Below are 57,212 nucleotides of genomic sequence, written 5' to 3'. Positions count from 1 at the left end.
TCAGTGCCGTCGGCCAAGAGGCTGCCGAGCTGACTCGCCCACAAGGCTTGCTTGGCCAGTTGCCGGAGAACCTCGGTCAGGCCCGTCAGCAGATGCTGGAGAACAGCCCGATTCTGAGTTCGGCGGAGTCGGACATCGTTGCCGCCGAGAAGCAGTACGAGGCGGCGAAGTCGACCTTCTACCCGCGCTTCGACGCCGAGTTGGCGCGTTCGGCGGATAACAACCTGGATGGCCAGGCTGGGCACGTCAACGATTGGCAGGCCATGCTGCGCATGCGCTACAACCTGTTTGCCGGCGGTAGCAACAAGGCGGACCTGCAATCGAAGTCCTACCAGGCCAATCAGGCCCTGGATATTCGCAACAATGCCTTGCGCGTACTCAATGAAGAGTTGGGCCTGGCCTGGAATGCGTTGAACAATGCCCGCGCGCAGCTACCCATCGCCCAGCAGTACGTGGATTACAGCGGCAATGTGCGTACGGCCTATCAGAAGCAGTTCAGCCTCGGTGAGCGCACTCTGCTCGATCTGCTGGACAGTGAAAATGAGTTGTTCACTGCGCAGCGTCGTCTGGCCGAGGTCAAATTTACTGAACTGTTTACTCAGTACCGGATCAAGGCGACCATGGGCGAGTTGCTCAAGAGTCAGGGAGTGGTCGCGCCACTGGCCTCCGTCGTGCAAGACGACGTGAAGCCACAGGTGAGTCTGCCTGGTTTGAATTGAGTGGTTTGCCGCCTAAGAAAAAGAGTGCCCCAGCGTGGAATCAGAAGTTAGTCGAGTTCAGCTCAGCCATGATCCACGCGGGCAGCATGACGATCCTTTATTGGACGGTCTGCTTTCGCTCTGCGCCTTGCATCAGAAGTCTGCCAGTCGGGCGATGCTGACTACTGGACTGCCCTTGCCGGCACAGCGCCTGAGTGCCGAGCTGTTGCCGCGTGCGGCAGCCCGGGCTGGCTTGCAGGGGCGTCTGTTGCAGCGCCGCCTGGAGCAAATTCCAGCGATGGCGATGCCGGCATTGCTGCTGCTCAAAGACGGCCGCAGCGCTGTGCTGATTGGCTGGGAGGCTGACGGCAAGGCGCGTTTGCTGCTTAGCGAGAGCGATGGTGGCGAGGTGCGGGTCGAGCCGCAGCTACTGGCCGAGGATTACAGCGGCCAGGTGTTCTTCGCTCAGCCGCAGCACAAGTTCGATGTCAATCACGGCACCCTGATCCCACGCACCCGCTCCTGGTTCCGCGATACCTTGAAGCGCTCGCGCTGGCTGTATGCCGACGCCATCGCCGCCAGTGTACTGATCAACGTGATCGCCTTGGCGGCGCCGCTGTTCGTCATGAACGTCTATGACCGCGTGGTGCCCAACCAGGCCGCGGCGACACTCTGGGTGTTGGCCATCGGTATCTCCGGCGCCTACCTGTTCGATCTGTTGCTCAAGTCGATGCGCGGCCTGTGCCTGGACTTGGCCGGCAAGAAGACCGACCTGATCATCTCCGCCACGCTGTTCGAACGCATCGTCGGCATGACCATGCGGTTTCGCCCGGCGCGGGTCGGCAGTTTCGCGCAGAACATCCATGAATTTCAGACGCTGCGCGACTTTCTCGCCTCGCTGACCCTGACCAGCCTGATCGACCTGCCGTTCACCTTGCTGGTGTTGTTGGTAATCGCGCTGCTGGGCGGGCATCTGGTGTGGATTCCGGTGCTGGCGTTCCCGATCGCCGTGCTGATCGGCTGGGCGCTGCAAAAGCCGTTGGCCGAGACCATGGAACGGACCATGGCGCTGTCGGCGGAGCGGCAGTCGAGCCTGATCGAGACGCTGGCCGGGCTGGATGCGGTCAAGGTCAACAACGCCGAAAGCGAGCGCCAGTATCAGTGGGAGCAGACCATCGGCACCCTCAGCCGGTTGGAGTTGCGTGCGCGCATGCTGTCCAGTCTGGCGCTGAACATCACCCAGTTGATTCAGCAATTGGCCGGGGTGGTGATGATAGTGTTTGGCGTCTACCTGATCATCGATGGCAACCTGAGCATGGGTGGTTTGATTGCCTGCTACATGCTCAACGGCCGCGCCCTCGGCCCGCTGACGCAGCTGTCCGGGCTGCTCACGCGCTATCAACAGGCGCGAGTGACCATGGATTCGGTCGACCAGATGATGGAGCTGCCCCAGGAGCGCCATGAAGATGAGCGGCCGCTGACCCGCCAGACCCTGCAAGGCGCCATCGAGTGCCGGCAGTTGGATTTCAGCTACCCGAACCAACAGAACCCGGCGCTGAAAGGCCTCAACCTGGTCATTCGCCCGGGCGAGAAGGTCGGCATCATCGGCCGCAGCGGCTCGGGTAAGAGCTCCCTGGCCAAGCTGCTGGTCGGGCTCTATCAGGCCGATGCCGGCAGCCTGCTGGTGGATGGCGTGGACATTCGCCAACTGGATGTCAGCGAGTTGCGCCACAACATCGGCTACGTGCCGCAGGACATCCAGTTGCTCAGCGGTACGCTGCGCGACAATGTGGTCTCCGGCGCGCGTTACGTCGAGGACGAGTTGGTGCTGCAGGCGGCTGAGTTGGCCGGCGTGCATGAGTTCGCCCGGCTGCATCCGCAGGGCTATGAGTTGCAGGTGGGCGAGCGGGGGCAGCAATTGTCCGGCGGCCAGCGGCAAAACGTCGCCCTGGCCCGCGCGCTGTTGCTCAATCCGCCGATCCTGTTACTCGATGAGCCGACCAGCTCCATGGATAACACCGGCGAGGAGCGCCTGAAACAGCGCCTGGCCGCGCTGCTGGCGAATAAGACCTTGGTGCTGGTCACGCACCGGGCCTCGATGCTGTCGCTGGTCGACCGCCTGATCATCATCGACAAAGGCCTGATCATCGCCGACGGCCCGAAAGCCTCGGTCATGGACGCGCTGAAGAAGGGGCAAATCAGTGTCGCGTAAGTTGTGGATGGGACAATTCCGGCAAAGCTTGCGTGGCTATTTCAACGGCTCGGACTCGCTGAGCGGGCAACCGCTGCCGGAGGTCAGCAAGGCGCTGGTGGAGGATGCGCCGCGGGTGGTGCGGCTGACCATCTGGACGCTGATCGGCTTCTTCGTGTTTCTGCTGCTGTGGGCCAACTTTGCGGTGATCGATGAGGTTACCCGGGGCGATGGCAAGGCGATTCCGTCCTCCAAGCTGCAAAAAATTCAGAACCTCGAAGGCGGCATAGTCGCCGAGCTGTTCGTTCGCGAGGGCCAGATCGTCAAGATCGGTGACCCGCTGCTGCGCCTGGATGACACCCGCTTCGCCTCGAATGTCGGCGAGACCGAGGCCGATCGGCTGGCCTTGCTGCTGCGGGTCGAGCGCTTGAATGCCGAGGTCGAGGGTCGTCCGCTGAATGTGCCGCAGAGCGTGCTGAGTTTGGCTCCCGGCCTGGCGGCGAGCGAGCAGTCGCTGTATGAGAGCCGTCGCCAACAGTTGCAGGACGAGGTGGCCGGACTGCAAGAGCAACTGATCCAGCGTCAGCAGGAGTTGCGCGAGTTTGCTTCCAAGCAGGCGCAGTACCGCAACAGCCTGAATCTGCTGCGACAGGAAATTCAGATGTCCGAGCCATTAGTCGCCGAAGGCGCGATCTCCCAGGTCGAAGTGCTGCGGCTCAAGCGCGCCGAGGTGGAGAACCGTGGCCAATTGGAGGCCACCGGCCTGGCGATTCCACGGGCCGAGTCGGCGATCAAGGAAGTCGAGCGCAAGATCGACGAGACTCGCGGGCGTTTTCGCAGTGAGGCGCTGACCCAGTTGAACGAAACCCGCACCGATCTGAGCAAGATCGAGGCGACCGGTAAGGCGCTCGAGGATCGCGTCAGCCGTACCCTGGTCACCTCGCCGGTGCGTGGTATCGTTAAGCAGTTGCTGGTCAACACCATCGGCGGCGTGATCCAGCCCGGTAGCGATTTGGTGGAAATCGTGCCCTTGGACGACACCTTGTTGGTCGAGGCGCGCATTCGCCCGCAGGACATCGCCTTCCTCCATCCGGGGCAGGAGGCGGTGGTCAAGTTCAGCGCCTATGACTACACCATCTACGGTGGGCTGAAGGCCAAGCTGGAGCAGATCGGTGCCGACACCATCACCGATGAGGAGGGCAACAGTTTCTACCTGATCAAGCTGCGCACCGATAAGAGCCACCTGGGTTCGGAGGAGCAGCCGCTGCTGATCATTCCGGGGATGGTCGCCTCGGTGGACATCATCACCGGCAAGAAGAGCATTCTCAGCTACCTGCTCAAGCCGATCATTCGTGCCCGTGCCGAGGCGTTGCGAGAACGTTGAGACCGACGTTTTTGTAGGAACGGCCCATGTCCGCGAAGAAGCCAATCGCGGGCATGGGCCGTTCCTACAGTGCCGTGCTATTCGGCAACGAACAGCTTCTGCACCACCGAAAAATCTTCTTGGCCGTGGCCCTGCTTGAGCAGCAAGCGATACAGGCTCAGCGCCAGCGCGCCCATCGGGGTGCTGCTGCCGGTGGCTTGTGCGGCTTCCTGGGCCAGGCCCAGGTCCTTGGTCATCAACTCCGCCATAAAGCCGCCGCTGTAGCCCTTCGACGCCGGGGCGTTTTCCATCACGCCGGGCCAGGGGTTGTAGCGCTCCAGCACCCAGTTGCCACCGGAGCTCTGGCGCATGATCTCGGCCAGGGTCTTCGGGTCGAGACCATTGGCCACGCCGAGGGCCATGCTCTCGGCGGTGCCGAGCATCTGCACCGCCAATAACTGGTTGTTGCAGACCTTGGCCACTTGCCCGGCGCCATCCGGGCCGGCGTGGAAGATATTCTTGCCCATGGCGTTCAGCAGCGGCCGGGCTTTCTCCAGCGCACCGGCTTGGCCTCCGATCATAAAGGTCAGGGTGCCGGCCGCCGCGCCGGCGGTGCCGCCGGAGACCGGTGCATCCAGCATCTCCAGACCCAGCTCGGCGGCGGCCTGGTGCACCTTCTTGGCCGACTCGGGGGCGATGGTCGAGCACTCCAGCACCAAGCTGCCGGGGGCGATATAGCCGAGCAGGCCCTGTTCGCCGAGGTACAGGTCTTCGACATGGCGGCTGGCCGGGAGCATGGTAATCACCACTTCGGCTTCTTGCACGGCGTCGCGGGCGTCATTCGCGGGGTGGGCGCCTTCGGCCGCCAGCTCGTCGATGGCGCTTTGCTGCAAGTCGAAGACCTTGAGTTCGAAACCGGCTTTGAGCAGGTTGCGAGCCATGGGTAGGCCCATATGGCCGAGGCCGATAAAGGCGACTTTTTTCATGGTTGTGCTCCTTGGCCGAGGTGAGGTGAATAGGTTCTTACAAGTCCGCCAGCGGGTGCGGGCCTTCCCAGGTCGGCTGGAAGTGCGCCTCGATGACGGCTGCGGGAATGTTGGCGACGTCCGGCCAGTGCCAGCGCGGCGCGTTGTCCTTGTCGATCAGACGGGCACGTACGCCTTCGGGGAATTCCGGGTGGCGACAGCTGTTCAAGCTCATGGTGTATTCCATCTGGAACACTTGCGCGAGGGACAGGTGTTTGCCCCGTTCGATCTGCTGCCATACCAGGTGCGCGGTGAGCGGGCAGCCGGCCGCCAGGGTCTTGGCCGCGCGGCTGAGCAGCGGGTCGCGATCGTCTTGCAGGGCGCTGATGGCGCGCCAGGCGCTGGGGAGGTCGGCGACATCCAGCAGGTGGTCGATAGCGTTGCGCCGCGCGAGCAGCGGGGCTTGCGGCAGTTGCTCATGGGCCTCGTGTGCCATGGCTTTGAGCAGGCTGTTCAGCTGCATGGCCGGCTGTTCTTGCCAGTTCAGTTGCAGCAGCCCCTGGATCAACTCGTCCTGCTGCTCGTCACGCAGGAAGCGGTCGGCCAGGCCGAGCTGGAGTGCATCCTGGGCATTGACTTGCGTGGCGGTCAGGCCGAGGAACAGGCCGAGCCTGCCTGGCAGGCGGCTGAGGAACCAACTGCCGCCGACATCCGGATACAGGCCGATATTGATTTCCGGCATCGCCAGGCGGCTGCTCGGGGTGACGATGCGGATGCCCGCGCCTTGCATCAAACCCAGGCCGCCGCCCAGCACATAGCCATGGGCCCAACAGATCAGCGGCTTCGGATAGGTGTGGATGCGGTGGTCGAGGCGGTATTCGTCGGCGAAGAAGCGCCCGGCCAACGGCGGTACTTGGCCGGGATGTTCGCGGCAGGCCTCAATTAGCCTGCGCACATCGCCGCCGGCGCAGAAGGCTTTCGGCCCGTTGCCCCGCAGGATCACGCAGGCGATGGCCGGGTCTTCGGCCCAGGCGTGCAGTTTGGCGTCCAATGCCTCGATCATCGACAGCGAGAGGGCATTCAGGCTCTGTTCGGCATCCAGGCTGGCGATGCCGATGCGGGCGCCGTGCCGACTCACGAGCTCTTCGAAAGTTACGTTCATGTTGCCGGTTCCTGGTGCGCGCGGCGCACCCTACGGGTGTGTGTAGAGTGCGCTGTGCGCACCATCTAGGCTTATCGGTTACGCCATTGCGGGTCGCGTTTTTCCAGGAAGGCGTTGACGCCTTCGCGGGTGTCATCGGCATCGAACAGGTCGACGAAGCGTTCGCGCTCCTCGGGCAGCCAGCTGTTCGGCCCGCGCTCACGGGCGCCCTGCAGCAGGGGCTTGATGGTGCGCACCGCGACTGGGCTCTGCCGCGCGACTTTGGCCGCGAGCAGCAGGGCATGGCCGCGGGCTTCCCCGCTGTCCACCACTTGTTCGACCAGGCCGATGCGCAGGGCGGTTTCCGCATCGACGCGCTCGCCGCAGAGGATCATGCGTTTCGCCCAGCCTTCGCCGATCAGCCAGGGCAGCGCCTGGGTGCCACCGGCGCACGGCAACAGGCCAACCGTGGCCTCCGGCAGGGCCATTTGCGCCTGGCGCTCGGCGATGCGGATGTCGCAGGCCAGGGCGCATTCCAGGCCGCCGCCCATGGCGTAGCCGTTGATCGCGGCAATCGACACGCCGCGGAAATCGCGCAGGGCCTCGAAGGCTTCGCCGAAACGCCGGGCCAGCTCGCGGGCGCGGGCTTTATCGCCATCGGCGAAGAGCTTCAGGTCGGCCCCGGCGCTGAAGAATTTGCTGCCTTGGCCGGTGATCACCAGGGCGTAGATAGCGTCATCGCGATTGAGGTGCTCGATCAGCTGCTTGAGGCCGATCAGCGATTCGTGATCCCAGGTATTGGCCGGCGGGTGGTTGATGGTGAGCAGGGCGGTGTGCCCGTGCTTCTCCACCGTCAGTTTATGGGTCAGGTCGAAGAGACCGGGGTTGTAGGCTTCTACGGCGTTGCTCATAAGCGATTTGTCCCTGTCGTAGGCTGGGTAGAGCGCAGCGAAACCCAGCACTTGCAAAAAAACGGACCTGGGTTTCGCGCTGCTCTACCCAGCCTACCTCGTAGCTACAGCAGTTGATCGAGCATACCGCCTTGCTCCAGCAGGCGCCGCGCCACGATCACGCGCATGATTTCGTTAGTGCCCTCGAGGATCTGGTGCACGCGGCTGTCACGGACCCAGCGTTCCAGCGGGTAATCGTTCAGGTAGCCATAGCCGCCGTGCAGTTGCAGCGCCGCATTGCACAGGTCGAAGCAATGGTCGGTGGCGAAGCGTTTACTCATGGCGCAGTAGAGGCTGGCTTCCGGGTGTTGCTGATCGAGCTTATGCGCGGCCAGGCGCACCATTTGCCGGCTGGCAGTGAGGTCGGTGAGCATGTCGGCAAGCTTGAATTGCAGGGCCTGGAACTCTGCCAGCGGCTTGCCGAATTGCTTGCGCTCCTCAACATAGCGCAGCGATTGCTCGAGCGCGGCCTGGGCCGCGCCGAGCGAGCAACTGGCGATATTCAAGCGGCCGCCATCCAAACCCTTCATCGCGTAGACGAAGCCCTGGCCTTCCGGGCCGATGCGGTTGCCCGCCGGAATGCGCACGCCCTCGAAACTGATCGAGCGGGTCGGCTGTGCACGCCAGCCCATCTTCAATTCATTGCGCCCATAACGCACGCCGGGGGCATCGGCCGGCACCAGAAAGCAGGAAATCCCCTTGGCGCCGTCTCCACCGGTACGCGCCATGACAATCAGTACGGAGGTCGAGCCGGCGCCGGAGATAAAACATTTGCTGCCGTCGATGACGTACTCGTCGCCCTCGCGTTTGGCGCGGGTGCGCAGGTGCGCGGCGTCGGAGCCGGCGTCCGGTTCGGTCAGGCAGTAAGAGGCGAGCAATTCGCCGCTGATCAGGCGTGGCAGCCATGCGGCTTTCAACGCCGGGTCGGCGAAACTGGCGAGCATCCAACTGGCCATGTTGTGAATGGTTAGGTAGGCGGTGGTGGCGACACAGCCGGCCGACAGTTGCTCGAAGATCAGCGAGGTCGACAGCCGCGAGAGCCCCAGGCCACCATCCTCCTCACCGATATACAGGGCCAGATAGCCCTGCTCGGCGGCGCGACGGATCACGTCTACGGGGAAGTGATGGTCGCGATCCCAGTCGGCGGCGTGCGGTGCCAGTTCATGGCTGGCGAAGGCCCGCGCACTCTCGACCAGCAGGCGTTGCTCTTCGCTTAGGTCAAAATCCATGTCTTCTCCATTGGTGCAGGAGCCTAGATCGTAGGCTGGGTAGAGGCGCTAGCGCCGAAACCCAGCGTGATGCGGCGCTGGGTTTGGCTGTGCTCTAGCTAGCCTACTTCAACTGAATGGTCATATTCGGCCCACTCACCGGACTCTCATCGAACCAGCGGCTGGTGACGGTCTTGGTCTCGGTGTAGAAACGCACGCCCTGTTTGCCATAGGCGTGCAAGTCGCCGTAGAACGAGCCTTTCCAGCCGGTGAAGGAGAAGAACGGCAGCGGCACCGGCACCGGCACGTTGATGCCGACCTGGCCGACTGCGATGTCGTGCTGGAAGTGCCGCGCGGCGCCACCCGAGCTGGTGAAGATCGAGGTGCCGTTGCCGTAGGGGCTGTCGTTGATCAGTTTGATCGCGTCCGCCAGGCTCTCGACCTCCATGCACACCAGCACCGGGCCGAAGATTTCCTCGCGGTACAGGCCCATCTTGGTGCTCACCCCACGGAACAGGCTGGGGCCGAGCCAGTTGCCGTCGGGGTAGCCAGGCACTGTGCAGTGGCTGCCGTCGAGCAGACACTCGGCGCCTTCGGCTTTGCCTTCGACGATCAGGCGTTGCACGCGTTGCTTGGCCTGCTGGCTGATCAGCGGGCCGTAGGCGGCGCGCGGGTCATTCCAGTAGCCGGGACGCAGTTCGGCCATTTGTCCGGCCAGTTCGGGGATCCAGTCTTTCGCGGCGCCGACGAAGACCACCACGCTGATCGCCATGCAGCGTTGCCCGGCGGCGCCACAACTGGCGCCGACCAGGTTGCTCAGGGCCTGATCCTTGTTCGCGTCGGGCATGATCACCATGTGGTTCTTCGCCCCGGCGAAGGCTTGCACGCGCTTCAGGTGGGCGGTGCCGGTGCGGTAGATATGCTGGCCCACCGGCACCGAACCGACGAAGGAGATGGCACGGATATCCGGGTGGGTGAGCAGGGCGTCGACTTGTTCGCGGCCACCGTGCAGCACCTGCAGTACGCCTTTCGGGGCGCCGGCCTCGATAAACAGCTCGGCCAATCGGTTGGGGGTCATGGGGTCCTGTTCGGACGGCTTGAGGATGAAGGTGTTGCCGGCGGCGATGGCCAGCGGGAACATCCACAGGGGAATCATCGCCGGGAAGTTGAACGGGGTAATGCCGACGCAGACGCCGAGCGGCTGGATCCAGCTGGCGGTATCGATACCGCGGGCGATGTTTTCGCCGGTTTCGCCCATCATCAGGCTGGCGATGTTGGCGGCCTGCTCGACGACTTCGATCCCGCGCCAGACATCGCCCTTGGCATCGGCGAAGGTCTTGCCGGTTTCCTTGGCGAGGATCTGTGCCAGCTCGTCGTGGTGTTCCTTGAGCAGGTGCTGGTAGCGCAGCATCAAGCGCGCACGTTCGGATACCGGCACTTCACGCCAGCTGAGGAAGGTTTCCTTGGCGCTGGCGATGGCCGCTTCAATTTCCTCGTGGGTGGCTTTGGGGGCCAGGGCCAGGACTTCCTGGGTCGCCGGGTCGGTCACCTCGATCAACTCGCGGGAGCGGCTTTCGCGCCACTCACCGGCAATCAACTGGGGAATTACCTTGCTCATCGCACTCTCCACGGTAGCGGGTTGCCAGCGTTTATATATAGCGACTGTTGGGCGTGCTGAGGATTGACGATCTTGGTCGGTGGATGGACGATCTTGGGATTGATTATCGCTCGGCCCGCTAGGCCGAAGGATGCAGCCGCATGGTCCGTAGCGTCGAAACCTCTAACTGGCCCCTGCCGGCCAATGGCCTGCGCTTTATCACGCCGCCGCGCTTACGCCGGGCGCTTTCCCGTCATCCGCTGGCGATGGGCTGCTATCCGCTGGCGCTCGGGTTTTATCCCGAGGCATACGGGCATCGCATGAGCCGCCCGCAGCCGGAGGATCATCTACTGCTCTATTGCCGCGCCGGCCAGGGTTGGTTGGAAACCGAGGATGGACGATTCGAGGTCGGCGGTGGTGATCTGCTGTTGCTGCCAAAAGGTCGCGCGCATGCCTACGGCGCGGACGCCAGTCGACCCTGGACGCTGTATTGGGTGCATTTCGAGGGCGAGTTGGCGGCGGAGTTTTTGCGCCCGCTGGGCAAGGGGCCGATCTGGCGGATTGGCGTGCAACCGCGTCTGCTGGCGGAGTTCGATGCGCTGCTGGGGTTACGCCGGCAAGGCCTGAGCCTGCCGCATTTCATTCTGGCGGCGCACCAGCTGCAGGTGCTGCTGACTTCGCTGGCGGTACTGCCGGCACGGGCCACGCTGAAGTCCGGGCGGGTATTGGATGTGGATGCGGTGCAGGCGGTGATGCGCGCCCATCTGCATGGCGCGCTGAACCTCGACCAGTTGGCGGCGCAGTTCAAACTGTCGCGCTTTCACTTCGCCAAGACCTACCGCGCGCTGACCGGCTATGCGCCGATCCAGGACTTTATCCGGCTGAAAATGGCCCACGCCTGCCGTCTGCTGGATGAGGGCGAGCAGGGCATCGGCCAGGTTGCCGAGCAATTGGGCTACGAGGACGTGTATTACTTCTCGCGGTTATTTCGCAAAGTCGTCGGCATGGCGCCCAGTCACTACCGGGCGCTGCATCAGGGGTAAGCGCTTGGGGGCGCCGCAAGCGGCTCCTTGTTGGGCATTGCTTTGCTCAGCGCCAACCTACACGCGTGCGATGGTCGCCAAGCCGGTGGCGATGATCTTTTCTTGACCGTCGCGCAGGGCAAAGACGTCGGCGCGGGTCACCACCTGACGTTGGCCGGCCTTGATCACGGCGCTGCGGCAGATCAGCTTTTCGCCGATGGCCGGTGCCAGCAGGTTGACCTTGTACTCCGCGGTCACCACATCGCCGACCACCGAGGCCGCGGCCCAGGCGCAGGCGCTGTCGATCATAAAACCCACCACCGCGCCGTGGACGAAGCCGTGGTGCTGGGTCAGTTCGTGCCGCGGCAGCACCTCAAGGGTGATCTGGCCGGGGGCGAACTCGGTCAGCTCGAAGCCGATCATCTGGGCAAACGGCGAGTGTTGCAGGGCTTCTTCCAAATGTTCGCGGGTAATCGCGGTAGGGCTTTCCATGGCATCTCTCCGGCTGAGGTTCATCCACAGTCTTGGCCTCTGGGTACGCTACGGCAATCAGCATCCAACGGCGTGATGGCGCTGTATCAGCACTTGCCTTGACTTGCCCGGAGCGCTTCTCTAGGTTGCCGTTTTTGTTGGCTATGTCTGAGTTAGCTGTTGCAGGGCGGGCATTGGAAATGCGCAAAACCTGACGAAGGGTTGCAGCCCAGCTAACGGGTACATAACCTTTTTTTGTTTGTGTTCAGGCCGCGCTGCGCGCAGGCCTGTTGGGGGATGGATGAACGCCGCGGATGACCGTATCAAACTCGAAGCGGGTTGGAAGAACGCCCTGCGCGAGGAATTCGACAAGCCCTATATGCGCGAGCTGAGCGAGTTCTTGCGCGATGAGGCGGCGGCCGGCAAGGAGATCTATCCGCCGCGGCCGCTGATCTTCAACGCGCTCAACCTGACGCCGTTGGATCAGGTCAAGGTGGTGATCATCGGCCAGGATCCCTATCATGGCCCCGGTCAGGCCCATGGCTTGTGTTTCTCGGTGCAGCCGGGGGTAGCTCCGCCGCCGTCCTTGCTGAACATCTACAAGGAATTGAAGCGCGACCAGAATATCGAGATCGCCCAGCACGGCTGCCTGCAGAGTTGGGCGGAGCAGGGCGTGTTGCTGCTCAATACCTCGTTGACCGTCGAGCGTGCGCTCGCCGGCTCCCACGCGAGCAAGGGCTGGCAGCTCTTTACCGATAAGGTCATTGAGGTGGTCGGTGCCCATCAGTCGCGCCTGGTGTTCCTGCTCTGGGGCGCGCATGCGCAGAAAAAGGAAAGTCTGATCGACCCGACCAAGCACCTGATCCTGCGCTCGCCGCACCCCTCGCCGTTGTCCGCCCATCGCGGTTTTATCGGCAACGGCCACTTTGGCCGCACCAATAAGTTCCTCGTTCAATACGGCCTCAAGCCGATTGATTGGCGGTTGCCGGAGATCGTCTGAGGTTGGGCATGCGCTCTGCTAAGCGAGCACGTCAAGTAGGTAATAGGCGGAGCGAAGAGCCAAAAAAAGCCCGCACAAGGCGGGCTAAAACGTGGTCTTGCCGATTCGTTGCCAGAGCCTGAACACCGGCTCTGCGAGAAACAGCACCAGCAATAACCTCAACACCTGCAACGCCGTCACCAGCGGCACCGAGAGGTGGAGTGCCTCGGCCGTCAAGCTGAGTTCGGCGATGCCGCCGGGCATCATGCCGAGCATCAGCGACTGGTGATCCAGCGCGCCGAGCCAACCCAAAACCTCCGCGGCGAGCGCGGCGAACAGCATCATCAAGGCGGTAGCCAGCAGAGTGCGAGCGATAAACGCGGGGGCACTGCGAAAGAACAGCCTGTCGAAGTGGCAACCCAGCGCACTGCCGATCAACCATTGGCCCAGCGCGCTAGCGAAGCCGGGCAGGCCGATCTGCAGGTCGAAGCCGAGGCTGATCGCCGCGCTGACCACCAGCGGGCCGAGCAGCCAGGGATTCGGTTGGCGCAGGCGTTGCCAGAACACCGCCACCAGCGCACCTGTGGGAAACAGCAGGGCCAGCCAGCGCCAGTCCACCGCTGCGGCTTGATGTACGGGCGCTCCAGCACCCAGCAGCCACTGGAACAACGCGGGCACGCTAAGTATCACCAGCAGCAGACGCAGACTTTGCCCGGCCGCGACCCGGCTGGCGATGGCGCCATTGCGGGCGCCGAGGTTGAGCATTTCGCTGGCGCCGCCCGGCATGCTGGCGAAGAACGCGGTGGCGCGATCCTCGCCGCTGCGGCGCAGTAGCGAGACGCCTATCAGGCAGGACAGTGTGGTCAGCAGCGCGCCGACCAGGATGATGCCGTTATGCGACAGCACCTGTTCGAGCACCGCCGGGGTGAAGTGCAGGCCGATGCCAATGCCGATGATCCATTGCCCGCATTTGCGGGCGCCGGGTACTTCAGCCAACTGCCAGCCCGCCAGGCAGCGCAGCAGAATCACCGTCAGCAACGAGCCGATCATCCACGGCAGTGGCCAGTCAACCAGGCTGGCCAGGTAGCCGCCGGCCAGGCCGACCAGCGGCGTTCCCCACCAGTCCGGCCAGGTTCTTTCAGGCATTCGCCAGCTCGCGCCGCAGGGCAGCACGCTTACGCAGGATACGGACGATCGGCAGCACCAGCATGGCCGCTACCAGCACCCAGCAGCCGATGCTGATCGGGCTGGCCCAGAGAATGTCCAGGTTGCCGTTGGAGATCGACAGTGCGCGGCGCAGGTTATCTTCCATCAAGCCGCCCAGCACAAAGCCGAGCAGCAGCGCCGAGAGCGGGAAATCCAACTTGCGCAAGACGTAACCGAAGACCCCGATGCCGACCATCAGCAGCAGGTCGAAGGTCGTCGCATGCACGGCGTAGACGCCGATCGAGGTGATGATCGCGATCAGCGGCACCAGCGCCCAGTTCGGCACGCTGAGGATGCTGGTGAATACGCGGATCATCGGCACGTTGAGGATCAACAGCATGATGTTGGCGATGAACAGCGAGGCGATCAGGCCCCAGACGATGTCCGGTTGGTTCTGGAACAGCAGCGGGCCTGGGGTGATGTTGTATAGCGATAGCGCGCCCAGCATCACCGCGGTAGTGCCGGAGCCCGGTACGCCGAGGGTCAGCATGGGGATCAGGTTGCCGCAGGCGCAGGCGCCGATGGAGGATTCCGGTGCGGCCAGGCCGCGCATGTCGCCCTGGCCGAACTTGCCTTTCGGGCCGATCAGGTTCTTCTCGCTCATATAGGCCACCGCACTGCCGACAGTCGCGCCGGCGCCGGGCAGCACGCCGAAGACGAAGCCGATCAGGCCGCCACGCAGGGTGGTCATGAAGGTGAAGGTGACTTCCTTGAAATTGAACATCATGCGGCCGCTGGCTTTGATCGCCTGCTGGCCGTGATGGGTTTTCTCCAGCATCAGGAGAATCTCGCTGACCGAGAACAGGCCCAGGACCAGGACCACGAACTGAATGCCGTCGGCCAGGTGGACGTTGTCGCCGGTGAAGCGGTACACGCCGCTGTTGGCGTCGATGCCGATAGTCGCGAGGAATAGCCCGAGCAGCGCCGCAACCAGGGTTTTCACCGGTTTGTCGCCGGCCATGCCGCCCAGGCAGACAATGGCGAAGACCATCAGCACGAAGTACTCCGCCGGGCCGAAGGCAATCGCCCATTTCGCCAGCAGCGGGGCGAACAGGACCATGCCGATGATGGCGATGAACGCGCCGACGAAGGAGCTCCAGGCCGAGAGCGACAGCGCGACCCCGGCCAGGCCCTGGCGGGCCATCGGGTAGCCGTCGAGGGTGGTCATCAGGGTCGAGGCCTCGCCGGGAATGTTCAGCAGAATCGAGGAGATGCGTCCGCCGTACTCGCAGCCGAGGTAGACAGCGGCGAGCAGGATCAGCGCCGATTCCGGTGGCAGGCCGAGGGCGAAAGCCACGGGAATCAACAGCGCTACGCCGTTGATCGGGCCGAGGCCGGGTAGCAGGCCGACTATGGTGCCGATAAAGGTGCCGATGAGGGCCGCCGTCAGGTTATAGGGGGTCATGGCAACGCCGAACCCCTGACCGAGCAAGCTTAAGGTATCCATGTCATCACTCCAGCACGCTGAGCAAACCCAGCGGCAGCGGTACGTCGAGCACTTTGTCGAACAGCAGATAAAGACCAATCGCCAGGCCGAGGCTGACCAGCACCGCGGGTTTCCAGGGCGCGCCATAGAGCATGGCCAGGCCGATACCGACCAGGCTGCTGCTGACGATCAGGCCGAGCGGCTCGAACAGTGCGGCATAGGCCAGCAGCATGACGATGCACAGGCCGATCTTGCGCAGCGTGGCGTTGTCCAGCGGGTGGTCGTCGTGCCCTTTGCTCAGGCGTGTCGGGCGAATGGTCAGGTAGATCAGGCCGATTGCGGTCAGGCCGAGAATCAACAACGGGTAGGCGCGCGGGCCGACCGGTTCGTAGGAGAAGGCCGTCTGGTATTGCCAGGCGAACACGGCGAGCACCGCGCAGGCGATGAGCCCGCTCAGGGTGAACAGTCGTTGGAACAGCATGGGGAAGTCCTCGCGGGAACAGGCAGAGGAGCGCGCTGGCCAGGACCTTCTCGAAAATTGAGAGGCATGGCTGGCCAGCGCGCGGCCGTTTATTGAATCAGGCCGAATTCCTTAGCCAGCAGCTTGTAGTCGGCGACTTGCTTCTTCACGTAGGTATCCAGTTCCGGACCGGTCATCGCAAAGGGGAACAGCTCACGCTGGTCGCGCAGCTTGGCGAAATCATCGGAGGCCAGCAGTTTGTTGAAGGCGTCCTTCCACCAGTTGTACTCGGCGTCGCTGACTTTTGGCCCGAGATAGAAACCGCGCACCACGGGCCAGACGATGTCGTAGCCCTGTTCCTTGGCGGTCGGGATATTGGCCATCGCCGCTTCTGGCAGGCGTTCTTCGGCGAACACCGCGAGCAGGCGCATGCCACCGCTCTGGACGTGCGGCATGGAGTCGGAGATGTCGGTACTGCCGACCTGAATATGCCCACCGAGCAGGGCGGTCGCGATTTCGCCGCCGCCTTCCAGGGCGACATAGCGCAGCTTGCGCGGGTCGATGCCGGCCGCGCGTGCGATCAGTGCGGTCTGCATCCAGTCCTGGCTGCCGACGGTGCCGCCGGAGCCGATCACCACCTTGTCCGGGTTTTCCTGGAGTGCTTTGACCAGATCGTTGAGGGTCTTGTACGGCGAGTCGCTGCGCACCGCGATAGCGCCATAGCTGGTGCCGACCGCCGCCAGCCATCTCACGGCGTTCTCGTCGAAACGGCCGAATTTGCCCTGCGCCAGGTTGAGCAGCGACCCGGAAGAGAAGGCGACTATGGCGTTGCCATCGGTCGGACGTTGCGCGACTACGGCGTTATAGGCCACCGCACCGACGCCGCCTGGCATATAGGTGACTCGCATGGGTTTGCTCAGCAGCTTGGCGTCCAGCAGGCCGCTTTGCGCCAGCTTGCAGGTCAGGTCGAAACCGCCGCCGGGTGCGGCCGGGGCGATGCACTCGGGGCGCTTGGGTTCAGCGGAGTCGGCCAGCAACGGGCCGGCAAATGCCAGGCAGGTTGCCGCTAAGGCGATGCGGGTCAGGACAGTTTTCATGGGCTGGATCTCCTGTGGAGTTTTATTGTGGGTCAAGCGTTACCAGATCGGCAGGCTGTAGCCGACGATCACACGGTTCTCGTCCGCATCGCGGGCGAAGTCGGAGCGGAAGCTGGCATTGCGCAGGCGTACATAGAGGTTTTTCAGCGTGCCGCTCTGCACCACGTATTTGAGCTCGATGTCGCGTTCCCACTCGCCGCCGGTGTCGTCGCTGCCGGCAATCCGGGCGTCGTCACCGCTGACGTAGCGGGTGGTGAAGCTCAGGCCGGGCAGACCGAGGCTGGCGAAGTCGTAGTCGTAACGGGCTTGCCAGGAGCGCTCGTCGGCATTGGCGAAGTCGTTGATCTGCGAGAAGTTGACCAGGTAGGGGTCGCTACCGTCGATATAGGCATAGCCGGTGTCGCCGCGCATGTCCTGGTAGGCGAGGCCGAGCTTGTGGCCGCTGATGGCGTAGCTAAGCATGCCGTTCAGCGCGCGGTTGTCGATCTTGCCGGCATTCGATGCGCCGGTATCGTCACTGAGCATCAGGCGCAGATCGGCGGACAGGGTGCCGGCGCCCAACGGGTGGCTGGTCAGCAGGCCGAAGAAGTGCTGGCGGTAGATGTCGTCCAGCTCGGCGAAGTAGTAGCGCCCGGTCAGGCCCTTGGCGAACTGGTAGTCGAGGCCGGCCAGGTCCAGGTGATCGCTGCTCACGCCGCGGGCGAAGCGCTTGTTCTTGCTGTTGAGCAGCAGGTCCTCGGAGTTGCTCGAGGCGCGGTCGATGACCTTGTCCAGGCGCCCGCCGGTGAAAGTCAGGCCGTCCAGCTCGGAGGAGCTGAGCAGGCCGCCTTCGAAGACCTGCGGCAACAGGCGGCTGTCGCTGGCCTTGACCACCGGCAACTCGGGAACGTGCGAACCGTAGCGTAGCTCGGTGCTGGAGACCTTGACCTTGGCGGTCAGGCCCAGGCGGCTGAACTCGTCCGGGGTGCCGCCGTCGTCCTGTACCGGAAACAGGTCGGTGCCGGTGCGACCGCCGCCGGAGTCCAGCTTCAGGCCGAGCATGCCCAGGGCGTCGAGGCCGAAGCCGAGCGTGCCGTCGGTATAGCCGGACTGGATGTCGAGAATGAAGCCCTGGCCCCATTCCTCACGCTTGTTCTGGCCGTCGCCCTCGCGGAAGTCGCGGTTCAGGTAGATGTTGCTGGTGGACAGGCTGGCCTTGCTGTCTTCGATAAAGTCGGCGTGGGCGACGGGGGCGAGCAGGGTCGCGGTGACGGCTAGGCTAAGCAAATGTGCAGGCGGCAGTGCCTGGCGTGAGGCTGTCAGCATCGTGTGGTATCCATTGTTGTTTTTGTTACGGCGGCACACCACTGTGCGAACCGTTTTGGTGGGTGGTTCGAGCCACCCTAAGCCGATGCTAGGGGGGCAAGCTTTCGCCAAGCTTTCAGCGCTAAAAGTTTTTCAACGGCCAGCGTTGGCTGGCATTTTGGTCATTCACAGGGCGCGCTGCGCCTGTAAACTCCGGCCCTTGAATAGTGCGGGTAGCGCTGCCGGCAGCGGTTTTTGACTCAGGCTTTAGTGGAGGTGGCGGTGCGAATTCTGCTGGTCGAAGACCATCCGCAACTGGCGGCAAGCGTGACCCAGGCATTGAAGAGTGCCGGTTGGACGGTGGATGTGCTGCACGACGGGGTGGCCGCTGACCTGGCGCTGAGCAGCGAAGAGTACGCCCTGGCGATTCTCGACATCGGCCTGCCGCGGATGGATGGCTTCGAGGTGTTGGCCCGCTTGCGCGGACGTGGCAAGACCCTGCCGGTGCTGATGCTGACTGCCCGCAGCGAAGTGAAAGACCGCGTGCATGGGCTGAATCTGGGGGCTGACGATTACCTGGCCAAGCCCTTCGAGCTGAGCGAGCTTGAGGCACGGGTCAAGGCGCTGCTGCGTCGCAGCGTGCTCGGTGGCGAGCAACAGCAGCGCTGTGGCGATCTGGTCTATGACCTGGGCACCCGGCGTTTCAGCTTGCTGGACGACATCCTCAGTTTGACCTCCCGGGAACAAGCGGTGCTGGAGGCCATGATCGCCAGGCCGGGGCGGGTGATGAGCAAGGAGCAGCTGGCGGCTCAGGTGTTTGGTCTGGATGAAGAAGCCAGCGCCGACTCCATCGAGATCTACGTCCATCGCCTGCGTAAGAAGCTTGAGGGCAGCAGCGTGCACATCGTCACGTTCCGCGGTTTGGGCTACCTGCTGGAGCCCATCGGTGGCTGAACCGGGCAGCCTGCGCGGGCGACTGTTACGCCGCCTGGCACTGCTGCTGGCGCTGATTCTGTTGCTCAGCAGCTTGAGCGCCTATTGGAGTGCCCGGCGCGCCGCGGACACGGCCTATGACCGCACCTTGCTGGCCTCGGCGCGGGCGATTGCCGATGGCTTGTACGCCGACGACGGCAAGCTCAAGGCCAATGTGCCCTACGTCGCCCTGGACACCTTTGCCTACGACAGCGCCGGGCGCATCTACTACCAGGTGCTGGATTTGAACGGTGCGCTGGTTTCCGGTTACGAGGATCTGCCGGCTGCCCCGCCGGGCACGTCACGGACCGATGATTATCCGGCGCTGGCGCGCTTCTATGATGCGCAGTACCGCGGCCAGGGCGTGCGGGTGGTCAGCCTGTTGCAGCCGGTGAGCGAGCCGCAGCTCAATGGCGTCGCCGAAATTCGTGTGGCCGAGACCCAGGGCGCACGCGAGCGCATGGCTCGCGACTTGTTGTTCGGCACCTTGTGGCGCATGGGCTTGCTGTCGTTCAGCGCGCTGGTACTGGTGTGGCTGGCGGTCAGCATCGCGCTGCGCCCGCTGGAGAGTTTGCGCCGGGCGGTGGCCGAGCGCGCCAGCGACGATCTGCGTCCGCTGCCGGAGGCGCCGTTACCGCGCGAGTTGCAGCCGTTGGTCAGCGCTCTCAATCAGTTCAATGCCCGGCTGCGCGGTTTATTCGAGCGGCAGGCGCACTTCATCGCCGAGGCTTCCCACGAATTGCGCACGCCGTTGGCGGCGCTCAAGGCGCGGCTGGAGTTAGGCCTGCGCGCGCAGGAGCCGCAGGTCTGGCGCAGCACCCTGGAAGAGTCGGCACAGAACACCGAACGCCTGACCCAACTGGCCAATCAGCTGCTGTCGCTGGCGCGGATCGAAAGCGGGGCGCGGGCTATCGCCGAGGGTGGAGCGCAGCGTATCGACCTCAGTCAGCTGGCTCGCGAATTGGGTCTGGCGCTGGCCCCGCTGGCCCATGCCCGTGGCTTGTCGTTGGCGCTGGAAGCCGAGCAGCCGGTCTGGCTGCGTGGCGAGCCGACCCTGCTCAACGAGCTGCTGTGCAACCTGGTGGACAACGCCCTGGCGCATACGCCCGCAGGCGGCAATGTGATTCTGCGGGTGCTCGAGCCGGGCGTGCTGGAGGTGGAGGACGACGGCCCGGGGATTCCCCCGCAGGAGCGGGACAAGGTCTTCGCCCGTTTCTATAGGCGCAGCCCGCAAGGCAGTGGCGCCGGCTTGGGGCTGGCGATAGTCGGGGAAATCTGCCGCGCCCATCTGGCGACCATCAGCCTGCATACCGGGGCGGCCGGCGGCTTGCGGGTACGGGTGGAATTCCCGCCCGAAGCGCGCTGATCAGGGCGCGGGGCTCAGCGGCTGCTGGATCTCCTGCAGGTACTGAGCGATCTTGCCGCTCGCCCGCAGCCGGGCCAGGCCACGGTTGAAACGGACCATCAGCTCGGCATTGCCCAGTACCTCGCGCGACAGCAGCAGGTGCAGGCTGTCGCTGTGCAGCGGCTTGGGGTGGATGCTCAGCTGGTCCCGTTCGGTTGCGCCGAAGTGCTCTTGCAGCATGGCCAGACCGACCACCTTGTCCATCGGGAACACATCGATGCGCCCGGCCAAAAGCTGGTGGAGGCACTGCTCGTCACTGGTCAACCGGTTTACCCGCAGGCGTCCTTCGGCCTCGGCCTGCTGGAAGGCTGCGCCGTAGTAGTAGCTACGGGTAGCGCAGATGCGCAGGCCGCGCAGGTCATCCACCTGCTGCCAGTCGAAGGCGCGGTCTTTGCGATGGAAGAAGTGATAGGCGCTTTCCACCACCGGCTCGCTGATATAGAAGGCCCGCTCGCGCTCCAGGCTGCTCCGCCAGACGGCGGTGCCGGCGCGTTGTCCGCGCTCGGCCAGCTTCAAGGCGCGGACCCAGGGGTAGAACTCCCAGTGTACCTCGACCCCCTCCAGGGCAAAGGCTTCGGCGACTATGCGCGAGGCCACGCCTTGGTGCGGTAGCTGTTGGCCGAGGTAGGGCGGCCATTCACCATTGGTCAGGCGCACTTCAGCTGCAGCCAGGAGGCCGCTGAACACCAATGACAGCAGCAGGAGCAAGTGGCGCATCGGATACATTCACCCGAACAGGACCACTTCCAAGTCTAGTGGCCGAGGCCGCTCTGCGCCCGGCTGGTCTTATTGCAACATGCCCATCGCCGCTTCCATGGCGGCGGCGAGGTCTTCATTCGCCTGCAAATCGGCACGCGGGGCGAGGCCGAGCTTGGCGAAGGCGGGCGCCTGGCTCATGGCTATGTCTCTGGGAAAGGCGGCGCTTGGAAAGCTGGCCGCCTGACTGGGTAGGGTTAGCGTTGGATCTCGCGATTGGAGTCCAGCGTATAGGGCAATTCCAACAAGCTGAGCGCCAGACCATCTTCGCTGCCGAGCCGGATACGGCCGTCGCTCACTGCATCTTCCTGCAGCACGGCGAGCAGCTCGATGCCGTTTTCCGCGTGAGCCGCCAGCACCACCTCGCCGACGCTTGAGCGGTGAACCGGGGAGAACAGTTCGGTGGCCGCTGCCGGTAGTTCGCCGGCGTCCAGGCTCAAGCGATACAGGCGCCGCTTGAGTTTGCCCAGGTACTGCATGCGCGCGACGATTTCCTGGCCGGTGTAGCAGCCTTTCTTGAAACTGACGCCGCCTAGGGCCTGCAAATTCAGCATCTGCGGGATAAACAGTTCGCGCGTAGCCCCCACGACCTGGCCGATGCCGGCGCGCACCTGGGCGAGCAGCCAGCTATTGAGCGGTGCTTGCGGCACGTGCGCGGCGAGGCGGGCTTGCAGGGATTCGTGGGCACTGGCGGGAGCCCAGAGCTCGGCGCGGCCGTCGGCCAGGCGGATGGCGATCGAGTCGGTGCCACGCGCCACGTGGTCGGCTTGCGGTGCCAACTCCAGGCCCAGCTCGGCCAGCACGGCATCGGACCCGCACAGGCCGAAGCGCACCCAGCGGGCGCTTTCATCGCCGAGTTTGGCTTTGGAAAAAACGGCGTATTTCTGCAGTTCGGCCAACTGCGACTCGAGCAGTTCGCTGGCCATCGCCAGGAGATAGCCGTCGCCGTCCGTCAGGATGCGAAAGCTCGACAGCATGCGCCCTTTGGGCGTGCAGCGGGCACCGAGGCTGGCCGTGGTGGCGTTAAGGTAGTTGAGGTTGCAGGTCAGCTGGCCCTGGAGGAACTTGCTGGCGTCAGGGCCGCGGACGGCGAGAACGCCCTCGTGGGGCAGCGTGCAGAAAAAAGCGGAGTCGGCCATTGAGAGTCGCTGAGTAAAAAGTCTGGGGGCCCATCATAGGGCTCAGCCAAGAGCTTGTCAGCGGGTGCCGGTGAGCGCTCTGCACCGTTATACTGCCGGTCTATTTTGCAGGAGCCGCTCGCATGGTCGACGCTATTGAACTCAACCGACTCTTTTGGCATAGCCGCCGCGGCATGCTGGAGCTGGATGTGCTGTTGGTGCCCTTCGTCAGAGAGGTTTACCCCAACCTCGACGCGGCAGATCGGGAACGCTACCGCAAGTTGCTGGAGTGCGAGGATCAGGACATGTTTGGCTGGTTTATGCAGCGCGGCGAGCCGGAAGACGCCGATCTGCGCCGCATGGTTCGGATGATTTTGGATCGTGTCCAGCCCAAGTAAGGTCTTCGAATGTCGCTGGCGCGCCTCGCGGCTGCTGCTGGCGGTTTATCTGGCGGCGCAGGTCGCTGCGCTGGGCGCGCTGGTTTTCGCGGAAATTCCACTCTGGGCGCGTGTGCTCGGGCTGTTGTTGTGCCTGGCGCATGCGGCCTGGGTGCTGCCGCGGCAGATTTTGCTGAGTGATGCGACGGCGTTTCGTGGCCTGCGGCATGACGCCGACGGCTGGCAGCTGTGGAATGCGCAGAACGGCTGGCAAGCCGTCCAGCTGCGCCCGGATAGTCTGGCGTTGCCGCTGGCGGTGGTGTTGCGCTTTCGTCTGGCGGGCGAGTGGCGGGTGCGCGGCCTGTGTATCCCGCGCGATGCGCTGGCGCCGGAGATTCACCGGCGTTTGCGGGTTCGGCTGAAATTCACTCGCCGTAGATGGGCGGCACCAGGATAGTGTCGTGTGCTTCGGGCAGTTGCTTCGGGTAGTCCAGGGTGTAGTGCAGGCCACGGCTCTCGTGGCGTTGCATGGCCGAGCTGATAATCAGTTCGGCGACTTGCGCCAGGTTGCGCAGCTCGATCAGGTCGCGGCTGACTTTGTAGTTGCTATAGAACTCGTCGATTTCATCCAGCAGCAGGCGTACCCGGTGTTGGGCGCGCTGCAGGCGCTTGTTGGTGCGCACTATGCCCACGTAGTCCCACATAAAGCGCCGCAACTCGTCCCAGTTGTGCGCGATGATGATGTCCTCGTCGGAATCGGTCACCTGGCTCGCATCCCAGCTCGGCAGCGCTTGCGGTGTCGGGGTGTGCGGCAAGTGCTGGAGAATGTCGGCGGCCGCCGAGCGGGCATAGACGAAGCATTCCAGCAGCGAGTTGCTGGCCATCCGGTTGGCGCCGTGGAGGCCGGTGAAGCTGGTCTCACCAATCGCGTATAGGCCCGGCACATCGGTGTGGCCGTGTTGGTCGACGACCACGCCACCGCAGGTGTAGTGCGCGGCCGGCACCACCGGAATGGCTTCGCGGGTGATGTCGATGCCAAAGTCCAGGCAGCGTTCATACACAGTCGGGAAGTGCGCCTTCACGAAGTCCGCCGGCTTGTGGCTGATATCCAGGTACACGCAGTCGACGCCGAGACGTTTCATCTCATGGTCGATGGCCCGCGCCACGATGTCGCGCGGGGCCAGCTCGGCGCGTGGGTCGAAACGCTGCATGAAGCGCTCGCCATTGGGCAGCTTGAGCAAGCCACCTTCGCCACGTATGGCCTCGGTCACCAGAAAACTCTTGGCCTTCGGGTGGTACAGGCAGGTCGGGTGGAATTGATTGAACTCCAGATTGCCGACCCGGCAACCGGCGCGCCAGGCCATGGCGATGCCATCGCCGCAGGCACCGTCCGGGTTGCTGGTATACAGATAAACCTTGGAGGCGCCCCCGCTGGCCAGCACGGTAAAGCGCGCGCCATAGGTGTCGACCTCACCGCTGGCGCGATTGAGGATGTAGGCGCCGAGGCAGTTATGCCCGGGTAAGCCGAGTTTGCGCTCGGTGATCAGATCGACCGCGACGCGCTGCTCCAGCAGTTCGATGTTCGGGCGTTGCTTGGCTTGAGCCAGCAAGGTGTTGAAGATGGCGGCGCCGGTGGCGTCGGCGGCGTGAATGATACGCCTATGGCTATGGCCACCCTCGCGGGTCAGATGAAACTCGAAGCCACCGTCCTCGCGCGCGGTCTCATCATCGCGGGTGAAAGGCACACCTTGCTCGATCAGCCATTCGATCGCCTCGCGGCTGTGCTCTACGGTGAAGCGCACGGCATCTTCACGGCAGAGGCCGGCGCCGGAGTTAAGCGTGTCCCCGACATGCGACTCGACGGTGTCGGCATTATCCAGTACAGCCGCTACGCCGCCCTGCGCCCAGTAGGTCGAGCCGTTAGTCAGGTCGCCCTTGCTGAGCACCGCGATGCGCAGGTGGGCAGGCAGGGTAAGGGCCAAAGTCAGGCCGGCTGCACCGCTGCCGATGACCAGGACGTCGTGCTGATAATGTTGGCTCATGTTCGGATTCCGCAAAAAGCGGCCCCTAGTATATAGGTGGGGTGGGCGGCACAATAGCGGGCTTATGACGGTGTATGGCGTTTGGGAACTTTCTTAGTCTCCCGGGTTCCATAGGCGGTTACCCAGAAAGGGACAACGCCGGTTTCGCTGTAGTGTCTGTGGCTCATATCGCACGTTATCACTGCGGCGAAAACCGGTGACAAGATTATCCGCGCAGCCGGCGCCATGCCGTGCTGCGCGACTCCGTGCAAGACAGATGTGTTTCTGTACGGAAGCTTGTTTGGGGGGAGAACTTTTGCGCAAGACCCGAGTCTATCTTGGCAAGACGATTCGCTTGCTGGTGCAGCATCCCTCCGAACTTAACGAGGAGTGTTCATGCTAACCCAGGAAGATGATCAGCAGCTGGTCGAGCGGGTACAGCGTGGCGACAAGCGGGCTTTTGATCTGTTGGTGCTGAAGTATCAGCACAAGATTCTCGGGTTGATAGTGCGTTTCGTGCACGACCCTCATGAGGCTCAGGATGTTGCCCAGGAGGCCTTTATCAAGGCCTATCGAGCACTGGCTAATTTTCGCGGTGACAGCGCCTTTTATACCTGGCTGTATCGCATCGCCATTAACACGGCGAAGAATCACTTGGTGTCGCGCGGTCGGCGGCCGCCAGAGAGTGATGTAAGTGCCGAGGATGCCGAGTTCTATGAGGGCGATCATGCCCTCAAGGACATCGAATCGCCGGAACGTTTGATGCTGCGCGATGAGATCGAGCGCGCGGTGCATCAAACCATCCAGCAGTTGCCTGAAGATCTGCGCACGGCCCTGACCTTGCGCGAGTTCGATGGTCTAAGTTATGAGGACATTGCCAGCGTCATGCAGTGTCCAGTGGGGACTGTGCGCTCACGTATCTTCCGAGCGCGGGAAGCCATCGATAAAGTCCTGCAGCCTTTGTTGCAGGAAGCCTGAGACAGCGGCGCTAGCCAAGAGAGGAACCGCCATGAGTCGTGAAGCCCTGCAGGAATCGCTGTCCGCGGTAATGGATAACGAGGCGGATGAGTTGGAGTTGCGTCGCGTGCTCAGCGCCAGTGACGACGCGGAGTTACGCTCTACTTGGTCGCGTTACCAGATCGCCCGCGCGGTCATGCATAAAGAGTTGCTCGAGCCCCGCTTGGATATTGCGGCGGCGGTTTCGGCGGCGCTGGCCGATGAGGTTGTTCCGCTTGTCGCACCTGTCGCCGCGGTCGCGGCACGTTGGCGCGGTCTCGGCCGCTTGGCGGTGGCCGCCTCGGTCACGCTGGCGGTGTTGGCCGGTGTGCGCCTGTATAACCAGGATGAGCTCACGGGCACCCAGTTGGCCCAACAAGGCGTGCAGCCGACGCTGCCGCAGATGCAAGGCTCCGCGGCGCTATTGGCCGGCTATAGTGAGGGTGTTGAACAGGCTCCAGCCCCGCAGGCGAATGACGCTCGGCGAGCGCAGTTGAGCTGGCATGAACAGCGTCTACCAACCTACTTGCGCCAACATGCGCAGCAGGCGGCCCTGAGTGGCACTGACAGCGTGCTGCCCTATGCCCGCGCGGCCAGCCTGGAAAGCCGCTGAGGAGGATCATGCGCGCCATCCCTTTCTCTCTCCTGCTGGGTAGCTGGCTGGCCCTGCCAGTGCAGGCGGCTGATGCGCAAGATTGGCTGAACCGCCTCGCCGAGGCGGAGCAGCGGCAAAACTTTCAAGGGACGTTCGTCTACGAGCGTAACGGTAGCTTCTCCACTCATAGTATTTGGCACCGGGTTGACAGCACCGGCGACGGCGAAGTGCGTGAGCGCTTGCTGCAGCTGGATGGCCCGGTTCAGGAAGTATTGCGGGTGAATGGCCGTACTCAGTGCGTGAGTGGTGCCTTGGCTGATCAGGTCTCCGATGGCCAGAGCTGGCCGGCTCGAGCGCTGGATCCCAAACAGCTCGCCGCCTGGTATGACCTGCGCATCCTTGGCGAGTCGCGGGTGGCGGGGCGTGCAGCCGTGGTGGTGGCGGTTCTGCCGCGTGATCAACACCGCTATGGTTTCGAGCTCCATCTGGATCGTGAGACTGGCCTGCCGTTGAAATCCCTGCTGTTGAATGAGAAGGGGCAGCTGCTTGAGCGCTTTCAGTTCTCTAGCCTAGATACCACGGCCCCGCTGGATGACGCGTTGCAGCCGAGCGCTAATTGCCAGCCCGTGCATTTTGCTGAGGCGCAAGCCATAGAACCGAATGCCTGGCGTTCGGAGTGGTTACCGCCGGGCTTCAATTTGAATAGCGTGCTGGAGCGACGTAGCCCGGCTTCGGCCGAGCCTGTCGCATGTTTGATGTATGGCGATGGCTTGGCGCGTTTCTCGGTGTTTCTCGAGCCTCTGCACGGCGCCGCGGTAGAGGATGCGCGTAGTCAATTGGGACCAACCGTGGCGGTGTCCAAACGCATGTCGACGGTCGATGGTGACGTGATGGTTACCGTGGTTGGCGAAATCCCCCTGGGTACCGCTGAGCGCGTGGCCCTGTCGATGCGTGCTGGTGCGGCGCAAGCCACGCCATGATCGAAGAGTTGGGGGTGGGCGGTCCCGCCGTGGCCTGGTTTTCGCTGCGCTGGTGGAATCGGCGCAGTGCAGACGCTCTCGCGTTGCAGCCGATAGTGTTGCGCGCCATGCTCACTGGGTCTGCCGGTTCGTTCTGAGTTTATTTTGTTGGTTCTGGATTGGAGCTGAATGTCGATGCTTAGCCTGAAATATGGTCTGTCTGCGCTGCTCACGCTGTTGTTGCTGAGTCAGGCGGCGGTTGCGCGTGCCGAATTACCGGACTTTACCGAGTTGGTCGAGGACGCGGCGCCGGCCGTGGTGAACATCAGTACCCGGCAGAAAGTGCCGGAGCGGATAGCCGCCGCTCCAGGTCAGCAGCAAATGCCGGACCTGGAAGGTCTGCCACCGATGCTGCGTGAGTTTTTCGAACGCAACATGCCGCCAGCACCGCGTAATCCAGGCAATGGTCGGCAGCGTGAGGCGCAATCGCTGGGCTCGGGTTTCATCATCTCGGCCGATGGTTATGTGCTGACCAACAATCATGTGGTGGCGGGTGCCGATGAGATCATCGTGCGCTTGTCCGATCGCAGTGAATTGGAAGCCAAGTTGATCGGCGCCGATCCGCGCACCGATGTGGCGCTGCTCAAGGTGGAAGGCCAGGGTCTGCCGACCGTCAAGCTGGGTAAATCGGATGATCTGAAAGTGGGCGCCTGGGTGTTGGCCATCGGCTCGCCGTTTGGCTTTGATCACTCGGTGACTGCCGGCATCGTCAGTGCCAAGGGCCGCAGCCTGCCGAATGAAAGCTATGTACCCTTTATCCAGACCGACGTGGCGATCAATCCGGGTAACTCCGGTGGGCCGCTGTTCAACCTGGCCGGCGAGGTGATTGGGATCAACTCGCAGATTTTCACCCGTTCGGGCGGTTTTATGGGCTTGTCCTTCGCCATTCCGATGGATGTGGCGATGGATGTGGCTAATCAGCTGAAAACCGAAGGCAAGGTCAGTCGTGGCTGGTTGGGTGTGGTGATTCAGGAAGTCAATAAAGACCTGGCTGAGTCTTTTGGCCTGGAGAAACCGGCCGGTGCGCTGGTGGCGCAGGTGCTGGAAGATGGCCCTGCGGCCAAAGGTGGCTTGCAGGTGGGTGATGTGATTCTCAGCCTGAATGGCCAACCGATCATCATGTCTGCCGATCTGCCGCATCTGGTCGGGGGCTTGAAGGCGGGCGCCAAAGCCAACCTCGAAGTGGTTCGCGAGGGTACTCGCAAGACGCTGCAACTGACTATCGGCGCCTTGCCGGCAGAGGGTGAAGAGCTTGCTGCGACCGGTATGCCGGGGATGGAGCGCAGCATTAACCGGATGGGGGTCAGGGTTGCTGAATTGACCGCCGAGGAGAAAAAGGGCCTCGACCTCAAGGGCGGCGTGGTGATCAAGGAGGTGCTGGAGGGGCCTGCCGCGCTGATCGGTCTACGTCCGGGCGATGTGATCACTCATCTGAACAATCAGGCGATCGACTCGGCCAAGACTTTCACACTGGTGGCCCAGGCCTTGCCGAAAAATCGCTCGGTCTCGATGCGGGTTCTGCGCGAGGGGCGGGCTAGCTTCATCACCTTCAAACTGGCTGAATAAATCAGCTGGGTAGGCGAAAAGGGCGGTCTTTACCGCCCTTTTGCATGGGCACCGGTCGGCAGCTAAACGTGACGCCCCGAGCGCTGATCGGGTACACTTCCCGGCTATTTTTCGGCGGGCAGTCTGCCTGCGGCCTTTTTGAGTGTTGATCCGTGAGTGACCTGAGTCATATCCGTAATTTCTCCATCATCGCCCACATTGACCATGGCAAGTCGACCCTGGCTGACCGCTTCATCCAGATGTGCGGGGGCCTGGCCGAGCGCGAAATGGAAGCTCAGGTGCTGGACTCCATGGACCTGGAGCGTGAGCGTGGGATCACCATCAAGGCCCACAGCGTTACCCTGTATTACAAGGCGCAAGACGGTAAAACCTACCAACTGAACTTCATCGACACCCCCGGGCACGTCGACTTCACCTATGAAGTCAGCCGGTCGCTGGCGGCCTGTGAAGGTGCGTTGCTGGTGGTCGATGCCGGTCAGGGTGTAGAGGCCCAGTCCGTGGCCAACTGCTACACCGCTATCGAGCAAGGTCTCGAGGTCATGCCGGTGCTGAACAAGATCGACCTGCCGCAGGCTGATCCAGACCGCGTCAAAGAAGAAATCGAGAAAATCATCGGTATCGATGCCACCGATGCGGTGACCTGCAGTGCCAAGACCGGTCTGGGCGTCGATGAAGTGCTCGAGCGCCTGGTGCACACCATTCCGGCACCCACCGGCAACATCGAAGACCCGCTGCAAGCGCTGATCATCGACTCCTGGTTCGACAACTACCTGGGCGTAGTCTCCCTGGTTCGCGTGCGCCACGGTCGCGTGAAGAAGGGCGACAAGATTCTGGTCAAATCCACCGGTAAGATCCACCTGGTGGACAGCGTCGGCGTATTCAACCCGAAACACACCGCTACCCTTGACCTGAAAGCCGGTGAAGTAGGCTTCATCATCGCCGGTATCAAGGACATTCACGGCGCGCCGGTTGGCGACACCCTGACCTTGAGCTCCACGCCGGATGTCGACGTGCTGCCCGGTTTCAAACGCATTCAGCCGCAGGTCTACGCCGGCCTGTTTCCGGTCAGCTCCGACGACTTCGAAGACTTCCGTGAAGCCCTGCAAAAGCTCACGTTGAATGACTCTTCCCTGCAATACACCCCGGAAAGCTCCGACGCACTGGGCTTCGGCTTCCGTTGCGGCTTCCTCGGCATGCTGCACATGGAGATCATTCAGGAGCGCCTGGAGCGTGAGTACGACCTGGATCTGATCACCACCGCGCCCACGGTAATTTTCGAGTTGCTGCTCAAGACCGGTGAAACGATCTACGTCGATAACCCGTCCAAGTTGCCGGATCTGTCGGCGATCGAAGACATGCGCGAGCCCATCGTGCGGGCCAATATTCTGGTTCCGCAGGAGCACCTGGGCAACGTCATTACCCTGTGTATCGAAAAGCGTGGCGTGCAGCACGACATGCTGTTCCTCGGCACTCAGGTACAAGTGACCTATGACCTGCCGATGAACGAAGTGGTCCTGGACTTCTTCGACCGGCTGAAGTCCACCAGCCGCGGCTATGCCTCGCTGGACTACCACTTCGATCGCTATCAATCGGCTAGCCTGGTCAAGCTGGACGTGCTGATCAACGGCGACAAGGTCGATGCCTTGGCGCTGATCGTGCATCGCGACAATGCGCACTACAAAGGCCGTGCATTGACCGAGAAGATGAAAGAGCTGATCCCGCGGCAGATGTTCGATGTGGCCATTCAGGCCGCGATCGGTGGGCAGATTGTCGCGCGCACCACAGTAAAAGCGCTCAGGAAGAACGTGCTAGCCAAGTGCTACGGCGGCGATGTGAGCCGTAAGCGCAAACTGCTGGAGAAGCAGAAGGCTGGTAAAAAACGGATGAAGCAAGTGGGCAACGTGGAGATTCCACAAGAAGCCTTCCTTGCGGTGCTCAGGTTGGATGGTTAAGGACTATGTCGCTGAATTTTCCGCTGTTGTTAGTCATCGCCGTGGCCGTCTGCGGCGTCTTGGCCTTGTTCGATCTGCTGTTGCTGGCGCCGCGTCGGCGAGCTGCGATCAGCGCTTATGAGGGCCAGGTCGGCGAGCCCGACCACATGGTGCTCGAACAACTGAACCGGGAGCCGCTCCTGGTGGAGTACGGCAAGTCGTTCTTTCCGGTACTGGCCATCGTCCTGGTCTTGCGCTCCTTCTTGATCGAACCGTTCCAGATTCCCTCCGGCTCGATGAAGCCGACGCTGGAAGTGGGCGATTTCATCTTGGTCAATAAGTTCGCCTATGGCATCCGCCTGCCCGTGCTGGATACCAAGGTGATTGAGGTGGGCGACCCGCAGCGCGGCGATGTGATGGTGTTCCGCTACCCGAGCGAGCCGAACATCAACTACATCAAGCGGGTAGTCGGTTTGCCCGGCGATAAAATTCGCTACGGCAGTGATAAGCGCCTGTTCGTCAATGGCCAGTCGGTAGCGGAGCAACTCGTCGGTGAAGAACCGGGCTCGCTGGGCAGTGCCGTGCTTTATCAGGAAAAGCTGGGTGCAGCCGAGCATCTGATCCGTAAGGAAATGAGCCGTTACCGCGCCGAGCCAGGCCGGGAATGGACGGTGCCCCAAGGGCACTACTTCATGATGGGCGACAATCGCGACAACTCCAACGACAGCCGCTACTGGAACGATCCGAAGATTCCCAAGAACCTGCTGGGCATGGTGCCGGACAAGAATATCGTCGGCAAAGCCATCGCGGTATGGCTGAGCTGGTCCGATCCGAAACTGCACAACCTGCCGAACTTCTCCCGAGTTGGCCTGATCCGCTGACTTTTCGACTATTTGCGGCGCTGTTCAAGACGGCGCCGCGCGCTATATATAGTCTTGCCCGTGGGGCTTAAGACTTTCCAATAACTCTGACATTGAGGTCGATCATGACATTTGCGCGTTCGCAGAAAGGTTTGTCGGTTCTAGGTTGGCTGATGGTGCTGGCGGTGGTGGCATTCTTTGCCAGCACGGCGTTCAAGATGATCCCGCACTACCTGGACTACAAGTCGCTGGAAAAAATCATTAGGTCGGTCGAAACGGATAAAGCCGCAAATATCCGCAGCGTGGGTGAGTTTTACGCGCACGTCGGTAAAGGCCTGCAGGTCAACAGCATCCGTGATTTTGATCTGGAAAAGGCCCTCGTGGTGAAAGTCGAGAACAACGAGTTCCGCGCGCACCTGAAGTATGAAAAGCGTGAAGCCCTGATCGAAAATCTCGATCTGGTGGCGCGTTTCGACAAAGAATTCCGCGTGCGTATGCCGTGAGCGCATCGCTAAGCCGCCTCGAGCGTCAGCTCGGCTACACCTTTCAAGACCAGGATCTGATGATCCTGGCGCTAACCCATCGCAGCTTCGCCGGACGCAATAACGAGCGTCTGGAGTTCCTCGGCGATGCCATCCTCAACTTCGTCGCCGGTGAAGCGCTGTTCGAGCGTTTTCCGCTGGCGCGCGAAGGCCAGTTGTCGCGTTTACGCGCACGGCTGGTGAAAGGTGAGACTCTGGCGGTGCTGGCTCGCGGTTTCGACCTGGGTGAGTACCTGCGTCTCGGCTCCGGCGAGTTGAAGAGCGGTGGTTTTCGGCGGGAATCGATTTTGGCCGATGCCCTGGAAGCCCTGATCGGCGCCATTTACTTGGATGCCGGGATGGATGCCGCGCGCCAGCGGGTACTGGCCTGGCTAACCTCTGAACTGAATGGCCTGACGCTGGTCGATACCAACAAAGATCCGAAAACCCGCCTGCAGGAGTTCCTGCAGTCGCGCGCCTGCGAGCTACCGCGCTATGAAGTGGTGGATATCCAGGGCGAGCCGCACTGCCGAGTCTTTGTCGTCGAGTGCCAGATCACCTTATTGAATGACAAGACCGTAGGGCAGGGTGCCAGCCGCCGTATCGCCGAACAAGTGGCGGCCGCGGCAGCACTGATTGCCCTCGGCGTGGAGAACGGCCATGACTGATTCACCTGCAACACGCTGTGGCTATGTCGCCATCGTCGGCCGCCCCAACGTGGGCAAATCCACGCTGCTCAACCATATCCTCGGGCAAAAGCTGGCGATCACCTCGCGCAAGCCGCAGACCACTCGCCACAACATGCTCGGGATCAAGACCGAGGGCAATGTCCAGGCTATTTACGTCGACACCCCCGGCATGCACAAGAATGGTGAGAGAGCCCTCAACCGTTACATGAACAAGACCGCTTCGGCGGCGTTGAAAGACGTCGATGTGGTGATCTTCGTGGTCGACCGTACCCGCTGGACCGAAGAGGACCAGATGGTTCTCGAGCGTGTGCAGTATGTCCAAGGCCCGGTGATTCTGGCGATCAACAAGACTGACCGGATCGAAGACAAGGCCGAATTGATGCCGCACCTGGAGTGGTTGCAGCTGCAACTGCCAAACGCGGAAATCGTGCCGATCTCGGCGCAGCATGGGCACAACCTCGAAGCCCTGGAAGGCTTGATCGCTCAGCATCTGCCGGAGAACGAGCACTTCTTCCCGGAAGACCAGATCACCGATCGCAGCAGCCGTTTCCTCGCGGCCGAGCTGGTGCGCGAGAAGATCATGCGTCAGCTGGGTGCCGAGTTGCCGTACCAGATCACGGTGGAAATCGAAGAGTTCAAGCAGCAGGGCAAAACCCTGCACATCCATGCGCTGATTCTGGTCGAGCGCGATGGGCAGAAGAAAATCATCATCGGCGACAAAGGCGAGCGGATCAAACGCATCGGCATGGACGCGCGCAAGGACATGGAAGTGCTGTTCGACTCCAAGGTGATGCTCAATCTCTGGGTCAAAGTGAAAGGCGGCTGGTCCGACGATGAGCGGGCCCTGCGTTCCCTGGGTTACTCCGACATCTAACGCATGCCAAGCAGCGCGCTACCGGCTTTTGTCCTGCACAGCCGGGCCTACCGCGAGAGCAGCGCGCTGGTGGACTTCCTCACCCCGCAAGGGCGTCTGCGGGCGGTATTGCGCGGTGCGCGCGGTAAGGCCGGCACCTTGGCGCGGCCTTTCGTGCCAGTGGAAGTCGAGTTCCGCGGCCGTGGCGAGTTGAAAAATGTTGGCCGTCTGGAAAGCGCCGGTGTCCCTCACTGGCTGCATGGCGATGCCCTGTTCAGTGGTCTCTATCTGAACGAACTGCTGATTCGCCTGCTGCCGGCGCAAGACCCGCAGCCCATTCTGTTCGAGCACTACGGCGCGACCTTGGCGGCGCTGGCGGCCGGTCGGCCGCTGGAGCCGCTATTGCGTGCATTCGAATGGCGCCTGCTGGATGAGCTGGGTTATGGTTTTGCCCTGGCTGAGGACCTCCGCGGTCAGCCGATCGCGCCGGATGGCCTGTATCGGTTGCAGCCGGATGCCGGTCTGGAGCCGGTGGCGCAGCTGCAGCCGGGCCTGTTCCACGGTGCGGAGCTGCTGGCCATGGCCGACGCCGATTGGTCTGCCCCGGGCGCCTTGGCGGCGGCCAAACGCTTGATGCGCCAGGCCCTAGCCCCCCATCTAGGCGGCCGACCTCTGGTCAGCCGCGAACTCTTTATGACGCTCAAGGAGCCGAACCGTGACTGATGCCAACCGAATTCTGCTGGGTGTGAACATCGACCACGTCGCTACCCTGCGCCAAGCGCGCGGCACCCGTTATCCCGATCCGCTGAAGGCGGCACTGGATGCCGAAGAGGCGGGTGCCGATGGCATCACCCTGCACCTGCGTGAAGATCGTCGGCACATCCAGGAACGCGACGTGCGCATCATGAAGGACGCCCTGCAGACGCGGATGAACTTCGAGATGGGGGTGACCGACGACATGCTCGCTTTCGCCGAGAGCCTTCGCGCCGAACACGTGTGCCTGGTGCCGGAAAGCCGCGCCGAGCTGACCACCGAGGGCGGCCTGGATGTGCTCGGGCAGGAAACCCGTATCCGCGCAGCGGTGCAGCGTCTGAGTAAGGTGGGCAGTGAGGTTTCGTTGTTTATCGATGCCGATGAGCGGCAGATCGAAGCGGCCAAGCGGGTGGGGGCGCCGGCGATCGAGATCCATACCGGGCGCTATGCCGATGCCCATACTCCGGCTGAGGCTGCGCGTGAGCTGGCGCGGATACGCGATGGCGTGGCTTGCGCCCTGGCCCATGGCCTGATCGTCAACGCCGGCCACGGCCTGCACTATCACAACGTTGAGCCGGTCGCCGCAATCGCCGGCATCAATGAACTGAATATCGGCCACGCGCTAGTTGCGCACGCCCTGTTCGTTGGTTTTAAAGCGGCCGTGGCGGAGATGAAGCACTTGATAGTCGCCGCCGCCGGCCGGCGCTAGAAGCCGCCAGCCGCGAGTTGGCTCGGGTACAGCGCAAACTCTACGTAGGGCGGGCTCAGGAGCGAAGCGAACAGTCCGCCGTTTGCCAAGGCGTACTGCTCCGCGAGTACGCCCTACGCAGTGGCAAGCAATCGGTTCATCTCAAGGCTTGCGGGCGGTCAGCACCGCCCGCATCGGCGCGGGCAAGCCTTCGCGGGTGCGCGAGTGGTCGCTGGGGTCGAGGAAGTCCGCTAGGGACTGATAGCGCATCCATTCGGTGCTGCGTTGCTCCTCGATGCTGGTGACGCTGACATCGACGCAGCGCACATCGACGAAGCCGGCACGCCGCAACCACAGCTCCAGCGCCGGCACCGAGGGCAAGAACCAGACGTTGCGCATCTGCGCGTAGCGGTCTTCCGGTACCAGCACCTGCTGCGCATCGCCCGCCACCACCAAGGTTTCCAGCACCAGTTCGCCACCTTTGACCAGGCAGTCTTTCAGCGCCAGCAGATGGTCGATGGGCGAGCGGCGGTGGTAGAGCACGCCCATGGAGAACACCGTGTCGAAGCCTTCGAGTTTTTCCGGCAGCTCTTCCAGGGCAAACGGCAGGTGCCAGACCGGCAATTCCGGTAGATAGCGCTGGATCGCCTGGAATTGGCAGAAGAACAGCCAGTTGGGGTCGATACCGATCACGCTCTCGGCGCCGGCGCCGAGCATGCGCCACTGGTAATAACCGTTGCCGCAGCCGACATCCAGCACGCGCTTACCGCTGAGGTCGAGGTGCGGCGCGACCCGCGTCCACTTCCAGTCCGAGCGCCATTCGGTGTCGATCTGCACGCCGAATAGCTCGAACGGCCCTTTGCGCCAGGGCGACAGGCCAAGCAGCGCCTGGCGCAACTGCGTGCGGCTGGTTGCATCGCAGTCGCTGTCCAGTTGCAAGCGTTCGCGCAGTTCGACCCGACTCGGCGTCAGCGCGGGTAAGGCATCCAGTGCGCCCTGCCAGCGTTCGAGGTCGCCGTGGCCGATCTCCAGCTTGTTGTCCAACTGCTGTTGCAGGCCCGCAGCCCAACTGGCCAAGGGGCTGTCCGCCAGGCGGCGGGCGAGGGGGGCGAGGTCGATCATGGCAGGGCGATCAGTGAGGCGAAGTTGAGGCACTGGAACCAGGGCACGACTCTGCTGAAGCCGGCGGCCAACAGGCGCTCACGGTGTTCTTCGAGGCTATCGGGGAGCATCACGTTTTCCAGCGCACTGCGTTTCTGGGCGATTTCCAGCTCGCTGTAACCGTTGGCGCGCTTGAAGGCGATATGCAGGTCGGTGAGCAGCGCCTGTTCTTCGGCATCGTTGAAACGCAACTTCTCCGAGAGGATCAGCGCTCCGCCCGGCAGCAGGGCCTGGCGAATCCGGCTGAGCAGGGGCAGGCGTTGTTCGGGCTGGATAAATTGCAGGGTGAAGTTCAGCGCCACCAGCGAAGTCGGCCGGAACTCCAGGCGCAGGATATCGGCTTCGATGACCTCGACCGGCAGCAACTCCTGGAACATCGAGTCTTGCGCGTGCAGGTATTCACTGCAGCGTTCGACCATGGCGCTGGAGTTGTCGACCGCGATGACCCGGCAATCCTCGCTCTTCACATGCCGGCGCAGTGCTTGCGTGACCGCGCCCAACGAACTGCCGAGGTCATACAGCACACTGTGCGGCTGGGCGAATTGCGCCGCGAGCACGCCGATGTTCTCGACTATGGTCGGGTAGCCCGGTACGGAGCGCTTGATCATGTCCGGAAACACCCGCACCACGGCCTCGTTAAAGGCGAAGTCCTGAACGTGGGGCCGGGGTTGTGCGAAGAGGCGGTCGGGTTCTTTGCTCACGGTGGTTCCGAAGGCGATAACGAAGAGGCCGGCATTTTAGCCAAGACTGGGTCACAGCCATACCCATACCCTTAGATAGCTACTTCAACTGGTCGGAAAAGAACTCGCCAGCGCCCTGCATCGGGCCGAGTGGATTGCGCTTGACCTCGAAGCGGCGAATGTTCGGCTCGCCGCTGCTGACCTTGTGCACCAGCTTGTCATCGACCAGCACGAAGACCGTGCGGAAGGCCCAGCCATAGAACTCGCGCTGCTTGCGGAAGTTGAGCACGTCGGCCCAGAAGCTGCCGACTCGTTGGGTATCGGTCTTGGAGAACTCGAAGGCATAGCCGATGCAGCGGTCCTTGGCCTCCAGGCACTGCATTATGCCGTCCGGCAGGTAGTCGAGGGGGACATTCGGCTGGACGAACATCAGGCGCACGTCGATAAACGACAGCATGCGCCCATTGCCCTGGGTCAGTGGGTCGAAGCCCAGGGAGAACAGCTCGGAGCGGGTGGTGATGCCGGGCAGCGCCTGGGAATAGCGGATCTCGGTATCCGTATAATCACCGAAGGGCGAGATGGTCTCCGCATACTCGCTCGGCAGTAAGCTAGTGCAGCCAGCCAGTAATACTGCCGAGAGAACCGCAACCGCACCGCACCTACCGCCGCCCATGATGTTCTCCCCCGATTCAGTTCTCTCCCTATTTGCTATAGACGATTTAACGAGCGGCTGCCGTTTCATTTTTGAGACAGCAGGTTAACGCGGCAGACGCTGGATCGCCGAGGCCGTGATGCTCCACTGGCCCAACCAATAGCTGAGGACGATGGCGTAGGGCGCGCCGATCAACGCCACTATCAGCCAGCGCATATTCGACCCTCAGCGCTTGTTTGAGCGGCGACTATGCCCAGCCATGGCGCAAAACCACAGGCGGATTTTTGTAGGAACGGGCCCATAGACGTTTGGCGGGCGGCTTATTGCACGCTGATCTGGCAGTCGAAGGTCTTGGCCGGTGCGACATCCACTTCCCAGGGCCGCTGGTAGAGCAGCAGCAAGCGCCCGTCGCCCGGGTTGGCGGCCTGGAAGCGCCAGGTTGACTGTCCGGCACTGCCGACCAGGCCGGCGTCCTCCGGGTTGCTGTAGACCTCCGGCCCCAGGCTGCGCAGCACGCCGGGCGCGGCGTCCTTGACTTGCCAACGGAAGCCGGTGGTGGGGTTGCTGGCCAGGGTGAGGGTCAGCTGTTGCCCGCTGTGCAGCTTCAGCGGGCAGTCGTCTTGCTGGTTCTGTTGCAGCGTGACGTTGCGGGGCTGCTGCGCGCAGGCGGCGAGCAGACTGAGAGCGAGGGCTAAGAGCAGGCGGGCAGCAGTCATAAACAGTTCCTGTCGGTTTAAAACGAGTACCTTGGCACATAAGTTTGGCGAAGGGATGGCGAGTGGCAACGCTGCTTGGTGGCAAAAAACGCCGCCAGGACTCGTCCGAAACTTGTGTGTCGAGGTACTAGGCCAGCATAACCTCAAGGCACTGAGCATTCGTAGCCTGGATCGCGCGCCGGGTTGTCCACAACCCAGTTCCGGGTTACGCCGCCGTGCGGTTTTTCCGGGCTACAAATGCGCCTTGGCGATCAGAACAGCACCTTGGCTACATCCGCATAGCGCTTGGCGAAGTGTACGGTCAGGCCGGCCTTGAGGTAGTCCGGCAGCTCGGCGTAGTCGCCACGGTTGGCTTCCGGCAGGATCAGCTCGAAGATTTTCTGCCGCCGCGCGGCGATGACCTTCTCGCGCACCCCGCCAATCGGCAGGACATGGCCGGTGAGGGTCAACTCGCCGGTCATCGCCACGCCCTTCTTCGGCGCCTGGTTACGCGCCAGCGAGAGCAGCGCGCTGGCCATGGTCACGCCCGCGCTGGGGCCGTCCTTCGGCGTCGCGCCTTCCGGCACGTGCAGGTGGACGAAGGCCTGGTCGAAGAAGGTCGGGTCGCCTTGGTAGGCCTTCAGGTGCGAGCTGATGTAGCTGTAGGCGATCTCGGCCGACTCCTTCATCACCGCGCCGAGCTGACCGGTGAGCTTGAAGCCGCGGTTCAGCGTGTGAATGCGCGTGGCCTCGATCGGCAAGGTGGCGCCGCCCAGGCTGGTCCAGGCCAGACCGGTGAGCACGCCGACGCCGGAGAGCAGCTGCTCGCTGCGAAACACCGGCATGCCGAGGTAGCCTTCGAGATCCTTCGGGCCAATCTTCAGCTTGGCGTCAGGTTGCTCCAGCAGCGTGACCACCGCCTTGCGCACCAGTTTGCTCAGCTGTTTCTCCAGCTGACGCACCCCGGCCTCGCGGGCATAGCCTTCGATCAGCGCCTTCAGCGCGCTGTCGCTGATCGCCAGGCGCTGTTTCGGCACCCCGGCTTTCAACAATTGCTTGGGCCACAGGTGGCGCTTGGCGATGGCGAGTTTTTCCTCGGCGATGTAACCGGACAGGCGGATGACTTCCATGCGGTCGAGCAGCGCGCTGGGGATCGAGTCCAGGGTGTTGGCGGTGCAGATGAACAGCACCTTGGACAGATCCAGGCGCAGGTCCAGGTAGTGATCGAGGAACTCGGCGTTCTGCTCCGGGTCGAGCGTCTCCAGCAGCGCCGAGGCCGGGTCGCCTTGGTGGCTGGCGCCGAGTTTGTCGATCTCATCGAGCATGATCACCGGGTTCATCACTTCGACGTCCTTTAGGGCCTGTACCAGCTTGCCGGGCAGGGCGCCGATGTAGGTACGGCGGTGGCCCTTGATCTCCGCCTCGTCGCGCATGCCGCCGACGCTGAAGCGATAGAACGGCCGGCCGAGGGTTTCGGCGATCGACTTGCCGATACTGGTCTTGCCGACCCCTGGCGGGCCCACCAGCAGGACGATGGAGCCGGCAATCTCGCCCTTGAAGGCGCCGACGGCGAGGAACTCGAGGATGCGCTCCTTGATGTCGTCGAGCCCGGCATGCTGCTGATCGAGCACCTTGCGCGCGTGCTTGAGGTCGAGCTTGTCCTGGCCGTAAACGCCCCAGGGAATGACGCTGGCCCAGTCCAGGTAATTGCGCGTGACGGCGTATTCCGGCGAGCCGGTTTCGAGGATCGCCAGTTTGTTCAGCTCCTCGTCGATGCGTTTGCGCGCCTGCTCGGGCAGGGTCTTGCCTTCCAGGCGCTGCTGGAACTGCTCGATATCGGCGCTGCGGTCGTCCTTGGTCAGCCCCAGTTCCTGCTGGATCAGCTTGAGCTGTTCCTTGAGGAAGAAATCCCGCTGGTGCTTGCCGATGGTGCGGTTGACCTCGGCCGACAGCTCACCTTGCAGGCGCGCCACCTCCACCTCTTTGCGCAGCAGCGGCAGCACCTTCTCCATGCGCTTGAGCATGGGCACGCAGTCCAGCACTTCTTGCAGCTCGGTGCCGGGGGCACTGGTCAGGGCGGCGGCGAAGTCGGTCAGCGGCGAGGGGTCGTTCGGGCTGAAACGGTTGAGGTAGTTCTTCAGCTCTTCGCTGTACAGCGGATTGAGCGGCAGCAGTTCCTTGATCGCATTGATCAAGGCCATGCCGTAGGCCTTCACCTCATCGCTCGACTCTTTCGGGCTCTGCGGGTACTCGACCTCCACCAGATAGGGCGGTTTGCGGCTGAGCCAGCCGAGGATGCGCACGCGGGTCAGCCCCTGGGCGATGAACTGTAATTTGCCGCCTTCCTCGGAGGCATGGTGGATGCGCACCAGCGTGCCGTGCTCGGGCAGGTTATCCGGGTCGAAGCCGCTGGCATCTGCCGGCGGGGTGTCGATATAAAACAGCGCCAGGCTCTTGTGCTCGGTCTTGACCACGCGCGCCAGGGTTTCCGCCCAGGGCTGCTGGTTGACGATCACCGGCAGCACCTGCGCCGGGAAGAACGGGCGGTTGTGGATGGGGATCACATAGAGGCGCTGCGGCAGCCGTTGGTCGGGCAGGGCGAGGCTCTGGCTGTGGGCGTGCGCGGCGTCTTCGACTATGTCCGGGGTGATGTGCTGATCGTTCATGCGGCACCTTGTCATGACTACATGAAGGGTAGATGGGTTGGCGGTCGAGGTAATTCAATCCCCGTGCCGTTGTGAACGCGGTCTTTACGCGGGTCGGTGGTTGCTGGGAAAAGCCGCTGTACTCCCGTAAACTGCGCAAAATTTGACCAGCAGCCGCCATGCTCAAAGCCCGCCTGATCCGCCTGGACGACCAAGCCCACGAACATGCCCACGACCATCACCAGTTGGTGATGTCGTTGTCCGGTCGTGCCGAGTTTGAGGTCAATGGCCGCGGCGGTGAGGTGTGTCGGATGCGCGCCTGCCTGGTGCCGGGCGATGCCGAACATCAATTCGCCGGGGTCGGCGACAACCGCATGCTGATCCTCGATCTGGATGAGCAGGGCAACTCGGCGGAAGACCTGGAACTGCTCGGCCACCTGTTCGACACGCCGCGCTACCCGGCGCTGGACGCGGACTTTCAAAACCTGCTGAGTTATGCCGGCGCCGAGTTGGCCCGTTATGGCAGCGATCCGCAGCTGGCCCGCGCCCTCGGGGGCGTGCTGTTGCGGGCGCTGCACCTGCGCTTATTTGGCGAGCAGGCGAAGCGGGCGGTGGGCCTGCTGAATGTCGAGCGGCTGGATGCCTACATCGGCGAGCACCTGGCGCGGCGCATCAGCGTCGCCGAACTGGCGCAGGTGGCCTGCCTCAGCCCCAGCCACTTCCATGCGCAGTTCAAAGACAGCGTCGGCTTCACCCCGCACCAATACCTGCTGAAAACCCGCCTCGACCGCGCCGCGCGGTTGCTGCGCGAGAGCGCTCTGCCGCTGATCCGCATCGCCGAAGAGTGTGGCTTCTCCAGCCAGAGCGCGCTGACCACGGCGATGCGCCGCTACCTCGGCCTGACCCCCAAGCGCCTGCGCGGCGCCGAGTGAGTTGCCTCGCTGCCGAGCGCCGTCGCTAGCCGCTGTTTGGCTCTGAGCCTGCTCCAGGGCGCGGCGCCGGGCATGCAGGGCGCTATATGCCAGCGCCGCTGGGCGGAAGTTCCCTCGAATAGAGCTTTGTGCAAAAACTCCAGAGGTTCTTGCAAGAACCTGTCATGCCTGTGCCTCTAAATTCCGCCATCCACTTGCACAGTCAAGTGGGTTTAGGCCGAAGTGTTATTTGGCCTGAGCAGCAGCACTGAGCTAGACCCATAGCAGTGGTCGCCATAACAGTGGCTTCCATGGCAACAGTTCCCATAACGACAGTTTCCATAACAACAGTCTCCACAAGAGGATGGGCGTGATGTTCAAAGCCAGTCACGTCTTGCAGGGCGAGTTCCTTACCCGGATCTCCTCCCAAAAGGCCGCCGATTTTTTTCCTGTCATCAGCGCCAATTACAGCGTTGACGAGGCAGCCTATCTTACCGAGCTCCTCGAGCTCGCCGATCCTGGTGAAGCGGGTATCGCGGCTATCCGCAGCGGCGCCCGGACGTTGATCGAAGACGTTCGTAGCCGGGATAACGCCGTCGATACCCTCGACGCACTGCTGCGCCAGTACAGCCTCGACACCCAGGAAGGGCTGATGCTCATGTGCCTGGCCGAGGCTCTGCTGCGTGTACCCGATGCCGCCACCGCCGACGCGTTGATCCGCGACAAGCTGAACGCCGCCGAGTGGGATCGCCACCTCGGCAAGAGTGACAACGTGTTGGTCAACTTCGCGGCCTGGGGCCTGGTGATGACCGGCAAGGTGGTCAACCTGGATGGCGCCAGCAGCGGCAAGCCCGGCGGCGTGCTGAGCAAGCTGGTGCAACGCTCCGGCGAGCCGGTGATTCGCGCGGCGATGAACCAGGCGATGAAGCTGATGGGCAAGCAGTTCGTCCTCGGCCGCACCATCGGCGAAGCGCTGAAGAACGGCCGCCCGTGCCGCGAACAGGGCTACACCTATTCCTTCGACATGCTCGGCGAAGCGGCGCTGACCGCTGCAGACGCCGAGAAGTACATGGCCGACTACCGCAAGGCCATCGACACCGTCGGTGCCGAGCCGCAGGTCGGCCCAGGGCCGAAACCGTCGATCTCGATCAAGCTCTCCGCCCTGCACCCGCGCTATGAAGTGGCGCAGCGCGAGCGGGTGCTCAGCGAGCTGTTCGCCAACGTCCGCGAGCTGGCGATCCGGGCGCGCCAGCTGAACGTCGGCATCGCCGTCGACGCCGAAGAAGCCGACCGCCTGGAGCTGTCGCTGGAGTTGTTCGAGAAGCTGCTGCGCGACCCGGCCATCGCCGGCTGGGGCGAGTTCGGTCTGGTGGTGCAGGCCTACTCCAAGCGCTGTCTGCCGGTGCTGGTGTGGCTGACGCTGCTGGGCAAGGAACTCGGCGCCAAGATGCCGCTGCGCCTGGTCAAGGGCGCCTACTGGGACAGCGAGATCAAGCAGTCGCAGCAGTGGGGCCTGGATGGCTACCCGGTGTTCACTCGCAAGGAAGGCACCGACACCTCCTACCTGGCCTGCGCGCGCTTCCTGCTCTCGGAATTCACCCGTGGGGTGATCTACCCGCAATTCGCCAGCCACAACGCCCATACCGTGAGCTGCATCCTGGCCATGGCCGCTGCCGCCAGGGAGTCGCGCGAGTTCGAGTTCCAGCGCCTGCACGGCATGGGCGATGCGCTGTACGACACGATTCTCGAGAAACACCGCAAGCACGTGCGGATTTATGCGCCGGTCGGCGCACACAAAGACCTGCTGCCGTACCTGGTGCGGCGTCTGCTGGAAAACGGCGCCAACTCGTCGTTCGTCCACCAACTGGTCGATCCGAGCATTCCGGTCGAGTCCCTGATCGATCATCCGGTCACCCAATTGCGCAGGTTCAACAGCCTCGCCAATGACAAAATCCCCCTCCCGCCGGCCCTGTTCGGTCCGGCGCGGAAAAACTCCCAAGGCATCAACATGAACATTCAGCAGTCCTGGAATGAGCTTGAGCTCGCCTATCAGCCGCACCTCAAGCGTCAATGGCAAGCCGCACCGGTGATCAACGGGCAGAAACTGCCCGGCACCGCCCAAGAAGTGCGCTGCCCTTACGAACTGAGCCGGTTGGTCGGTACCGCCCAGTTCGCCAGCGCCGCCCAAGCCCACCAGGCGTTGGATGCCCTGGCGGCGGCCTGGCCGCGCTGGAATGCGACTCCGGTGGAGCAGCGTGCGGCGATTTTCGAGCGCGTCGCGGACCTGCTCGAGGCGAACCGCGGTGAGCTGATGGCGCTGTGCACCCTGGAAGCCGGCAAGACCCTGCAGGACGGCATCGACGAAGTCCGCGAAGCCGCGGATTTCTGCCGCTATTACGCCCAGCAGGCGCGCCTGCGTCTGGGCCGTGAAGAGCTGCAGGGCCCGACCGGTGAGCGCAACGAGCTGTTCCATGAAGGCCGCGGCATCTTCGTGTGCGTCAGCCCGTGGAACTTCCCGTTGGCGATCTACCTCGGCCAGATCAGCGCCGCACTGGTGGCCGGTAACTGCGTATTGGCCAAGCCGGCCGAGCAGACCAGCCTGATCGCTGCGCGCACGCTGGAACTGTTGTTCGACGCCGGTCTGCCGACCGACGTGATTGCCTTCCTGCCAGGCGACGGCGCCACGCTCGGCGACGTGTTCTGCCACGACGCCCGTGTGGCGGGCGTGTGCTTCACCGGTTCGACCGACACCGCCCGGATCATCAACCGCCAGTTGGCCGAGAAAGATGGCCCGATCGCCGCCTTGATCGCCGAAACCGGTGGCCAGAACGCGATGATCGTCGACTCCACCGCGCTGCCTGAGCAGGTGGTCAACGATGCCGTGCATTCCGCCTTCACCAGTGCCGGCCAGCGTTGCTCGGCCCTGCGCGTGCTCTATGTGCAGGCGGATATCGCCGAGCGGGTGATCGAGTTGCTCAAAGGCGCCATGGCCGAGCTGAACGTCGGTGCGCCGGACCTGCTCGCCAGCGACGTCGGCCCGGTGATCGACAAAGAAGCCATGGCTGGCCTGCAAGCGCATATCGCCCAGTTGAAAGGCGAGGGCAAGCTGATTGCCGAAACGATTCTGCCCGCCGGGCTGGATGGCCACTTCATCGCCCCGGTGGCGTTCGAAATCGGCGGCATCGGCGAACTGAAGAAAGAGCACTTCGGCCCGATCCTGCACATCGTGCGCTTTGAGGCGGCGGAGCTGGACCAGGTGGTCGGCGCGATCAACGCCACCGGCTATGGCCTGACCCTCGGCGTACACAGCCGCAATGAGGAAACCGCACGGCGCATCGAAGCGCTGGCGCGGGTCGGCAACCTCTACGTCAATCGCAACCAGATCGGCGCCGTGGTCGGTGTGCAACCCTTCGGCGGTTGCGGCCTGTCCGGCACCGGCCCTAAGGCTGGCGGCCCAAGCTACCTGCTGCGCTTCGCCAACGAGCGCAGCACCTCGGTGAACACCACCGCGGTGGGGGGTAACGCCTCGCTGCTGTCACTCGCCGACGCGTAATAACCGAAAAATGGGCGGGTGCCGATCAGGCATCCGCCCGGTTTTGTATGAGCAAGGGGTTAACCCCCCGCACCAGGGCGTTCGCCACAAGCGACGCCGTTAGCCAATCAAGGACGCGGACAACCCCGCGACTTATATAACAACAAACGAGAGGGAAACCCCTTAATGACTGCCAACACTCCAATGCTGATCACCTTCGTGGTGTATATCGCAGCCATGGTACTGATCGGCTTATTTGCCTATCTGCGTACCAAGAACCTGTCCGATTACATTCTCGGCGGCCGTAGTCTCGGCAGCTTCGTCACTGCGCTGTCGGCTGGCGCCTCCGATATGAGCGGCTGGCTGTTGATGGGTCTGCCGGGCGCCGTCTACCTGTCCGGCCTGTCCGAGAGCTGGATCGCCATCGGCCTGATCGTCGGTGCCTACCTGAACTGGCTGTTCGTCGCCGGCCGTCTGCGCGTGCAGACCGAGCACAACGGCAACGCCCTGACCCTGCCGGACTACTTCACCAACCGCTTCGAAGATAACAGCCGCGTGCTGCGGATCTTCTCCGCCGTGGTGATCCTGGTGTTCTTCACCATCTACTGCGCCTCCGGCGTCGTGGCGGGTGCGCGCCTGTTCGAAAGCACCTTCGGCATGTCTTACCAGACGGCGCTGTGGGCCGGTGCCGCGGCAACCATCGCCTACACCTTCGTCGGTGGCTTCCTGGCGGTCAGCTGGACTGACACAGTGCAGGCGTCGCTGATGATCTTCGCGCTGATCCTCACCCCCATCGTGGTGATGCTGGCGACCGGCGGTGTCGATCCGACCTTCGCTGCCATCGAGCTGAAGGATTCCACCAGCTTCGACATGCTCAAGGGCGCCAGCTTCATCGGCGTAATCTCGTTGATGGGCTGGGGTCTGGGCTATTTCGGCCAACCGCACATCCTCGCCCGTTTCATGGCGGCGGATTCGGTCAAGTCGATCCCGGCCGCCCGCCGCATCTCCATGACCTGGATGATCCTCTGCCTGGGTGGCGCCGTCGCCGTGGGCTTCTTCGGCATCGCTTACTTCGCCGCGCACCCGGAAGTTGGTGGCGCCGTGACCGAGAACCCGGAGCGGGTATTCATCGAACTGGCGAAGATCCTGTTCAACCCCTGGGTTGCCGGTGTGTTGCTGTCGGCCATCCTGGCGGCGGTGATGAGCACCCTGAGCTGCCAGTTGCTGGTCTGCTCCAGCGCCCTGACCGAAGACTTCTACAAGTCCTTCCTGCGCAAAGGCGCCAGCCAGACCGAGCTGGTCTGGGTCGGCCGCGGTATGGTGCTGCTGGTGGCGCTGATCGCCATCTGGCTGGCCGCCAACCCGGAAAACCGCGTACTCGGCCTGGTCTCCTACGCCTGGGCGGGCTTCGGTGCCGCCTTCGGTCCGGTGGTGTTGATCTCTCTGGTGTGGAAGAACATGACCCGCAACGGCGCTCTGGCCGGCATGCTGATCGGCGCCCTCACCGTGATCGTCTGGAAGCAGTTCGGCTGGCTCGGTCTGTACGAAATCATTCCGGGCTTCATCTTCGCCTCCGTCGGTATCCTGGTGTTCAGCCTGCTGGGCAAGGCGCCTTCGGCCGCCATGCTGAAGCGTTTCGCCGAGGCCGAGCAGGAGTACCAGGACGCCCACAGCGACGGTCAGGCAGTCCTCGTCCGTTAAGCCATCCCACGGCAGCTGGCGGGTCGTTCAGCTGCCGTTCAGCCTAAAGCTGGGGCGTTTTCACGCCATGCGGCTCAGGCATCTTGCGTGCGACCGATAGTGCTTCGCCGGCCCACAGCTCGCTGTGTTGGGCCGGTTTTTTTTGCCTGGAAGTTGCTGACTGCCTAGCCGTGTAGGGTGGTTATTTCCCACCGACTTGCAGGGGTACCTGGCAGCGGGTGTTGCCGTTGGGTGCGAGGTACGGCTGGAGAATCGGCGCCATGCCCTTCAATACCTGCACCGGTAACGCCGAGGTAAAGCGGAAGCCTTCCGCCGCACGGCCGGGAACGTAGGCGGTGAGGGTGCCGAAGTGCTGGCTACCGAGGTAGAAGACGAACGTGGCGGTGCGGTTGATGGCGCGGGAACTGAGGATGCGCCCACCGGAGCCGACGCTTTCGATCCGGTTGTCGCCGGTGCCGGTCTTGCCGCCGAGGATCAGCGGGGTGCCGTCGGCCAGGCTGAAACTGCCTTGCAGGCGCCGGGCGGTACCGCTGTCGACCACTTGCGAGAGCACTTCACGCAGGGCTGCGGCGACTTCCGTCGGGAGTACCCGGCGGCCGCGATCCGGATCGAGGCCGAGGCGGGTTTCGTAGGGGGTGTCGGCGGCGAAGTGCAGGCTGTCGATGCGAATGGTCGGCTGGCGCACGCCGTCATTGAGGATGATGCCCATCAGTTCGGCCAACGCCGCCGGGCGGTCGCCGGAGCTGCCGATCGCGGTAGCCAGCGACGGCACCAGGTGGTCGAAGGGATAGCCGACCCGCTGCCAGCGCCGATGGATATCGAGGAAGGCCTCGACCTCCAGCATGATGCGGATGCGGCTGTCACGGGCGCCCTTGTGGCGGCTCTTGAACAGCCAGCCGTAAACCTCCTGGCGCTCGTAATCGCTGGCGGTCACGGCGTCCTTGAAGCTGGCCTGCGGGTGTTGCAGCAGGTAGCCGAGCAGCCACAGCTCCAGCGGGTGCACGCGGGCGATATAGCCCTGGTCCGGCAGGCTGTAGGCGCCGGGGCCGTATTTGCCATACAGCTCGTGGATGCGTTTTTCGCCGACTTTCTCCTGCGGCAGGTGGGCGTTGATAAAGGTGCCGAAGGTCGCCTCATCGACCTCCGGCATCAGGTAGCGGTGCACCGCTGCCAGGCGCGAGGCGGTCGGGCGCAGGCCATCGAGGAAGGTGTCGAGGCGTTCCGCCGCGTTTTTGCCCTGGTATTTGCGCCAGAAGCGCAGCAGGAACACCGTGCCCTCGCGGTCGGCGAAGCGGCTGAGGTAGAGCTGGCGGCGCGGGTCGCGGTCGTCCTTCAGCAGTTCGGCGCTGTTGTTCGGGGCCTGGTAGGTGCTGTAGCGCACCAGGTCGCGCATCAGGCGGATAAACGGCAGGTTGATCGACTCGCGCAACGCCTCGCGCAGCGTCGGGTTGCGGCCGTTGTCCTCGCGGCGGAAGTTGCTGAAGGTATGCAGGCCGCCGCCGGTGAAGAAGCTCTCGCCGGGGCTGGCCGAATACTTGCGCTCCAGCGCGGCACCGAGCATAGCCGGTAGGCTCCGGTCGCTGCTGCTGGCCAGATAGTCGACGGCCCAGCGGCTCAGGCGATCCTGCTCGGGGACTTCGACTTTGCGCAGCTCGGCCGGCGTTTGCCCGGCGAAGCGCTGGTGCAGCTCGGTGATGATTTCCAGGTAGGTGGTGAGCACGCGCAGCTTGGCGGTGGAGCCGAGCTCCAGCTTGCTGCCTTCGTTGATGTCGAAGGGTTGGTCGGTGCTGTCGGTCTGCACCCGCACCCGCGAGCCATCGGCGGTGAGCTCGAAGAGGGTGAAGCTGTAGCGCACGTCCTGGGTTTTTTCCGCCGACAGCAGGCGTTCGCCGAACAGGCCGATCTGCTCGGCGAAGGCCGGCTCGGCGAGTTGCCGCAGGTAGGCGCTGACGGCTTGCTGCAACTCGCCGTTCAGCGTGGTGCTGGCGGCCAGGTCCAGCCGGTCGAGGTCGTACAGCGGCTTACTCAGCATGCCGGCAAGCCGGCTGCGGGCGACGCTGATGCCTTTGTTGCTCTCAACGGGTTGTAGCGTGGGCTGCAGGACCAAATCGCGGAACTGGGCCTGGCTGGCCAGGGCGGCCTCGCGCAGCGCGGTGTCGATTACCCCGCCTTGGGCCAGCAGGCGGATGTGGCTATCGGTCAAGGCGGCCAGTTCCTTGCGACCCTGCGCCAGGTAATAGGAGGGGCGCCGCTGGGCGATCATCAGCGAGAGCACCTGCCGCAAGGCCAGGCCGCGCTGCGCCGTGCTGGCCTCGGGGGACTGCGCCGGGTCGAGCAGGCGGTTCACCGCCTGGAAGTCGGCGCCGTACCAGACCCGCAGGCCATCGGCCAGCCCGTGGATTTCACCATGCCCTGGCGCGGCGGAGAGCGGCACACTGTTGAGGTAGTCGCGCACTATGGTTTCGCGGGCGTGGAGGGTCTGCGGCCCACCTTGGTAGGCGCGGACGCTGGCGGAGATCATCTGCCGGAGTTTTTCCTTGGCGGAAACGGTCATCCCATCCGGCGAGTGCTGGTACTTCTCCAGCTGTGTGGCCAGGGTGCTGCCGCCGGCGGATTGTTCCTGCATATCGAGTTTCTTGCCCAGTTGCGAGAGCGCCGCCAGGGTGAAACGCGGCCAGTCCACCGCCGGGTTGGCCAGCGGTTGCTCGGTCGTCAGCAGGTCGCGGTTCTCGATAAACAGCAGGCTGCGCACCACCAGGGGCGGGATGCTGACGAAGCTCGGGTAGAACTGCTGTGGGTAGCGGAAGCTGTAGAGCGGCAGCCCCCGGCAGTCGGCGATGTCCAGGCCGGTTTGCAGCTTCTGCGGGTAGGGTACGAAGAAGCCGCGTTTGCCGTAGTCGAGCAGGGTCGGGGAGAAGCGCGCTTGCTGCAGGATCAGGTAGTCGCGTTGTTGCAGGCGCTCCAGCATCTGCGGCATGAAGGCGTAGCCGAAGCGTTTGTCGAACGGCCCATCTTGGGGGAAGTGGATGGCGTCGCTGGGGCCGGGTCGTACCTCATAGCCGAGGGTGGCGGCGTAGCGGCTGAATTCGCGGGCCTGGTATTTGGCCGTTTTCATTTCCTCATTCAGCAGCACAGCCAGCGCGAACAGCAGCAGTAACAACAGTAACCAGAGCAACCGGTGGGATCTTGTGCGAGGTTTCGAAGGGGGGGGCGCCGCAGGCAACAACACTTCCGGGAGGCTGTGCACGGGGAGCTCAACCTGCTCTGCGTCGGATTGCCATAGTGCACCCATATCTACTTGGCCTTGGCTGCGCGTGTTGTTCGCATTTGCTTAGAGCTTAGACGCTGTCAGCGCGTCTAGAATCCAGCTAACGTTTTAATTGCAATGGATTTAGAGGCCAGGAGGGCCCTATGCAGCGCGATCATCGTGAACAACTCAACTTCAGTTGGCAGGCCAATGCCGATGCCTGGACGGCGGCAGTGCGCGAACAACGCATTGAAAGCCGGCGGCTGGTGACGGATGCGGCGATCCTGCGGGCGATACTGGCCTGTGAACCGAGGCGGGTGCTGGATATCGGCTGCGGCGAAGGCTGGTTGTGCCGCGGGCTGATGGCGCATGGCATCGAGGCGGTCGGGGTGGATGCCTCGGCGCCGCTGATCGAGGTCGCCCGTGCGCTGTGCTCGGGGCAGTACCGGGTCTGCGGTTATGCCGAGCTCGAGGCGCAGGCGGCGCTGCTCGGGCGGTTCGAGGTGCTGGTGTGTAATTTCGCCTTGCTCGAAGAGCCGCTGGCGCCAGTCTTGCGCTCCCTGCACGGGTTGCTGGCGCCGGGCGGGTCCTTGCTGATTCAGACCCTCCACCCCTGGAGTGCCCGTGGCGAGGGGATTTACCAGGATGGCTGGCGGGTCGAGACCTTCGCCGGCTTCGGTGCAGGCTTCCATGCACCTATGCCCTGGTTCTTCCGCACGCTGGAATCCTGGCTGACGCTGCTGGCGGAAACCGGCTGGCGCCTGCAGTGGTTGCAAGAGCCACTGCACCCGGAGAGCGAGCAGCCGGTTTCATTGTTGCTGCTGCTGACTTCCGAGCAGCGCTGAAGCGCCCGCAGATGCTGGGCTCCTAGCCTGTGACGGCGAGACTTGCGGGGTGCGGCTATGCAATTTCTCGTGAATATCGACGTGCCGGATCTGGAGGCGGCGATCGGCTTCTATACCCAAGTATACCCAAGCCCTGGGCTTGCACCTGAGCCGCCGTTTGTTCGACGGTGACGTGGCCGAGCTGCTGGGCGGGCCGGCGCCGCTCTATCTACTGCACAACCCCGGCGGCAGCACGGCCTGTGTGGGGGCCGAGCGCGATTACCGCCGGCACTGGACCCCGCTGCACCTGGACTTCGTCGTCGAGGATCTGCAAGCCGCCTGTGATCGGGCGCTGGCCGCCGGGGCGCGCAGCGAGGGCGCCATCCGCAGCGAAGCATGGGGACGCATCGCGACCTTCGCCGATCCCTTCGGTCATGGCTTTTGCCTGCTGCAATGGCAGGGGCGCGGCTACGCTGAAGTGTCCTGAGCCTGGGCTCGATAATCTACAAGGAGGTCGCTATGTCAGTTTTTGCCAAATCCACCCGCGCCAACCTGATTCCCTGCCTGCGCTACCGCGATGCGCCTGCCGCCATCGCCTGGCTCTGCCGCACCTTTGGTTTCGAGGAGCATCTGCTGGTGCCCGATGAGCGCGGCGGCATCGCCCATGCGCAGTTGAGTTGCGGTAATGGCATGTTGATGCTCGGTTCGGCCGACGAGTCGGCGTCGGCTTACGGCCGGCTGATGCGCCAGCCGGATCAGGTCGGCGGCACTACCCAGAGCCTCTATATGGTGGTCGCCGATGCCGACGCTCTCTATGCCCGGGCGCAAGCCGCCGGAGCGCAAGTCGTCATCGAACTCAAAGACGAGGACTACGGTGGCCGCGGTTTTACCTGCCGCGATCTGGAAGGGCATGTGTGGAGTTTTGGGACTTACGACCCTTGGGACGAGTCATAAGCGGCTTTGGCCCTCTCGCCGGGGAGATGGGCCGGCAGCGGAACAGCCCTTCCCCCTCCGGGATGAATCGCCCCTGGTTCCGCAGACGACTGTGACCGTCCGGAATGGGCGAAAGCCGGCAATCAGTGTGTCAGCCGCCCAGCTCAGAAACCTCCCACCCACCCTAGCCACGATCGGCGGCCCTTGAGGCCGCAGCCCTAGGCTCGCATCATGGATCCCATGACCCTCACCCCTGCTTTGTCGTCCTCCAACGCCGCGGCGCTGGAGGGTTTCCACCCCGCTGTGGCCGCCTGGTTCCGCGCGACCTTTGCGCGGCCTACGGCAGCGCAGGCGGGTGCCTGGCCGGCGATTCGCGCCGGCCGCTCCACCCTGGTGGCCGCGCCCACCGGGTCGGGTAAGACGCTGACGGCCTTCCTTGCCGCCATCGATGAACTGGTGCGCGAAGGGCTGGCGCAGGGCGGCTGCCTGCCGGACAGCTGCGCCGTGGTCTACGTGTCGCCGCTGAAGGCGTTGTCCAACGATATCCGCATCAACCTGGAGGAGCCGCTGGCCGGCATCCGCGCCGAGTTGCAGCGCCAAGGGCTGGTCGATGTGCAGATCCGCACGGCGGTGCGCACCGGCGACAGCACGCCGGGCGAGCGCGGGGCGATGCGCAAGCGCCCGCCGCATATCCTGGTGACCACCCCGGAATCCCTCTATGTGCTGCTCGGCTCCGAGTCCGGCCGGGCGATGCTGGCCGGCTGTCGCAGCCTGATCGTCGACGAGATTCACGCCATCGCCGGCAGCAAGCGCGGTAGCCATCTGCTGCTCAGCGTCGAGCGGTTGGAGGCGCTGTGTGGGCGGCCGTTGCAGCGCATCGGCCTGTCCGCCACGCAGAAGCCCATCGCGGCGGTGGCGCGCTTTCTGCTCGGCAGCCAGGGGCCGTTGCCGGTGGCGGAGGAGGGGCTGGGGGCCGAGGCTCTTGCGAGTGCTGCCCCTCTCCCTCATGGCGAGAGGGGCATGTTTGCCCAGGCCGACTGCGCAATAGTGGATGTCGGCTACAGCCGGCAGCGCGACCTGGCCATCGAGGTGCCGCCAGTGCCGCTGGCGGCGGTGATGAGCAACGAGGTCTGGGAGAAGGTCTACGACCGCCTGGCCGAGCTGGTGGCGCAGCACCGCACCACCCTGGTGTTCGTCAATACCCGGCGGCTGGCCGAACGCGCCTGCCGCCACCTCTCCGAGCGGCTGGGCGATGCCGCGGTCGCCGCCCATCACGGCAGCATGGCCCGGGAGCTGCGCCTGGACGCCGAGCAGCGCCTCAAGCGCGGCGAGCTGCGGGTGCTGGTGGCCACCGCGTCGCTGGAGCTGGGCATCGATATCGGCGAGGTCGAGCTGGTCTGCCAGCTCGGCTCGCCACGCAGCATCGCCGCCTTGCTGCAGCGGGTCGGGCGTTCCGGCCACAGCGTCGGCGGCACGCCCAAGGGCCGGCTGTTCCCGCAGTCGCGGGACGACCTGATCGAGTGCGCGGCGCTGCTCGACTGCGTGCGCCGCGACGAGCTGGATGCCCTGGTCATCCCCAAGGCGCCGCTGGATGTGCTGGCCCAGCAGATAGTCGCCGAGGTGGCCTGCCGCGAGTGGAGCGAGGATGGCCTCTACCAACTGCTGACCCGCGCCGCGCCCTATGTCGGGCTGCCGCGTGCGACCTTCGACGCCCTGCTGAGGATGCTCGCCGAGGGCTACAGCGGCCGCCACGGGGTGCGCGGCGCCTACCTGCATCGCGACGCGGTGAACCGGCGCCTGCGCGGCCGTCGTGCCGCCCGCCTGACCGCCATCACTTCCGGCGGCACCATCCCCGACAGCGGCGACTACAGCGTGCTGCTGGAGCCGCAAGGCCTGCAGGTCGGCACCCTCAACGAGGACTTCGCCATCGAGAGCATGGCCGGCGATGTGTTCCAGCTGGGCAACCAGTCCTACCGCATCCTGCGGGTAGAGCCGGGGCGGGTGCGCGTCGAGGATGCCCAGGGCCTGCCGCCGAGCATCCCCTTCTGGCTGGGCGAGGCGCCGGGGCGCAGCGACGAGCTGTCGGCCGCGGTGGCGCGGCTGCGCGAGCAGGTCGAGCAACTGCTAACGGCCCTGGACGCCGCTGGCGAACCGAGCGCGGATAACGCCGCCGCTATAGAGGCTGCCACTGCCTGGCTGATGCAGCAGATCGGCCTCAGCGAGGCGGCGGCGCGGCAGATAGTCGAATACCTGGCGCGGGCGCGCGCTGCCCTGGGCGCCCTGCCGACCCAGCAGCGGTTGGTGATGGAGCGCTTCTTCGACGAATCCGGCGGCATGCAGCTGATCATCCATTCGCCCTTCGGCAGCCGGCTCAACCGCGCCTGGGGCCTGGCCCTGCGCAAGCGCTTCTGCCGCAACTTCAACGTCGAACTGCAGGCCGCCGCCACCGAGGACGCGCTGATCCTTTCGCTGTCCACCAGCCACAGCTTCCCGCTGGACGAGGTGTGGCACTACCTGCACTCCAATAGCGCCGAGCGGGTGCTGGTGCAGGCCGTGCTGGATGCGCCGCTGTTCGGCGTGCGCTGGCGCTGGAGCGCCACCATCGCCCTAGCCCTGCCACGCTTCATCGGCGGCCGCAAGGTGGCGCCGCAGCTGCAGCGCATGCGCAGCGAGGACCTGCTGGCGGCGGTCTTCCCCGAGCAGGTGGCCTGCCAGGAGAACATCGTCGGCGAGCGCGAGATTCCCGATCACCCGCTGGTGGCGCAGACCCTCGACGACTGCCTGCACCAGGCCATGGACAGCGAGGCCTGGCTGGCCCTGCTGCGGCGCATGGAGGCCGGCGAGGTGGAGCTGATCGCCCGCGACCTGCCGGCGCCCTCGGCGCTCGCGGCGGAGATCCTCGGTGCCCGGCCCTATGCCTTCCTCGACGATGCGCCGCTGGAGGAGCGGCGGACCCAGGCGGTGCAGCGCCGGCGCTGGTCCGACCCGGAGTCGGCCGACGACCTCGGCGCGCTGGATGCCGAGGCCATCGCCGCGGTGCGCCAGGAGGCCTGGCCCGAGGTGCGCGATGCCGACGAGATGCACGAGGCGCTGCTGGCCCTGGCCTGCATCAGCGCGGCCGAGGCCCGGGCCAATGCCGGCTGGCCGGACTGGTTGGCGCAGCTGGCCCGGGCGCGACGGGCGAGCTGTCTGCAGCTGGAGGGCGGGCCGGCCCTGTGGCTGCCGGCCGAGCGCCTGTGCCAGCTGCAGGCGCTTTATCCCCAGGGCATAGCGAAGCCGGCGATCAGTGCGCCGGCCGGTTTCGATCAGCCTTGGGCGGCGGAAGCGGCGCTGGTGGAGGTGGTGCGCGCACGCCTGAGCGGCTTCGGCCCCTTGCCGCTGGCGCGGATCGCCGCCGACCTGGGCCTGGAACCGGCGGCGGTGGCCTTTGCCCTGGCCAGTCTGGAGCGTGAGGGTTATGTGCTGCGCGGGCGCTTCAGCCCCGGCAGCGGCGAGCAAGAGTGGTGCGAGCGGCATCTGCTGGCGCGCATTCACCGCTACACGGTGAAGCGCCTGCGCCGCGAGATCGAGCCGGTGGAACGCGCCGATTTCATGCGCTTCCTGTTCGACTGGCAGCGTGTCGCGCTGGCCAGCCGGGTGCGCGGCGCCGAGGCCCTGGCCGGGGTGCTCGGCCAGTTGGAGGGCTTCCAGGCGGCGGCCGGCGCCTGGGAGAGCGAAATCCTGCCGAGCCGGGTAGCCGACTACGGCATCAACTGGCTGGACGACCTGTGCCGTTCCGGGCGCCTGGTCTGGTGCCGCCTGGCCGGGCGTAGCCGCGCCGCCGGCGGGCCTCTGCGCAGCACGCCGATCGTCCTGTTGCCGCGCAAGAGTCTGGGCCTGTGGCGCGCCTGCCTGGCGGATGCGCCGGCGCCCGAACTGTCCGCCCGTGCCGAGCGCGTGCGTCAGGTACTAGCCAGCCAGGGCGCGCTGTTCTTCGATGAGCTGGTGGACGAGGCGCACCTGCTGCGCAGTGAACTGGAAGACTGCCTGGGCGAACTGGTGGCGCTCGGCCTGGCCAACGCCGACAGTTTCGGCGGCCTGCGCTCGTTGTTGCCGCCGGCGGCCCGGCGCAGCCGCCACGACCGCCGCGCGCGCCTGGCCCTGGCCAATATGCAGGACGCCGGGCGCTGGGCCCTGCTGCGTACGCGCGCAGAGGAACAGGCGGCGCAGGGCAGGATGGGGGCGCAGGCGCTGGAGCATGTGGCACGCACCCTGCTGCGCCGCTATGGCGTGGTCTGCTGGCGCCTGCTGGAGCGCGAGGCCGACTGGCTGCCGTCCTGGCGCGAGCTGCTGCGGGTCTATCACCGCCTGGAGGCACGCGGAGAGATACGCGGCGGGCGCTTCGTTGCCGGAGTGTCCGGCGAGCAGTTCGCCCTGCCGGAAGCGGTCGGCCTGCTGCGCGAAGTGCGCAAGCGCCCGGCGGATGGCAGCCTGGTCAGTTTGTCCGCCTGTGACCCGCTGAACCTGCTGGGGACGCTGTTGAATGGCAGCAAGGTGCCGGCGCTGGCGGGCAACCGCCTGCTCTATCGCGACGGCGTGCCGGTGGCGACCCTGGTTGCCGGCAAGACCAGGCTGCTGGTGGAAACCGACCCCTATACCGCCGCCGAGTGGCGGGCCGCGCTGATCCACCCGCCGGGCGCGGCTGCGCCCATCGGCCACGGGCCACGCCGGGCTTGGTTGCGGCCTTGAGCGCAGCGACAGACACCCTTCACCCCCGCGAATAAAAAAGGGACGGATTCATTCGACCCCGTCCCCCTTTGTTCTGCGTTCAGCCCTTGGTTTTCAACCTGGCCGCTCGTTACTTCGGTTGCGCCACCACGCGCAGGTAGGGCTTCAGCGTCTTGAAGCCCTGCGGATATTTCTTCCTGGCCTCCTCGTCGGACACCGAAGTGGGGATGATGACGTCCTCGCCCGGTTTCCAGTTCACCGGGGTGGCGACCGTGTGCTTGGCGTTCAGTTGCAGCGAGTCGAGCAGGCGCAGGACTTCGTCGAAGTTGCGCCCGGCGCTCATCGG

47 protein-coding genes and 2 pseudogenes (1 of these 49 running past the window's edge) are annotated in these 57,212 nt (G+C 64.0%); 27 read left to right on the top strand and 22 right to left on the bottom strand.

The genetic code is table 11. The features are described from left to right. The 3 genes in view from FFS12_RS19470 to FFS12_RS19460 are tightly spaced (at most 34 nt apart) and all read left to right on the top strand, a layout consistent with a single transcriptional unit that may run on beyond the window. Positions 1-719, top strand: the 3' portion of a protein-coding gene (locus FFS12_RS19470; protein ID WP_137889350.1) for a TolC family outer membrane protein. Its footprint begins 631 nt before the window's first position; the window shows 719 of its 1,350 coding nt (coding positions 632-1,350); its start codon lies off the left edge, out of view; it ends in the stop codon at positions 717-719. A 34-nt stretch (positions 720-753) separates the two neighbouring features. Beyond that, positions 754-2,910 (top strand): type I secretion system permease/ATPase, encoded by a 2,157-nt coding sequence (locus tag FFS12_RS19465; RefSeq protein WP_137889348.1) that lies wholly within the window; start codon positions 754-756, stop codon positions 2,908-2,910. Between the two features lie 7 nt (positions 2,911-2,917). Next, complete coding sequence (locus tag FFS12_RS19460; protein WP_137889352.1) at positions 2,918-4,273, top strand: HlyD family type I secretion periplasmic adaptor subunit; 1,356 nt, start codon at positions 2,918-2,920, stop codon at positions 4,271-4,273. 77 nt (positions 4,274-4,350) lie between these two features. On the opposite strand, the gene mmsB is transcribed toward FFS12_RS19460, so the two are convergent. The 5 genes from mmsB to FFS12_RS19435 all read right to left on the bottom strand — a co-directional run bounded on the left by mmsB (position 4,351) and on the right by FFS12_RS19435 (position 10,134). Continuing rightward, complete coding sequence (gene mmsB / locus FFS12_RS19455; RefSeq protein WP_137889346.1) at positions 4,351-5,238, bottom strand: 3-hydroxyisobutyrate dehydrogenase; 888 nt, start codon at positions 5,236-5,238, stop codon at positions 4,351-4,353. A gap of 37 nt (positions 5,239-5,275) precedes the next feature. Beyond that, entirely contained in the window at positions 5,276-6,379 is a 1,104-nt protein-coding gene (locus FFS12_RS19450) for an enoyl-CoA hydratase/isomerase family protein (protein WP_137889344.1), read from the bottom strand. Positions 6,380-6,450: 71 nt separating this feature from the next. After that, the gene (locus FFS12_RS19445; RefSeq protein ID WP_137889342.1) at positions 6,451-7,269 is read right to left on the bottom strand and encodes an enoyl-CoA hydratase; all 819 of its coding nucleotides are present in this window, start codon (positions 7,267-7,269) and stop codon (positions 6,451-6,453) included. A 104-nt stretch (positions 7,270-7,373) separates the two neighbouring features. After that, positions 7,374-8,537, bottom strand: a complete 1,164-nt coding sequence (locus FFS12_RS19440) for an isobutyryl-CoA dehydrogenase (protein ID WP_137889340.1) — start codon at positions 8,535-8,537, stop codon at positions 7,374-7,376. A 103-nt stretch (positions 8,538-8,640) separates the two neighbouring features. Further along, positions 8,641-10,134: a CoA-acylating methylmalonate-semialdehyde dehydrogenase gene (locus FFS12_RS19435; protein WP_137889338.1), complete on the bottom strand. Its 1,494-nt coding sequence runs from the start codon at positions 10,132-10,134 to the stop codon at positions 8,641-8,643. Between the two features lie 140 nt (positions 10,135-10,274). Between FFS12_RS19435 and FFS12_RS19430 the strand changes: the two genes are divergently transcribed. After that, entirely contained in the window at positions 10,275-11,156 is an 882-nt protein-coding gene (locus FFS12_RS19430; protein ID WP_137889336.1) for an AraC family transcriptional regulator, read from the top strand. A 57-nt stretch (positions 11,157-11,213) separates the two neighbouring features. On the opposite strand, the gene FFS12_RS19425 is transcribed toward FFS12_RS19430, so the two are convergent. Continuing rightward, complete coding sequence (locus FFS12_RS19425) at positions 11,214-11,627, bottom strand: PaaI family thioesterase (protein ID WP_137889334.1); 414 nt, start codon at positions 11,625-11,627, stop codon at positions 11,214-11,216. A gap of 280 nt (positions 11,628-11,907) precedes the next feature. Between FFS12_RS19425 and ung the strand changes: the two genes are divergently transcribed. Next, positions 11,908-12,606 (top strand): uracil-DNA glycosylase, encoded by a 699-nt coding sequence (ung, locus tag FFS12_RS19420; RefSeq protein WP_137889332.1) that lies wholly within the window; start codon positions 11,908-11,910, stop codon positions 12,604-12,606. Positions 12,607-12,690: 84 nt separating this feature from the next. Here ung and FFS12_RS19415 read toward each other — a convergent pair whose 3' ends face one another. From FFS12_RS19415 to FFS12_RS19395, 5 genes are all read right to left on the bottom strand, one after another. Continuing rightward, positions 12,691-13,731, bottom strand: coding sequence for an AbrB family transcriptional regulator (locus FFS12_RS19415; protein ID WP_137889330.1), 1,041 nt, complete (start codon positions 13,729-13,731; stop codon positions 12,691-12,693). Further along, positions 13,724-15,238, bottom strand: coding sequence for a tripartite tricarboxylate transporter permease (locus FFS12_RS19410; RefSeq protein WP_137889328.1), 1,515 nt, complete (start codon positions 15,236-15,238; stop codon positions 13,724-13,726). The genes FFS12_RS19415 and FFS12_RS19410 overlap by 8 nt, the downstream gene beginning before the upstream one ends. Positions 15,239-15,242: 4 nt before the next feature. Further along, entirely contained in the window at positions 15,243-15,698 is a 456-nt protein-coding gene (locus FFS12_RS19405; RefSeq protein WP_137889327.1) for a tripartite tricarboxylate transporter TctB family protein, read from the bottom strand. 89 nt (positions 15,699-15,787) lie between these two features. Further along, on the bottom strand, positions 15,788-16,774 hold the full coding sequence (locus FFS12_RS19400; RefSeq protein WP_137889325.1) for a tripartite tricarboxylate transporter substrate binding protein: 987 nt from the start codon (positions 16,772-16,774) through the stop codon (positions 15,788-15,790). A 39-nt stretch (positions 16,775-16,813) separates the two neighbouring features. Continuing rightward, positions 16,814-18,079, bottom strand: a complete 1,266-nt coding sequence (locus FFS12_RS19395) for an OprD family porin (RefSeq protein ID WP_137889323.1) — start codon at positions 18,077-18,079, stop codon at positions 16,814-16,816. 261 nt (positions 18,080-18,340) lie between these two features. On the opposite strand from FFS12_RS19395, the gene FFS12_RS19390 reads away from it, so the two are divergent. Both FFS12_RS19390 and FFS12_RS19385 read left to right on the top strand, forming a co-directional pair. Continuing rightward, positions 18,341-19,012, top strand: a complete 672-nt coding sequence (locus tag FFS12_RS19390; RefSeq protein ID WP_137818884.1) for a response regulator — start codon at positions 18,341-18,343, stop codon at positions 19,010-19,012. Beyond that, a complete protein-coding gene (locus tag FFS12_RS19385; RefSeq protein WP_137889321.1) occupies positions 19,005-20,396 on the top strand; it encodes a sensor histidine kinase in 1,392 nt (463 codons plus the stop codon). The genes FFS12_RS19390 and FFS12_RS19385 overlap by 8 nt, the downstream gene beginning before the upstream one ends. Here FFS12_RS19385 and FFS12_RS19380 read toward each other — a convergent pair whose 3' ends face one another. From FFS12_RS19380 to FFS12_RS19370, 3 genes and pseudogenes are all read right to left on the bottom strand, one after another. Further along, entirely contained in the window at positions 20,397-21,152 is a 756-nt protein-coding gene (locus FFS12_RS19380; protein WP_137889319.1) for an ABC transporter substrate-binding protein, read from the bottom strand. 69 nt (positions 21,153-21,221) lie between these two features. Beyond that, positions 21,222-21,329 (bottom strand): annotated as a pseudogene (locus FFS12_RS19375) (histidine kinase); the annotation flags it as partial. A 59-nt stretch (positions 21,330-21,388) separates the two neighbouring features. Beyond that, the gene (locus FFS12_RS19370) at positions 21,389-22,330 is read right to left on the bottom strand and encodes a folate-binding protein YgfZ (protein WP_137889317.1); all 942 of its coding nucleotides are present in this window, start codon (positions 22,328-22,330) and stop codon (positions 21,389-21,391) included. A gap of 122 nt (positions 22,331-22,452) precedes the next feature. Between FFS12_RS19370 and FFS12_RS19365 the strand changes: the two genes are divergently transcribed. Together FFS12_RS19365 and FFS12_RS19360 are read left to right on the top strand one after the other, a co-directional pair. Then, complete coding sequence (locus FFS12_RS19365; RefSeq protein WP_137818881.1) at positions 22,453-22,707, top strand: succinate dehydrogenase assembly factor 2; 255 nt, start codon at positions 22,453-22,455, stop codon at positions 22,705-22,707. Beyond that, positions 22,691-23,143: a protein YgfX gene (locus FFS12_RS19360; protein ID WP_137889315.1), complete on the top strand. Its 453-nt coding sequence runs from the start codon at positions 22,691-22,693 to the stop codon at positions 23,141-23,143. Before FFS12_RS19365 ends, FFS12_RS19360 begins: the two co-directional genes overlap by 17 nt. Here the strand turns inward: FFS12_RS19360 and nadB are convergent. After that, positions 23,112-24,728, bottom strand: coding sequence for an L-aspartate oxidase (gene nadB / locus FFS12_RS19355; protein ID WP_137889313.1), 1,617 nt, complete (start codon positions 24,726-24,728; stop codon positions 23,112-23,114). The genes FFS12_RS19360 and nadB overlap by 32 nt on opposite strands. A gap of 375 nt (positions 24,729-25,103) precedes the next feature. Between nadB and rpoE the strand changes: the two genes are divergently transcribed. The 11 genes from rpoE (at position 25,104) to pdxJ (ending at position 35,199) form a co-directional block, all read left to right on the top strand. Beyond that, entirely contained in the window at positions 25,104-25,685 is a 582-nt protein-coding gene (gene rpoE / locus FFS12_RS19350; protein ID WP_137818878.1) for an RNA polymerase sigma factor RpoE, read from the top strand. A 31-nt stretch (positions 25,686-25,716) separates the two neighbouring features. Next, entirely contained in the window at positions 25,717-26,316 is a 600-nt protein-coding gene (locus tag FFS12_RS19345) for a sigma-E factor negative regulatory protein (RefSeq protein WP_137889311.1), read from the top strand. Positions 26,317-26,324: 8 nt separating this feature from the next. Then, positions 26,325-27,278: a MucB/RseB C-terminal domain-containing protein gene (locus FFS12_RS19340; protein WP_137889308.1), complete on the top strand. Its 954-nt coding sequence runs from the start codon at positions 26,325-26,327 to the stop codon at positions 27,276-27,278. A 174-nt stretch (positions 27,279-27,452) separates the two neighbouring features. After that, entirely contained in the window at positions 27,453-28,883 is a 1,431-nt protein-coding gene (locus FFS12_RS19335) for a DegQ family serine endoprotease (RefSeq protein ID WP_171011924.1), read from the top strand. 152 nt (positions 28,884-29,035) lie between these two features. Next, positions 29,036-30,835 (top strand): translation elongation factor 4, encoded by a 1,800-nt coding sequence (lepA, locus tag FFS12_RS19330; RefSeq protein ID WP_137889302.1) that lies wholly within the window; start codon positions 29,036-29,038, stop codon positions 30,833-30,835. 5 nt (positions 30,836-30,840) lie between these two features. After that, entirely contained in the window at positions 30,841-31,695 is an 855-nt protein-coding gene (gene lepB, locus FFS12_RS19325) for a signal peptidase I (RefSeq protein ID WP_137889300.1), read from the top strand. Between the two features lie 104 nt (positions 31,696-31,799). Further along, complete coding sequence (locus FFS12_RS19320) at positions 31,800-32,177, top strand: DUF4845 domain-containing protein (protein WP_137889298.1); 378 nt, start codon at positions 31,800-31,802, stop codon at positions 32,175-32,177. Then, the gene (rnc, locus tag FFS12_RS19315; protein WP_137889295.1) at positions 32,174-32,863 is read left to right on the top strand and encodes a ribonuclease III; all 690 of its coding nucleotides are present in this window, start codon (positions 32,174-32,176) and stop codon (positions 32,861-32,863) included. Before FFS12_RS19320 ends, rnc begins: the two co-directional genes overlap by 4 nt. Beyond that, positions 32,856-33,758 carry a GTPase Era gene (gene era, locus FFS12_RS19310; protein WP_137889293.1) on the top strand — a complete coding sequence of 301 codons (903 nt, stop codon included), beginning with the start codon at positions 32,856-32,858 and terminating at the stop codon, positions 33,756-33,758. The genes rnc and era overlap by 8 nt, the downstream gene beginning before the upstream one ends. A 3-nt stretch (positions 33,759-33,761) precedes the next feature. Beyond that, complete coding sequence (recO, locus tag FFS12_RS19305; RefSeq protein ID WP_137889291.1) at positions 33,762-34,460, top strand: DNA repair protein RecO; 699 nt, start codon at positions 33,762-33,764, stop codon at positions 34,458-34,460. Then, entirely contained in the window at positions 34,453-35,199 is a 747-nt protein-coding gene (gene pdxJ, locus FFS12_RS19300; RefSeq protein ID WP_137889288.1) for a pyridoxine 5'-phosphate synthase, read from the top strand. Before recO ends, pdxJ begins: the two co-directional genes overlap by 8 nt. A 141-nt stretch (positions 35,200-35,340) precedes the next feature. Here the strand turns inward: pdxJ and cmoB are convergent, their stop codons facing one another. The 5 genes from cmoB to lon form a co-directional block, all read right to left on the bottom strand. After that, entirely contained in the window at positions 35,341-36,300 is a 960-nt protein-coding gene (gene cmoB, locus FFS12_RS19295; protein WP_137889286.1) for a tRNA 5-methoxyuridine(34)/uridine 5-oxyacetic acid(34) synthase CmoB, read from the bottom strand. Beyond that, positions 36,297-37,040 (bottom strand): carboxy-S-adenosyl-L-methionine synthase CmoA, encoded by a 744-nt coding sequence (cmoA, locus tag FFS12_RS19290; RefSeq protein ID WP_137889283.1) that lies wholly within the window; start codon positions 37,038-37,040, stop codon positions 36,297-36,299. The genes cmoB and cmoA overlap by 4 nt, the downstream gene beginning before the upstream one ends. Positions 37,041-37,119: 79 nt before the next feature. Further along, a complete protein-coding gene (locus FFS12_RS19285; RefSeq protein WP_137889279.1) occupies positions 37,120-37,692 on the bottom strand; it encodes a hypothetical protein in 573 nt (190 codons plus the stop codon). A gap of 299 nt (positions 37,693-37,991) precedes the next feature. After that, positions 37,992-38,387, bottom strand: a complete 396-nt coding sequence (locus FFS12_RS19280; RefSeq protein WP_137889277.1) for a protease inhibitor I42 family protein — start codon at positions 38,385-38,387, stop codon at positions 37,992-37,994. 251 nt (positions 38,388-38,638) lie between these two features. After that, positions 38,639-41,032 carry an endopeptidase La gene (gene lon / locus FFS12_RS19275; RefSeq protein WP_137889274.1) on the bottom strand — a complete coding sequence of 798 codons (2,394 nt, stop codon included), beginning with the start codon at positions 41,030-41,032 and terminating at the stop codon, positions 38,639-38,641. A gap of 158 nt (positions 41,033-41,190) precedes the next feature. On the opposite strand from lon, the gene FFS12_RS19270 reads away from it, so the two are divergent. The 3 genes from FFS12_RS19270 (at position 41,191) to putP (ending at position 47,155) form a co-directional block, all read left to right on the top strand. Further along, positions 41,191-41,943 carry an AraC family transcriptional regulator gene (locus FFS12_RS19270; protein ID WP_137818862.1) on the top strand — a complete coding sequence of 251 codons (753 nt, stop codon included), beginning with the start codon at positions 41,191-41,193 and terminating at the stop codon, positions 41,941-41,943. A gap of 352 nt (positions 41,944-42,295) precedes the next feature. Further along, positions 42,296-45,475, top strand: coding sequence for a bifunctional proline dehydrogenase/L-glutamate gamma-semialdehyde dehydrogenase PutA (putA, locus tag FFS12_RS19265; protein WP_137889270.1), 3,180 nt, complete (start codon positions 42,296-42,298; stop codon positions 45,473-45,475). 165 nt (positions 45,476-45,640) lie between these two features. After that, a complete protein-coding gene (putP, locus tag FFS12_RS19260; protein WP_137889268.1) occupies positions 45,641-47,155 on the top strand; it encodes a sodium/proline symporter PutP in 1,515 nt (504 codons plus the stop codon). 181 nt (positions 47,156-47,336) lie between these two features. Here putP and FFS12_RS19255 read toward each other — a convergent pair whose 3' ends face one another. Continuing rightward, complete coding sequence (locus FFS12_RS19255) at positions 47,337-50,447, bottom strand: transglycosylase domain-containing protein (protein WP_137889266.1); 3,111 nt, start codon at positions 50,445-50,447, stop codon at positions 47,337-47,339. Between the two features lie 119 nt (positions 50,448-50,566). Between FFS12_RS19255 and FFS12_RS19250 the strand changes: the two genes are divergently transcribed. From FFS12_RS19250 to FFS12_RS19235, 4 genes are all read left to right on the top strand, one after another. Next, positions 50,567-51,247, top strand: coding sequence for a bifunctional 2-polyprenyl-6-hydroxyphenol methylase/3-demethylubiquinol 3-O-methyltransferase UbiG (locus FFS12_RS19250; RefSeq protein WP_137889264.1), 681 nt, complete (start codon positions 50,567-50,569; stop codon positions 51,245-51,247). A 139-nt stretch (positions 51,248-51,386) separates the two neighbouring features. After that, positions 51,387-51,713, top strand: coding sequence for a VOC family protein (locus FFS12_RS19245; protein WP_256657521.1), 327 nt, complete (start codon positions 51,387-51,389; stop codon positions 51,711-51,713). Between the two features lie 32 nt (positions 51,714-51,745). After that, positions 51,746-52,180 (top strand): VOC family protein, encoded by a 435-nt coding sequence (locus FFS12_RS19240; RefSeq protein WP_137889262.1) that lies wholly within the window; start codon positions 51,746-51,748, stop codon positions 52,178-52,180. A gap of 210 nt (positions 52,181-52,390) precedes the next feature. Continuing rightward, entirely contained in the window at positions 52,391-56,887 is a 4,497-nt protein-coding gene (locus tag FFS12_RS19235) for a DEAD/DEAH box helicase (protein ID WP_137889260.1), read from the top strand. 109 nt (positions 56,888-56,996) lie between these two features. On the opposite strand, the pseudogene FFS12_RS19230 reads toward FFS12_RS19235, so the two are convergent. Next, positions 56,997-57,212 (bottom strand): annotated as a pseudogene (locus tag FFS12_RS19230) (peroxiredoxin); the annotation flags it as partial.

Origin of the sequence: Pseudomonas sp. 2FE, from assembly GCF_005503735.1 — a bacterium.
In the GTDB taxonomy this organism is placed as follows: domain Bacteria; phylum Pseudomonadota; class Gammaproteobacteria; order Pseudomonadales; family Pseudomonadaceae; genus Aquipseudomonas.
The sequence above is the reverse complement of the archived record's forward strand: the minus strand, read 5'-3'. Positions and strand labels throughout refer to the sequence as shown.

What these genes read in the sequence shown, in the direction of transcription:
- FFS12_RS19460 (WP_137889352.1), top strand. Translation starts at nt 2,918, where the DNA reads ATGGGACAATTCCGGCAAAGCTTGCGTGGCTATTTCAACGGCTCGGAC.
- mmsB (WP_137889346.1), bottom strand. Translation starts at nt 5,238, where the DNA reads ATGAAAAAAGTCGCCTTTATCGGCCTCGGCCATATGGGCCTACCCATG.
- FFS12_RS19450 (WP_137889344.1), bottom strand. Translation starts at nt 6,379, where the DNA reads ATGAACGTAACTTTCGAAGAGCTCGTGAGTCGGCACGGCGCCCGCATC.
- FFS12_RS19445 (WP_137889342.1), bottom strand. Translation starts at nt 7,269, where the DNA reads ATGAGCAACGCCGTAGAAGCCTACAACCCCGGTCTCTTCGACCTGACC.
- FFS12_RS19440 (WP_137889340.1), bottom strand. Translation starts at nt 8,537, where the DNA reads ATGGATTTTGACCTAAGCGAAGAGCAACGCCTGCTGGTCGAGAGTGCG.
- FFS12_RS19435 (WP_137889338.1), bottom strand. Translation starts at nt 10,134, where the DNA reads ATGAGCAAGGTAATTCCCCAGTTGATTGCCGGTGAGTGGCGCGAAAGC.
- FFS12_RS19430 (WP_137889336.1), top strand. Translation starts at nt 10,275, where the DNA reads ATGGTCCGTAGCGTCGAAACCTCTAACTGGCCCCTGCCGGCCAATGGC.
- FFS12_RS19425 (WP_137889334.1), bottom strand. Translation starts at nt 11,627, where the DNA reads ATGGAAAGCCCTACCGCGATTACCCGCGAACATTTGGAAGAAGCCCTG.
- ung (WP_137889332.1), top strand. Translation starts at nt 11,908, where the DNA reads ATGAACGCCGCGGATGACCGTATCAAACTCGAAGCGGGTTGGAAGAAC.
- FFS12_RS19415 (WP_137889330.1), bottom strand. Translation starts at nt 13,731, where the DNA reads ATGCCTGAAAGAACCTGGCCGGACTGGTGGGGAACGCCGCTGGTCGGC.
- FFS12_RS19410 (WP_137889328.1), bottom strand. Translation starts at nt 15,238, where the DNA reads ATGGATACCTTAAGCTTGCTCGGTCAGGGGTTCGGCGTTGCCATGACC.
- FFS12_RS19405 (WP_137889327.1), bottom strand. Translation starts at nt 15,698, where the DNA reads ATGCTGTTCCAACGACTGTTCACCCTGAGCGGGCTCATCGCCTGCGCG.
- FFS12_RS19400 (WP_137889325.1), bottom strand. Translation starts at nt 16,774, where the DNA reads ATGAAAACTGTCCTGACCCGCATCGCCTTAGCGGCAACCTGCCTGGCA.
- FFS12_RS19395 (WP_137889323.1), bottom strand. Translation starts at nt 18,079, where the DNA reads ATGCTGACAGCCTCACGCCAGGCACTGCCGCCTGCACATTTGCTTAGC.
- FFS12_RS19380 (WP_137889319.1), bottom strand. Translation starts at nt 21,152, where the DNA reads ATGCGCCACTTGCTCCTGCTGCTGTCATTGGTGTTCAGCGGCCTCCTG.
- FFS12_RS19370 (WP_137889317.1), bottom strand. Translation starts at nt 22,330, where the DNA reads ATGGCCGACTCCGCTTTTTTCTGCACGCTGCCCCACGAGGGCGTTCTC.
- FFS12_RS19365 (WP_137818881.1), top strand. Translation starts at nt 22,453, where the DNA reads ATGGTCGACGCTATTGAACTCAACCGACTCTTTTGGCATAGCCGCCGC.
- nadB (WP_137889313.1), bottom strand. Translation starts at nt 24,728, where the DNA reads ATGAGCCAACATTATCAGCACGACGTCCTGGTCATCGGCAGCGGTGCA.
- rpoE (WP_137818878.1), top strand. Translation starts at nt 25,104, where the DNA reads ATGCTAACCCAGGAAGATGATCAGCAGCTGGTCGAGCGGGTACAGCGT.
- FFS12_RS19345 (WP_137889311.1), top strand. Translation starts at nt 25,717, where the DNA reads ATGAGTCGTGAAGCCCTGCAGGAATCGCTGTCCGCGGTAATGGATAAC.
- FFS12_RS19340 (WP_137889308.1), top strand. Translation starts at nt 26,325, where the DNA reads ATGCGCGCCATCCCTTTCTCTCTCCTGCTGGGTAGCTGGCTGGCCCTG.
- FFS12_RS19335 (WP_171011924.1), top strand. Translation starts at nt 27,453, where the DNA reads ATGCTTAGCCTGAAATATGGTCTGTCTGCGCTGCTCACGCTGTTGTTG.
- lepB (WP_137889300.1), top strand. Translation starts at nt 30,841, where the DNA reads ATGTCGCTGAATTTTCCGCTGTTGTTAGTCATCGCCGTGGCCGTCTGC.
- FFS12_RS19320 (WP_137889298.1), top strand. Translation starts at nt 31,800, where the DNA reads ATGACATTTGCGCGTTCGCAGAAAGGTTTGTCGGTTCTAGGTTGGCTG.
- era (WP_137889293.1), top strand. Translation starts at nt 32,856, where the DNA reads ATGACTGATTCACCTGCAACACGCTGTGGCTATGTCGCCATCGTCGGC.
- recO (WP_137889291.1), top strand. Translation starts at nt 33,762, where the DNA reads ATGCCAAGCAGCGCGCTACCGGCTTTTGTCCTGCACAGCCGGGCCTAC.
- cmoB (WP_137889286.1), bottom strand. Translation starts at nt 36,300, where the DNA reads ATGATCGACCTCGCCCCCCTCGCCCGCCGCCTGGCGGACAGCCCCTTG.
- FFS12_RS19285 (WP_137889279.1), bottom strand. Translation starts at nt 37,692, where the DNA reads ATGGGCGGCGGTAGGTGCGGTGCGGTTGCGGTTCTCTCGGCAGTATTA.
- FFS12_RS19280 (WP_137889277.1), bottom strand. Translation starts at nt 38,387, where the DNA reads ATGACTGCTGCCCGCCTGCTCTTAGCCCTCGCTCTCAGTCTGCTCGCC.
- lon (WP_137889274.1), bottom strand. Translation starts at nt 41,032, where the DNA reads ATGAACGATCAGCACATCACCCCGGACATAGTCGAAGACGCCGCGCAC.
- FFS12_RS19270 (WP_137818862.1), top strand. Translation starts at nt 41,191, where the DNA reads ATGCTCAAAGCCCGCCTGATCCGCCTGGACGACCAAGCCCACGAACAT.
- putA (WP_137889270.1), top strand. Translation starts at nt 42,296, where the DNA reads ATGTTCAAAGCCAGTCACGTCTTGCAGGGCGAGTTCCTTACCCGGATC.
- putP (WP_137889268.1), top strand. Translation starts at nt 45,641, where the DNA reads ATGACTGCCAACACTCCAATGCTGATCACCTTCGTGGTGTATATCGCA.
- FFS12_RS19255 (WP_137889266.1), bottom strand. Translation starts at nt 50,447, where the DNA reads ATGGGTGCACTATGGCAATCCGACGCAGAGCAGGTTGAGCTCCCCGTG.
- FFS12_RS19250 (WP_137889264.1), top strand. Translation starts at nt 50,567, where the DNA reads ATGCAGCGCGATCATCGTGAACAACTCAACTTCAGTTGGCAGGCCAAT.
- FFS12_RS19240 (WP_137889262.1), top strand. Translation starts at nt 51,746, where the DNA reads ATGTCAGTTTTTGCCAAATCCACCCGCGCCAACCTGATTCCCTGCCTG.
- FFS12_RS19235 (WP_137889260.1), top strand. Translation starts at nt 52,391, where the DNA reads ATGGATCCCATGACCCTCACCCCTGCTTTGTCGTCCTCCAACGCCGCG.